Source organism: Variovorax sp. J22G73 (assembly GCF_030317035.1).
In the GTDB taxonomy this organism is placed as follows: domain Bacteria; phylum Pseudomonadota; class Gammaproteobacteria; order Burkholderiales; family Burkholderiaceae_C; genus Variovorax.
Genome location: NZ_JASZYK010000011.1, coordinates 164,907 through 220,459, shown reverse-complemented (window position 1 = coordinate 220,459; position 55,553 = coordinate 164,907). Strand labels below are relative to the sequence as shown.

At 65.7% G+C, this 55,553-nt stretch carries 55 protein-coding genes (2 of these 55 cut by a window edge); 31 read left to right on the top strand and 24 right to left on the bottom strand.

What is annotated here, in order from left to right; all coding sequences use genetic code 11:
- Positions 1 to 1,037, bottom strand: partial view of a DNA topoisomerase III gene (locus QTI51_RS30560; protein WP_116910446.1) — the beginning only. Its footprint begins 1,924 nt before the window's first position; the window shows 1,037 of its 2,961 coding nt (coding positions 1-1,037); it begins with the start codon at positions 1,035 to 1,037; its stop codon lies beyond the left edge, outside the window.
- A gap of 85 nt (positions 1,038 to 1,122) precedes the next feature.
- Between QTI51_RS30560 and QTI51_RS30555 the strand changes: the two genes are divergently transcribed.
- Genes QTI51_RS30555 through QTI51_RS30545 form a run of 3 tightly spaced genes read left to right on the top strand, consistent with a single transcriptional unit; the run spans position 1,123 to position 2,796 of the window.
- Positions 1,123 to 1,776 carry an SET domain-containing protein gene (locus QTI51_RS30555; protein WP_116910445.1) on the top strand — a complete coding sequence of 218 codons (654 nt, stop codon included), beginning with the start codon at positions 1,123 to 1,125 and terminating at the stop codon, positions 1,774 to 1,776.
- 4 nt (positions 1,777 to 1,780) lie between these two features.
- Positions 1,781 to 2,593 (top strand): biotin--[acetyl-CoA-carboxylase] ligase, encoded by an 813-nt coding sequence (locus QTI51_RS30550; RefSeq protein WP_116910444.1) that lies wholly within the window; start codon positions 1,781 to 1,783, stop codon positions 2,591 to 2,593.
- 5 nt (positions 2,594 to 2,598) lie between these two features.
- A complete protein-coding gene (locus tag QTI51_RS30545; protein ID WP_286517115.1) occupies positions 2,599 to 2,796 on the top strand; it encodes a sporulation protein in 198 nt (65 codons plus the stop codon).
- A 10-nt stretch (positions 2,797 to 2,806) separates the two neighbouring features.
- On the opposite strand, the gene QTI51_RS30540 is transcribed toward QTI51_RS30545, so the two are convergent.
- The 3 genes from QTI51_RS30540 to QTI51_RS30530 form a co-directional block, all read right to left on the bottom strand.
- Positions 2,807 to 4,249 (bottom strand): sensor histidine kinase, encoded by a 1,443-nt coding sequence (locus tag QTI51_RS30540; protein WP_116910442.1) that lies wholly within the window; start codon positions 4,247 to 4,249, stop codon positions 2,807 to 2,809.
- A gap of 115 nt (positions 4,250 to 4,364) precedes the next feature.
- Positions 4,365 to 5,039 (bottom strand): response regulator, encoded by a 675-nt coding sequence (locus tag QTI51_RS30535; protein WP_116910441.1) that lies wholly within the window; start codon positions 5,037 to 5,039, stop codon positions 4,365 to 4,367.
- Positions 5,040 to 5,110: 71 nt separating this feature from the next.
- Positions 5,111 to 5,605: a MarR family winged helix-turn-helix transcriptional regulator gene (locus QTI51_RS30530; protein ID WP_116910440.1), complete on the bottom strand. Its 495-nt coding sequence runs from the start codon at positions 5,603 to 5,605 to the stop codon at positions 5,111 to 5,113.
- A gap of 147 nt (positions 5,606 to 5,752) precedes the next feature.
- Between QTI51_RS30530 and recA the strand changes: the two genes are divergently transcribed.
- The 3 genes from recA to QTI51_RS30515 all read left to right on the top strand — a co-directional run bounded on the left by recA (position 5,753) and on the right by QTI51_RS30515 (position 7,828).
- A complete protein-coding gene (recA, locus tag QTI51_RS30525) occupies positions 5,753 to 6,868 on the top strand; it encodes a recombinase RecA (protein ID WP_116910439.1) in 1,116 nt (371 codons plus the stop codon).
- 71 nt (positions 6,869 to 6,939) lie between these two features.
- A complete protein-coding gene (gene recX, locus QTI51_RS30520) occupies positions 6,940 to 7,401 on the top strand; it encodes a recombination regulator RecX (protein ID WP_116910438.1) in 462 nt (153 codons plus the stop codon).
- Entirely contained in the window at positions 7,382 to 7,828 is a 447-nt protein-coding gene (locus tag QTI51_RS30515) for an SRPBCC family protein (RefSeq protein WP_116910437.1), read from the top strand. Before recX ends, QTI51_RS30515 begins: the two co-directional genes overlap by 20 nt.
- Positions 7,829 to 7,853: 25 nt before the next feature.
- Here QTI51_RS30515 and QTI51_RS30510 read toward each other — a convergent pair whose 3' ends face one another.
- The 8 genes from QTI51_RS30510 to QTI51_RS30475 all read right to left on the bottom strand — a co-directional run bounded on the left by QTI51_RS30510 (position 7,854) and on the right by QTI51_RS30475 (position 14,367).
- Positions 7,854 to 8,963, bottom strand: a complete 1,110-nt coding sequence (locus QTI51_RS30510; RefSeq protein ID WP_116910436.1) for a mandelate racemase/muconate lactonizing enzyme family protein — start codon at positions 8,961 to 8,963, stop codon at positions 7,854 to 7,856.
- A gap of 125 nt (positions 8,964 to 9,088) precedes the next feature.
- Positions 9,089 to 9,907, bottom strand: coding sequence for a transporter substrate-binding domain-containing protein (locus QTI51_RS30505; RefSeq protein WP_116910435.1), 819 nt, complete (start codon positions 9,905 to 9,907; stop codon positions 9,089 to 9,091).
- 35 nt (positions 9,908 to 9,942) lie between these two features.
- Positions 9,943 to 10,671, bottom strand: a complete 729-nt coding sequence (locus QTI51_RS30500; RefSeq protein WP_116910434.1) for an amino acid ABC transporter ATP-binding protein — start codon at positions 10,669 to 10,671, stop codon at positions 9,943 to 9,945.
- Positions 10,655 to 11,311, bottom strand: a complete 657-nt coding sequence (locus QTI51_RS30495) for an amino acid ABC transporter permease (RefSeq protein WP_116910433.1) — start codon at positions 11,309 to 11,311, stop codon at positions 10,655 to 10,657. Before QTI51_RS30495 ends, QTI51_RS30500 begins: the two co-directional genes overlap by 17 nt.
- A 22-nt stretch (positions 11,312 to 11,333) precedes the next feature.
- Positions 11,334 to 12,017 carry an amino acid ABC transporter permease gene (locus tag QTI51_RS30490; protein ID WP_116910432.1) on the bottom strand — a complete coding sequence of 228 codons (684 nt, stop codon included), beginning with the start codon at positions 12,015 to 12,017 and terminating at the stop codon, positions 11,334 to 11,336.
- Positions 12,018 to 12,081: 64 nt separating this feature from the next.
- On the bottom strand, positions 12,082 to 13,353 hold the full coding sequence (locus QTI51_RS30485; RefSeq protein WP_116910431.1) for a UxaA family hydrolase: 1,272 nt from the start codon (positions 13,351 to 13,353) through the stop codon (positions 12,082 to 12,084).
- A 14-nt stretch (positions 13,354 to 13,367) separates the two neighbouring features.
- Entirely contained in the window at positions 13,368 to 13,703 is a 336-nt protein-coding gene (locus QTI51_RS30480; protein WP_116910430.1) for a UxaA family hydrolase, read from the bottom strand.
- 7 nt (positions 13,704 to 13,710) lie between these two features.
- Positions 13,711 to 14,367 (bottom strand): RraA family protein, encoded by a 657-nt coding sequence (locus QTI51_RS30475; protein WP_116910429.1) that lies wholly within the window; start codon positions 14,365 to 14,367, stop codon positions 13,711 to 13,713.
- Between the two features lie 237 nt (positions 14,368 to 14,604).
- Between QTI51_RS30475 and QTI51_RS30470 the strand changes: the two genes are divergently transcribed.
- Entirely contained in the window at positions 14,605 to 15,375 is a 771-nt protein-coding gene (locus QTI51_RS30470) for an SDR family oxidoreductase (protein ID WP_116910428.1), read from the top strand.
- Positions 15,376 to 15,385: 10 nt separating this feature from the next.
- Positions 15,386 to 16,234: an IclR family transcriptional regulator gene (locus QTI51_RS30465; protein WP_116910427.1), complete on the top strand. Its 849-nt coding sequence runs from the start codon at positions 15,386 to 15,388 to the stop codon at positions 16,232 to 16,234.
- 33 nt (positions 16,235 to 16,267) lie between these two features.
- Here the strand turns inward: QTI51_RS30465 and yiaA are convergent, their stop codons facing one another.
- A complete protein-coding gene (gene yiaA / locus QTI51_RS30460) occupies positions 16,268 to 16,705 on the bottom strand; it encodes an inner membrane protein YiaA (protein ID WP_286517113.1) in 438 nt (145 codons plus the stop codon).
- Between the two features lie 210 nt (positions 16,706 to 16,915).
- Between yiaA and QTI51_RS30455 the strand changes: the two genes are divergently transcribed.
- A complete protein-coding gene (locus tag QTI51_RS30455) occupies positions 16,916 to 17,659 on the top strand; it encodes a hypothetical protein (protein WP_116910425.1) in 744 nt (247 codons plus the stop codon).
- Between the two features lie 33 nt (positions 17,660 to 17,692).
- Here the strand turns inward: QTI51_RS30455 and argC are convergent, their stop codons facing one another.
- Positions 17,693 to 18,616, bottom strand: coding sequence for an N-acetyl-gamma-glutamyl-phosphate reductase (argC, locus tag QTI51_RS30450; RefSeq protein WP_286517112.1), 924 nt, complete (start codon positions 18,614 to 18,616; stop codon positions 17,693 to 17,695).
- A 238-nt stretch (positions 18,617 to 18,854) separates the two neighbouring features.
- On the opposite strand from argC, the gene sucC reads away from it, so the two are divergent.
- The 17 genes from sucC (at position 18,855) to QTI51_RS30360 (ending at position 41,525) form a co-directional block, all read left to right on the top strand.
- Positions 18,855 to 20,021, top strand: coding sequence for an ADP-forming succinate--CoA ligase subunit beta (gene sucC, locus QTI51_RS30445; RefSeq protein ID WP_286517111.1), 1,167 nt, complete (start codon positions 18,855 to 18,857; stop codon positions 20,019 to 20,021).
- 10 nt (positions 20,022 to 20,031) lie between these two features.
- The gene (gene sucD / locus QTI51_RS30440) at positions 20,032 to 20,925 is read left to right on the top strand and encodes a succinate--CoA ligase subunit alpha (RefSeq protein ID WP_116910422.1); all 894 of its coding nucleotides are present in this window, start codon (positions 20,032 to 20,034) and stop codon (positions 20,923 to 20,925) included.
- A gap of 119 nt (positions 20,926 to 21,044) precedes the next feature.
- Positions 21,045 to 21,728, top strand: coding sequence for a TerC family protein (locus QTI51_RS30435; RefSeq protein WP_116910421.1), 684 nt, complete (start codon positions 21,045 to 21,047; stop codon positions 21,726 to 21,728).
- Positions 21,729 to 21,756: 28 nt separating this feature from the next.
- Entirely contained in the window at positions 21,757 to 22,566 is an 810-nt protein-coding gene (locus tag QTI51_RS30430) for a Stp1/IreP family PP2C-type Ser/Thr phosphatase (RefSeq protein WP_116910420.1), read from the top strand.
- A gap of 66 nt (positions 22,567 to 22,632) precedes the next feature.
- Positions 22,633 to 23,301: an FHA domain-containing protein gene (locus QTI51_RS30425; RefSeq protein ID WP_116910419.1), complete on the top strand. Its 669-nt coding sequence runs from the start codon at positions 22,633 to 22,635 to the stop codon at positions 23,299 to 23,301.
- Positions 23,302 to 23,349: 48 nt separating this feature from the next.
- The gene (locus tag QTI51_RS30420) at positions 23,350 to 25,611 is read left to right on the top strand and encodes a CHASE2 domain-containing protein (RefSeq protein WP_116910418.1); all 2,262 of its coding nucleotides are present in this window, start codon (positions 23,350 to 23,352) and stop codon (positions 25,609 to 25,611) included.
- Positions 25,612 to 25,640: 29 nt separating this feature from the next.
- Positions 25,641 to 26,444, top strand: a complete 804-nt coding sequence (locus QTI51_RS30415) for an MBL fold metallo-hydrolase (protein WP_116910417.1) — start codon at positions 25,641 to 25,643, stop codon at positions 26,442 to 26,444.
- A gap of 208 nt (positions 26,445 to 26,652) precedes the next feature.
- Positions 26,653 to 27,138 (top strand): pilin, encoded by a 486-nt coding sequence (locus QTI51_RS30405; protein ID WP_116910416.1) that lies wholly within the window; start codon positions 26,653 to 26,655, stop codon positions 27,136 to 27,138.
- Between the two features lie 226 nt (positions 27,139 to 27,364).
- The gene (locus QTI51_RS30400) at positions 27,365 to 28,066 is read left to right on the top strand and encodes a class I SAM-dependent methyltransferase (protein WP_116910415.1); all 702 of its coding nucleotides are present in this window, start codon (positions 27,365 to 27,367) and stop codon (positions 28,064 to 28,066) included.
- A gap of 37 nt (positions 28,067 to 28,103) precedes the next feature.
- Positions 28,104 to 29,966: a sulfatase-like hydrolase/transferase gene (locus QTI51_RS30395; RefSeq protein WP_286547670.1), complete on the top strand. Its 1,863-nt coding sequence runs from the start codon at positions 28,104 to 28,106 to the stop codon at positions 29,964 to 29,966.
- 631 nt (positions 29,967 to 30,597) lie between these two features.
- Complete coding sequence (locus QTI51_RS30390; RefSeq protein ID WP_116910413.1) at positions 30,598 to 31,053, top strand: type IV pilin protein; 456 nt, start codon at positions 30,598 to 30,600, stop codon at positions 31,051 to 31,053.
- Positions 31,047 to 31,640 carry a GspH/FimT family pseudopilin gene (locus QTI51_RS30385; protein ID WP_116910412.1) on the top strand — a complete coding sequence of 198 codons (594 nt, stop codon included), beginning with the start codon at positions 31,047 to 31,049 and terminating at the stop codon, positions 31,638 to 31,640. Before QTI51_RS30390 ends, QTI51_RS30385 begins: the two co-directional genes overlap by 7 nt.
- Entirely contained in the window at positions 31,634 to 32,185 is a 552-nt protein-coding gene (locus QTI51_RS30380) for a PilV family protein (protein ID WP_132748843.1), read from the top strand. The genes QTI51_RS30385 and QTI51_RS30380 overlap by 7 nt, the downstream gene beginning before the upstream one ends.
- Before the next feature lie 10 nt (positions 32,186 to 32,195).
- Complete coding sequence (locus QTI51_RS30375) at positions 32,196 to 33,401, top strand: PilW family protein (RefSeq protein ID WP_165840362.1); 1,206 nt, start codon at positions 32,196 to 32,198, stop codon at positions 33,399 to 33,401.
- On the top strand, positions 33,398 to 33,973 hold the full coding sequence (locus tag QTI51_RS30370) for a pilus assembly PilX family protein (protein ID WP_132748845.1): 576 nt from the start codon (positions 33,398 to 33,400) through the stop codon (positions 33,971 to 33,973). The genes QTI51_RS30375 and QTI51_RS30370 overlap by 4 nt, the downstream gene beginning before the upstream one ends.
- Before the next feature lie 11 nt (positions 33,974 to 33,984).
- On the top strand, positions 33,985 to 40,737 hold the full coding sequence (locus QTI51_RS30365; protein ID WP_116910408.1) for a PilC/PilY family type IV pilus protein: 6,753 nt from the start codon (positions 33,985 to 33,987) through the stop codon (positions 40,735 to 40,737).
- 404 nt (positions 40,738 to 41,141) lie between these two features.
- Positions 41,142 to 41,525, top strand: a complete 384-nt coding sequence (locus QTI51_RS30360) for an energy transducer TonB (RefSeq protein WP_165840361.1) — start codon at positions 41,142 to 41,144, stop codon at positions 41,523 to 41,525.
- A gap of 3 nt (positions 41,526 to 41,528) precedes the next feature.
- Here QTI51_RS30360 and QTI51_RS30355 read toward each other — a convergent pair whose 3' ends face one another.
- Positions 41,529 to 41,864, bottom strand: coding sequence for a hypothetical protein (locus QTI51_RS30355; RefSeq protein ID WP_116910406.1), 336 nt, complete (start codon positions 41,862 to 41,864; stop codon positions 41,529 to 41,531).
- Positions 41,865 to 41,998: 134 nt separating this feature from the next.
- Between QTI51_RS30355 and QTI51_RS30350 the strand changes: the two genes are divergently transcribed.
- Positions 41,999 to 43,678 carry a PglL family O-oligosaccharyltransferase gene (locus QTI51_RS30350; protein WP_286517109.1) on the top strand — a complete coding sequence of 560 codons (1,680 nt, stop codon included), beginning with the start codon at positions 41,999 to 42,001 and terminating at the stop codon, positions 43,676 to 43,678.
- Positions 43,679 to 43,688: 10 nt separating this feature from the next.
- Here the strand turns inward: QTI51_RS30350 and moaC are convergent, their stop codons facing one another.
- A complete protein-coding gene (gene moaC / locus QTI51_RS30345; protein ID WP_116910504.1) occupies positions 43,689 to 44,180 on the bottom strand; it encodes a cyclic pyranopterin monophosphate synthase MoaC in 492 nt (163 codons plus the stop codon).
- 123 nt (positions 44,181 to 44,303) lie between these two features.
- Here moaC and QTI51_RS30340 point away from each other — a divergent pair, with 123 nt between their 5' ends.
- Complete coding sequence (locus QTI51_RS30340; protein ID WP_116910404.1) at positions 44,304 to 45,878, top strand: M48 family metalloprotease; 1,575 nt, start codon at positions 44,304 to 44,306, stop codon at positions 45,876 to 45,878.
- A 40-nt stretch (positions 45,879 to 45,918) separates the two neighbouring features.
- Here QTI51_RS30340 and QTI51_RS30335 read toward each other — a convergent pair whose 3' ends face one another.
- The 3 genes from QTI51_RS30335 to QTI51_RS30325 form a co-directional block, all read right to left on the bottom strand.
- A complete protein-coding gene (locus QTI51_RS30335; RefSeq protein ID WP_116910403.1) occupies positions 45,919 to 46,272 on the bottom strand; it encodes a phage holin family protein in 354 nt (117 codons plus the stop codon).
- Positions 46,273 to 46,357: 85 nt separating this feature from the next.
- Positions 46,358 to 46,822: a hypothetical protein gene (locus QTI51_RS30330; RefSeq protein WP_116910402.1), complete on the bottom strand. Its 465-nt coding sequence runs from the start codon at positions 46,820 to 46,822 to the stop codon at positions 46,358 to 46,360.
- Between the two features lie 72 nt (positions 46,823 to 46,894).
- Complete coding sequence (locus QTI51_RS30325) at positions 46,895 to 47,641, bottom strand: TerC family protein (RefSeq protein WP_116910401.1); 747 nt, start codon at positions 47,639 to 47,641, stop codon at positions 46,895 to 46,897.
- Between the two features lie 485 nt (positions 47,642 to 48,126).
- Between QTI51_RS30325 and QTI51_RS30320 the strand changes: the two genes are divergently transcribed.
- Entirely contained in the window at positions 48,127 to 48,606 is a 480-nt protein-coding gene (locus QTI51_RS30320) for a DUF3717 domain-containing protein (RefSeq protein WP_116910400.1), read from the top strand.
- 2 nt (positions 48,607 to 48,608) lie between these two features.
- The gene (locus QTI51_RS30315; protein ID WP_116910399.1) at positions 48,609 to 48,914 is read left to right on the top strand and encodes a putative signal transducing protein; all 306 of its coding nucleotides are present in this window, start codon (positions 48,609 to 48,611) and stop codon (positions 48,912 to 48,914) included.
- 16 nt (positions 48,915 to 48,930) lie between these two features.
- Here QTI51_RS30315 and QTI51_RS30310 read toward each other — a convergent pair whose 3' ends face one another.
- From QTI51_RS30310 to purB, 4 genes are all read right to left on the bottom strand, one after another.
- Positions 48,931 to 49,491, bottom strand: coding sequence for a YaeQ family protein (locus tag QTI51_RS30310; protein WP_116910398.1), 561 nt, complete (start codon positions 49,489 to 49,491; stop codon positions 48,931 to 48,933).
- A gap of 34 nt (positions 49,492 to 49,525) precedes the next feature.
- Positions 49,526 to 51,664 carry a TonB-dependent siderophore receptor gene (locus QTI51_RS30305; protein ID WP_207786721.1) on the bottom strand — a complete coding sequence of 713 codons (2,139 nt, stop codon included), beginning with the start codon at positions 51,662 to 51,664 and terminating at the stop codon, positions 49,526 to 49,528.
- A gap of 97 nt (positions 51,665 to 51,761) precedes the next feature.
- On the bottom strand, positions 51,762 to 52,889 hold the full coding sequence (locus QTI51_RS30300) for a PepSY-associated TM helix domain-containing protein (RefSeq protein ID WP_116910397.1): 1,128 nt from the start codon (positions 52,887 to 52,889) through the stop codon (positions 51,762 to 51,764).
- A 145-nt stretch (positions 52,890 to 53,034) separates the two neighbouring features.
- Positions 53,035 to 54,414 (bottom strand): adenylosuccinate lyase, encoded by a 1,380-nt coding sequence (gene purB / locus QTI51_RS30295; protein WP_116910396.1) that lies wholly within the window; start codon positions 54,412 to 54,414, stop codon positions 53,035 to 53,037.
- A 130-nt stretch (positions 54,415 to 54,544) separates the two neighbouring features.
- Here purB and QTI51_RS30290 point away from each other — a divergent pair, with 130 nt between their 5' ends.
- Complete coding sequence (locus tag QTI51_RS30290; RefSeq protein ID WP_116910395.1) at positions 54,545 to 55,156, top strand: glutathione S-transferase N-terminal domain-containing protein; 612 nt, start codon at positions 54,545 to 54,547, stop codon at positions 55,154 to 55,156.
- Positions 55,157 to 55,224: 68 nt separating this feature from the next.
- On the opposite strand, the gene QTI51_RS30285 is transcribed toward QTI51_RS30290, so the two are convergent.
- On the bottom strand, positions 55,225 to 55,553 hold the 3' portion of the coding sequence (locus tag QTI51_RS30285) for an SDR family NAD(P)-dependent oxidoreductase (RefSeq protein WP_116910394.1). The gene runs 457 nt beyond the window's last position; only the last 329 of its 786 coding nucleotides appear in the window; its start codon lies off the right edge, out of view; the stop codon is at positions 55,225 to 55,227.

Here is a 55,553-nt window from a genome sequence, read left to right as displayed (position 1 = left end):
GTACGCGGGTAGGTCAGCGCCTTGTGGCGTTCGTACAGGCTCTGCGCCAGCGCCAGCGTGGTCTTGGCGCTGAAGCCGAAGCGGCCGTTGGCCTCGCGCTGCAGCGAGGTCAGGTCGAACAGCGCGGGCGAGGCCTGCGTGGTGGGCTTGCTTTCTTCGGTGACCGTGGCGGGCTTGCCGCGCGCGGCGTTGGCGATGGCCAGCGCGTCCTGTTCGTTCCACACGCGGTCGGCGCGCTGCTCGGGGTCGGGCTCGCCGTTGGCCTGCAGCGGGGCGTTGGCCTTCTTCCAGTCGGGGTTGAACCACTTGCCCGGGTACTCGCCGGCCTCGGCCGCAAAGCTGCCGTGCACTTCCCAGTAGTTGCGCGAGACGAACTTGCGGATCTGCTCCTCGCGCTCCACCACCACCGACAGCGTGGGCGTCTGCACGCGGCCCACGGTCGTGAGGAAGAAGCCGCCGTCGCGCGAATTGAAAGCCGTCATGGCGCGCGTGCCGTTGATGCCCACCAGCCAGTCAGCCTCGGAGCGCGAGCGCGCGGCGTCGGCCAGGCCCTGCATCTGCTTCTCGGTGCGCAGCGCGTCGAAGCCGTCGCGAATGGCCTGCGGCGTCATCGACTGCAGCCACAGCCGCTTGACCGGCTTGTTCAGCCCGGTCTTGCCGCCGGCGTACTGCTCGATCAGGCGAAAGATCAGCTCGCCCTCGCGGCCCGCGTCGCAGGCGTTGATGAGCTGGGTCACGTCCTTGCGCTTGGCCTGCTTGACCACCGCGTTCAGGCGCGTCTTGGTCTTGTCGACCGGCTTCAGGTCGAAGTGCGGCGGGATCACGGGGAGGTTGGCAAAGCTCCACTTGCCCCGCTTGACGTCGAACTCCTCGGGCGCCTGGATTTCGACCAGGTGACCGACGGCGCTGGTCACGACATAGCTGTCGTTCTCGAAATGCTCGTCATGTTTGTCGAATTTGCCGGCCACCGGCGTGAGGGCACGGACGATGTCCTGTGCCACCGACGGCTTTTCTGCGATTACCAACGTCTTTGTCATCTAAGGGCTCTCTATACTGTGCGGCTTCCCGCGTGCGCACGCGTACACGCGCATGTGTGCACATTCAAACTAACAGACTTCGGCGATGCCTTCCAAAACCCCCATTTCCGGCGGCCGCCGCATTCAAATGCGACGCTCCGATGTCCACGGCAACGGTGTCTTCGCCGTGCAGGACCTCGCCGAAGGCGAAACGCTGATCGAATACAAGGGCGAGGTCATCAACTGGAAGGAGGCGCTGCGCCGCCATCCGCACGACCCGGCCCAGCCTAACCACACCTTCTACTTTCACATCGATGACGGTCGTGTGATCGACGGCAACGTCAAGGGCAACGACGCACGCTGGATCAACCACTCGTGCGAACCGAACTGCGAAGCCGACGAAGTCGATGGGCGCGTTTATATCAAGGCGCTGCGCAATATCGCTGCAGGAGAAGAGCTCAACTACGACTACGGCCTGATCATCGACGAGCCGTACACGCCCAAGCTGCTGTCCGAATTTCCTTGCTGGTGCGGCTCCGAAGAGTGCCGCGGCACGCTGCTGACGCCCAAGGACGACGAGGACGAAGAGAAGAAGAAAAAGAAGAAGGAAAAGAAGGCCGAAAAGAAAAAGGCTGAAAAGAAGGAAGCCAGGAAGGCGAAGGAAAAGGCTGAGAAAAAAGCCGAAAAGAAGTCTGAAAAAAAGACCGATAAGAAAGCGGAAAAGAAGTCCGCCAGGAAGGACAAGTCCGCCGAGGACTGACACCATGAGCAGCACCTCGGCCGCCTGGTTCGAAGACCGGATCGCCGCATCCGTCGCCCCGCTGCTGCCCGGCTTCACGGTCGAGGCCGTGGCCGAAATCGATTCCACCAACACCGAGCTCATGCGCCGCGCGCGCGCCGGCCGCGCCGAGCCGGTGCTGCTGGTGGCCGAGCGCCAGACCGCGGGCCGCGGCCGCCTCGGACGCCCCTGGCAAAGCGCGCCGCGGCAGGAAGCCTCCGCCTCGCTCGTGTTCTCGCTCGGCCTGCCGCTGGCGCCTGCCGACTGGTCGGGCCTGTCGCTGGCCGTGGGCGTGGCGGTGGCCGAGAGCCTCGACCCCACTGGCGCGCACAAGGTCGGCCTCAAGTGGCCCAACGACGTGTGGGTTAACGACAGCAAGCTGGCCGGCATCCTCATCGAGACCGCGATGCCCTCCGCCGGGCGTGCCGACGCGGCGCGCTACCTGGTGATCGGCATCGGCCTGAACATCGGCGCGCGCGACGCCGACGGCATGCGCACGCCGCCGGCATGGCTGCGCCAATGGCGCCCGGACGCCCATGCGCCCGACGTGCTGGCCGAGCTGGCCGAGCCGCTGGTGCGCGCCGTGCGCGAGTTCGAAGCCCGCGGCTTCGGCCCGTTCGCCGAACGCTTTGCCGCGCGCGACGTGCTGCGCGGGCGCGAGGTGGTGCTCAGCGACGGCACCGCCGGCCTGTGCGAAGGCGTGGCCTGGGGCGGCGAGCTGCAGGTGCGCACCGACGCCGGCCTGCAGCTCATCTCCAGCGACGAAGTGAGCGTGCGCCCTCGCGGCATGGCTTTCTAGTCGCCATGAAGCTGCGCGTGTCGCTCGTCGTGCTGCTGCTGGCCAACGCGGCCTACTTCCTGTGGGCGCGCGGCGACCTGGCCGGCTTCGGCCTGGCGCCCGCGGGCCTCAACGAGCGCGAGCCGCAGCGCATGGCGCGGCAGATCCACCCCGAGTGGCTGCAGCTGCGCAAGGACGCCAAGCCCGCCTCGACGGCGCCCTGACCCCGCGCGATCAGGTTGGCGCCTCGCCCTCGAAGCGCACCGTGAACAACGCCCCCGGCGGGTGCTTGCCCGGATGCGCATCCTCCAGCTTCACCTGCGCGCGATGCTGGTTCGCAATTTCCCGCACGATCGGCAACCCCAGCCCCGAGCCGTCGGCCTCGTTGCCGAGCACGCGGTAGAACGGTTCGAACACGAGCTCGCGGTCGGTCTCGGCAATGCCGGGGCCGTTGTCTTCCACCTGCAGCAGCTGCACGTGGCCGAAGGGGTCGGCCAGCACGCGCACCGTGATCAGGCCCGGCCGCTCGGGCGTCGAGGGCGTGTAGTTGATCGCGTTGTCGACCAGGTTGCGCACCAGCTCCTTCAGCAGCGTGGCGTTGCCGTCGAACACCACGCCCGGCGCGCCGGCTTCGGCACCGTCGTAGCCCAGGTCGATGCGCTTTTCGATGGCGCGCGGCACGGCCTCGCGCACCACCTCGATGGTGAGCCGCGCCAGGTCGCAGGGCTGGTGGTGCGCGTTGGCGCTGTTGCCTTCGGCGCGCGCCAGTGACAGCAGCTGGTTGACGGTGTGCGTGGCGCGCTTGCTGGCCCGGCCGATCTGCTTGAGCGACTGTTTCAGCTCGTCGGCATTGGCGCCCTCGCGCTGCGCCAGGTCGGCCTGCATGCGCAGGCCTGCCAGCGGCGTCTTCAGCTGGTGCGCCGCGTCGGCCAGGAAGCGCTTCTGCGTGCCGATGGAGTCGTTGAGCTTGTCGAGCAACTCGTTCACCGACGACACCAGCGGCACCACTTCCAGCGGCACCGACGATTCGTCGAGCGGGCTCAGGTCGCCCGGGCGCCGCTCGCGAATGCGCGCCTCCACCACCGACAGCGGCTTGATGCCGCGCACCAGCGCCAGCCAGATCAGCAGCACCGCCAGCGGCAGGATCGCGAACTGCGGCAGCAGCACGCCCTTGATGATCTCGGCCGCCAGCACCGACTGCTTCTCGCGCGTCTCGGCCAGCTGCAGCAGCGTGGGCGGCACGTCGTCGGTGCCGCTGGCGATCCACATCGAGGCCACGCGCACCGGCTGGCCGTGCACGTCGCTGTTGTGCAGGAACACCTGGTTGGGCGGCAGCGGCTCGTCGAGGTTGGGTTGCGGAATGTCGTGCTCGCCGCTCAGCAGCGTGCCGTGGCCGTCGAGCAGCTGGTAGTACACGCGGCCCGCGTCGTCGGCCCGCAGGATCTCGCGCGCCGACTGCGACAGCACGAACTGCGTGTGCCCCTCCTTCACCGTGACCAGTTCGGCCAGCGCCTTTACGTTGTGCTCCAGCGCGCGGTCGAAGGGCGCGTTGGCAATGCCCTGCGCCACCAGCCAGGTCACGCCGATGCTCACCGGCACCAGCAGCAAGAGCGGCGTGAGCATCCAGTCGAGGATTTCGCCGAACAGGGAGCGCTGGGCGCGCTGGAACAGTTTCACTTGGCTCGCCCCCGGGCTGCACGCACGTCGTGTCGTTTCGCCAACCCCCTGCCGGGGGCGATGCCTGCGGCCCGGCGAAGCCGGTTCCGCGGCATTTCCCGCAGGTCAGGGTGCATCAGGGTTGGATCTTTTCGAGGCAGTACCCCAGCCCGCGCACCGTCGCGATGCGCACCGGGCCCTTCTCGATCTTCTTGCGCAGGCGGTGGATGTACACCTCGATGGCGTTCAGGCTCACCTCCTCGCCCCACTCGCACAGGCGGTCCACCAGCTGGTCCTTGCTCACCAGCCGGCCGGCGCGCTGCAGCAGCACCTCGAGCAGGCCCAGTTCGCGCGCCGACAGCTCGACCATCTTGCCGTCGATGGTGGCCACGCGCCCGCCCTGGTCGTACACCAGCGGGCCGTGGCGGATGGTGTTGCTGGTGGTGCCCATGCCGCGCCGCGTGAGGGCGCGCACGCGCGCTTCCAGCTCCTGCAGGCTGAAGGGCTTGGCCATGTAGTCGTCGGCGCCGTGGTCCAGGCCCTTCACACGCTCTTCCACGCTGTCGGCCGCCGTGAGCACCAGCACCGGCAGCTGCGAGCCGCGCGCGCGCAGGCGCTTCAGGATCTCGATGCCGTGCAGGCTGGGCAGCCCGAGGTCGAGGATCAGCAGGTCGAACTCGTCGTGCGTCATGAGCGCGGTGTCGGCCTGCGAGCCATTGGCCACATGGTCGACCGCCGCGCCCGAGGTGCGCAGGCTGCGCAGCAGGGCATCGGCCAGCACCTGGTCGTCTTCGGCAATCAGAATCCGCATGCGCCACCTCCGGCCTGTGTGGGTGCGCGGCGCCACGCCGGCACCGTTCACATTTGTCTCTTCGCCGGAGTCTAGCCCGCTGTATAGGCTTCCAGACCGATGGTTACCACGGTGGCGATGTCGTTGCCCACGCTGCTCCTGAACTCGCTTTCCGCCTGCGTCACCGCGCTGCGGAAGGCGTCCAGCCAGGCCAGCCCGTCGGCGGTGAAGAGCACGCGCCGCGCCCGCGCGTCCAGCGGGTCGGGCCCGCGCGTGACCAGGCCCCAGGCCTCGCACTGGTCCACCAGCGCGCCCATCGCCTGCTTGGTCATGCCGGCGCGCTCGGCCAGCTCGGTCAGGCGCGAGCCCTCGCGCGCCAGGTGCCGCGTGATGTGGATGTGCGCCGCGCTCACCTGCGCGCGCGCCGCCAGGTTCGACAGCGCCAGCGGCACGTCGACGTCGTGCGCCATCAGCTCCAGCACGCGCTCGTCGAAGCGGCGCATGGCGTGGCCCAGCAGGCGGCCCAGGTGGGTCTGGCGCCAGGCGTCGGGGTCGGCAGGAAAGGCGGAAATGGAGGCTTCGGACATGGCGCCAGATGGTAAAGCAAACTGACCAAAAAATGGGTTTACTCCAATCAACGAGCCCCTACACTACTGTTCAAGCATCCAGCCTGTGGTTAAAAGCAGATCGGATGAAACCTCACACAAACCGTTGATATTCAAGGAGTTTTCCACATGGACGCAGTTGTCAAGGGCGCAAGCATCTCGGTCGCCAACAGTGAAAAAGCCAAGGCCCTGCAGGCCGCGCTGGCCCAGATCGAAAAGCAGTTCGGCAAAGGCACGATCATGCGGCTCGGCGAAGGCGAAGCGCTCGAGGACATCCAGGTGGTCTCCACCGGCTCGCTGGGCCTGGACATCGCGCTGGGCGTCGGCGGCCTGCCGCGCGGCCGCGTGATCGAAATCTACGGCCCTGAATCGTCGGGCAAGACCACGCTCACGCTGCAGGTCATCGCCGCCATGCAGAAGCAGGCCGGCACCTGCGCCTTCGTCGACGCCGAGCACGCGCTCGACGTGCAATACGCCCAGAAGCTCGGCGTGAACCTGTCCGACCTGCTGATCAGCCAGCCCGACACCGGCGAGCAGGCGCTCGAAATCGTCGACTCGCTGGTGCGCTCGGGCGCCGTCGACCTGATCGTCATCGACTCGGTCGCCGCGCTCACGCCCAAGGCCGAAATCGAAGGCGAAATGGGCGACTCGCTGCCCGGCCTGCAGGCCCGCCTCATGAGCCAGGCCCTGCGCAAGCTCACCGCCACCATCAAGAAGACCAACTGCATGGTCATCTTCATCAACCAGATCCGCATGAAGATCGGCGTGATGTTCGGCTCGCCCGAAACCACCACCGGCGGCAACGCGCTGAAGTTCTACGCCTCGGTGCGCCTGGACATCCGCCGCATCGGCACCATCAAGAAGGGCGACGAGGCCATCGGCAACGAAACCAAGGTGAAGGTGGTGAAGAACAAGGTCAGCCCCCCGTTCAAGACGGCGGAGTTCGACATCCTGTTCGGCGAGGGCATCAGCCGCGAAGGCGAGGTGATCGACATGGGCGTGACCGCCAAGATCGTCGACAAGTCGGGTGCCTGGTACGCCTACAACGGCGAGAAGATCGGCCAGGGCCGCGACAACGCCCGCGAGTTCCTGCGCGAGAACCCCGAGCTGTCGCGCGAGATCGAGAACAAGGTGCGCGAGTCGCTGGGCATTCCGCTGCTGGCCGCAGACGCCGGCGCCACGCCCGAGAAGCCGCAGAAGGCGGCCAAGGCGGACAAGGCCGAGAAGGCAGACAAGGGTGAATAAGGGCGAATAAGGCCGAACAAGCCCCTGGCGCGGCGCCGCGATTGCACGCGGGCCGCGCGAGCAACCCCCGCATGGCATTCAACGCCCCGTCCCTCAAAGGCCGCGCCCTGCGCCTGCTGAGCCAGCGCGAGCATTCGCGCCTGGAGCTCGAACGCAAGCTCGCCCGGCATGAAGAAGAGCCCGGCACGCTGGCCAAGGCGCTCGACGAGCTGGCGGCCAAGGACTTCATCAGCGAGCCGCGCGTGGTGGCCTCGGTGCTCAACCAGCGCGCGGCCCGTTCGGGCGCGCTGCGGGTGAAGCAGGAGCTTCAGGCCAAGGGTATCGCGCCCGAAGCCATCGCCGAGGCGGTGGCCGGCCTGCAGGAGACGGAGGTCGAGCGCGCCACCGCCCTGTGGCGCCGCCGTTTCGAGGCGCCCCCCGCCGACGCCAAGGAGCGGGCGAAGCAGATGCGATTCCTGATGGCGCGCGGGTTCTCCGGCGCTGTCGTGTCCAAGGTCCTCAGGAGCAACTTCGATGAAACAGCAGACGAATGAAGACCTCAATCCGCGGTCGGTGCAGTCGGTGCAGTCGCGTGTCGTCACGCTGCGCGTGGCCTGCGAATGGCGCCGCGCCTACGCGTTCGCGGCCGACCCCAGGCGCCTGCCCGACTGGGCCAGCGGCCTCGCGAAGAGCTCACTGGTGCCGCACGGCGACCACTGGACCGTGCGCACGCCCGAGAGCGGCGACGCCCGCATGCGCTTCGCGCCGCGCAACGACTTCGGCGTGCTCGACCACTGGGTCGCCCCCGAAGGCGTGCCCGAGGTGTACCTGCCGTTTCGCGTGATCGGCGTCGGGCCCGATGCCTGCGAGCTGCAGTTCACGCTGCTGCGCCAGCCGCACATGGACGACGCGGCCTTCGAGCGCGACGCGCAGTGGATCGCGCGCGACCTGCTGGCGCTGCGCGCGCTGCTGGAGGCCTGAGCCCCGGGCAGCCCGCGCGCGGTTTTCAGCCGCGCACCACGATCGGCGCGAACTTGCGCCGCGCCTTCAGCTGGTCGGCGTCCCACTCGATGCCCAGCCCCGGCGTTTCGGGCGCCACCGCGTGGCCGCCCTCGATGCGCAAGCGGCTGGTCGTGAGGTCGTCGAGCTGCGGGATGTATTCGACCCAGCGCGCATTCGGCACCGCCGCGCACAGGCTCACGTGCAGCTCCATCAGGAAGTGCGGGCACATCGCGATGTTGTGCGCCTCGGCCAGGTGCGCAATCTTCAGCCACGGCGTGATGCCGCCCACGCGCGCCACGTCGGCCTGCACGATGGAACAGGCGCCCTGCTGGATGTATTCCGCGAACTGCGAGGGGTGGTACATCGACTCGCCCACCGCGATCGGCACGCTGGTGCTGGCCAGCAGCTGCGCATGGCCGCGCACGTGCTCGGCCGGCATCGGCTCCTCGAACCATGCGAGATCCAGCGGCGCGTACTGGCGCGCGCGGCGAATGGCCTCGGCCACGGTGAAGCTCTGGTTGGCGTCCACCATCAGCTCGAAGTCCGCGCCCACGGCCTCGCGCACGGCCGACAGGCGCGCGATGTCCTGCGCCACGTGCGGCTTGCCGACCTTGATCTTCGCGCCCAGGAATCCCTCGGCCTTCGCGGCCAGCGTCTGCTCCACCAGCTGCGCCGGCTCGATGTGCAGCCAGCCGCCCTCGGTCGTGTAGACCGGCACGCGCGGCTGCGCGCCGCCGGCCAGGCGCCACAGCGGCAGGCCCGCCGCGCGCGCGTTGCGGTCCCACAGCGCGGTGTCGACGGCCGCCAGCGCCAGGCTGGTGATGGCGCCCACCGCGGTGGCGTGCGTGTGGAAGAACAGGTCGCGCCAGATGGCCTCGTACTGCTGCGGGTCGCGCCCGATCAGGCGCGGCACCAGGTGGTCGTGCAGCAGCGCCACGATGGACGAGCCGCCCGTGCCGATGGTGTACGTGTAGCCCGTGCCCGACGAGCCGTCGTCGCAGCGCACGGTGACCATCACGGTCTCCTGCGTCACGAAGGACTGGATGGCGTCGGTGCGCCTGACCTTGGGCGCGATGTCGATCTGCGTGATCTCGACCTGGTCGATCTTTGCCATGAATGCCTTTTGCTGAGAGTGCCGACGGGCCGCCGACGGGCTGCCCAAGGCGGGCCGCGCCTCCTCCTCGGGAGGTGGCGAATTACACGAAGCGAAGCGGAGTGAAAAGCCGGGAGGCCGGCATTTCAGGCCCCGTTGCGGGTCACGTCGGCGGGCAGGTCGGCGCCGTGGAACTTCTTGTAGATGGTGTTCAGCTCGCCGCTTTTCAGCTGCGCCTTCACGAACTCGTCGAGCCTGGCCTTCAGCCGCGGCTCGTTCTTGCGCATGCCGATGGCCAGGAAGTTGACCTTCATGGTGAACTTGGGCTCCATCTGCTTGGCCGGGTTCTTCTCGTTGATGGTCTTCAGCAGCGGCGGCGCGGTCGCGAAGATGTCGGCCTGCCCGCTCACCACGGCGGTGATGGAGGTGGCGTCGTCGTCGAAGCGAATCACCTGCGCGCCGGCCGGCACTATCTTGGTCAGCTCCTGGTCGTTGGTGGTGCCGCGCGTGGCAATCACCTTCTTGCCGGCCAGGTCGGCCGGGCCGCTGATGGCCATGCCCTTCGGCGCGCCCACCACGGCCAGGATGGCGGCGTAGGGCACCGAGAAGTCGACCACCTTCTCGCGCTCCGGCGTCACCGACATGCTGGAGATGACGATGTCGGCCTTGTCGGTCTGCAGGAAGGGAATGCGGTTGGCGCCGGTGGTGGGAACGATCTCGAGCTCCAGGCCCAGGCTCTTGGCCAGCAGGCGCGCGGTTTCCACGTCGGAGCCGGTGGCGTTGAGCTTCTCGTCCTTCAGGCCGTAGGGCGGCACGGCGAGGTCGATGGCCACGCGGATCTTCTTGGCCGCGGTGATGGTGTCGAGCTGGTCGGCGTGCGCCGCGCCGGCAAAGCCCAGCGGCAGGGCCAGCGCAAGGGCCGAGAGCAGCGCGCCGCGGCGCTTGAACGAAAAGAGGGAAGTCATCGAAGGTCTCCTGGAGTTGTCTGTAGAAGAAAAAATCAAAGCCCGGTGCCGATGAACTGGCGCAGCTCGGGCGTCTGCGGGTGGCTCAGGATGCTGGCGTCGCCCTGCTCCCACACCAGGCCCTGGTGCATGTAGATGACCTTGTCGGCCACGCCGCGCGCGAAGGCCATCTCGTGCGTCACCAGAATCATGGTCATGCCTTCGGCCGCGAGCTTCTCCATCACCTTGAGCACCTCGCCGGTGAGCTGCGGGTCGAGCGCGGAGGTGACTTCGTCGAACAGCATCAGCTGCGGCTTCATGGCGAGCGAGCGCGCGATGGCCACGCGCTGCTGCTGGCCGCCGGAGAGCTGCTCGGGGTAGGCGCCGGCCTTCTCCGCCAGGCCCACGCGCTCGAGCACTTCCATGGCGATGGCGCCGGCCTCGGACGCGCTCATCTTCTTCACCGACTGCGGCGCGAGCGTGATGTTCTGCTTCACCGTGAGGTGCGGGAACAGGTTGTAGCTCTGGAACACGATGCCCACGTCCTTGCGCAGGTCGCGCAGGTTCAGCGCGGCGTCGTGCACCGCGTGGCCGCAGCACTGGATGGTGCCGCTGTCGATGGTTTCCAGCCGGTCGATGCAGCGCAGCGCCGTGCTCTTGCCCGAGCCGCTCTGGCCGATGATGGCCACCACCTGCCCGCGCGTGACCGAGAACGACACGCCCTTCAGCACATGCAGCTTGCCGAAGTGTTTGTGGACTTCGTTGAGTTCAACCACGGGCTGCATTGAGCTTCCTTTCAAGGGCGCGACTCCATCGCGAGAGCGGATAACAAAGAATGAAATACAGCAGCACCGCGCACCCGAAATACAGGAAGGGCTGGAACGTGGAGTTGTTCAGCACCTTGGCGTTGTAGGAAAGCTCGGCGTAGCCGACCACCAGCGAGGCGATCGACGTGTTCTTGATGATCTGCACCAGGAAGCCCACGGTGGGCGGCGTGGCGATGCGCAGCGCCTGCGGCAGGACCACGCGGCGCATGCGCTCCCAGCGCGTGAGCGCCAGGCACTCGGCCGCCTCCCACTGGCTGCGCGGCACCGACTGGATGCAGCCGCGCCAGATCTCGCCGAGGAAGGCGCTCGCGTAGATGGTGATGGCCAGCGCCGCCGCGACGATGGCGGGCACCGAGCCGATGCCCGCGATGTTGGGCCCGAAGAAGCACACGCCCATCAGCACCAGCAGCGGCGTGCCCTGGATGACCTGGATGTACCCCGCCGCCGCCACGCGCACCGCCTTGACCGGCGACACGCGCGCCAGCGCCACGGCCAGCCCGATGAGCCCGCCGCCGACGAACGCCAATGCCGAGAGCTGCACCGTGCCCCAGGCGCCCATCAGCAGGAAGCCGAGGTGATCGATGGGCATGAACGTCATGGCGCGGCCTTCTGTGCTGGGTTCATAGCGGCGTGCCCAGCTTGCGCCGGCGCGGGAAGATCACCATGCCCAGCAGCCAGAACCCCAGGCGCATGGCGTACGACAGCACCAGGTACACCACCCACAGCACGATGAAGATCTCGAAGTTGCGGAAGGTGTCCGACTGGATGCGGTTGGCCACGCCGAAGAGTTCTTCCGCGCCGATCGACGACATGATGCTGGAGGCCAGCATCAGCAGTACGAACTGGCTCGCCAGCGCCGGGTACACGCGCTCCACGGCGGGCCGCAAGATCACGTGCCAGAACACCTGCAGCTTCGACAGGCCCAGGCACTGCGCGGCCTCGAGCTGGCCCTTGTGGATCGACTCGATGCCCGCGCGGATGATCTCGCAGCTGTAGGCGCCGATGTTCACCACCAGCGCCAGCACGGCGCCCACCATGATCGGCATGGTCACGCCCGCGCTCGAGAGGCCGAAGATGAGAAAGTAGCTCTGGATCAGCAGCGGCGTGTTGCGAATGGCCTCCACGTAGCCGCCGGTGAGGTTGCGCAGCCAGCCGTGGCGGCTGTTGCGCCCCAGCGCGCAGAGCGTGCCGAGCGCGAAGCCCAGCAGCGTGGCAATGAAGGACAGCTGCACGGTGGTCCATGCGCCGTCGAGCAGCAGGGGCCACTGCGCGAGCACGGGCGCGAAGTCGAACTGGTAGTTCAAGAAGAGGGCTCCGGGAGTCCAGGAAAAGGAAGGCGGCAAGGGGGCGAAGGCGAGAGCACGCCGCTCACGCAGGGTGAGGAGAAGTGCGAGGCACCTGTGCGATGGGCAGGCACGAAGGCCCGATCGGTTCGAAGGCCTTGTAGGTCAGGATGAACTCGCGGTGCCCCAGCGCTTCCGATTTGCTCGCCGCGCCGTTGGCCACGGCGCGCACCGCGCCGAAGATTTCCTCGCCCACCTCCTGCAAGGTGCCGCGCCCTTCGAGGATGCGGCCGGCGTCGACGTCCATGTCCTCGCCCAGCTGCCGGTAGGTGTCGGGGTTGGCGCACACCTTGATCACCGGCGACACGGCGGAGCCCACCACCGAGCCGCGCCCCGTGGTGAACAGGATCACGTGCGCGCCGCAGGCAATGAGCTCCACGATTTCCGCGTTGTCGCTGATGTTCGGAAAGCCGAAGCGCGGCTCGCCGTCGGGTACCACGTCCAGCAGGTAGAGGCCCGGCTGGGAAGGCACGTCGCCGGGCTTCACGATGCCGTTGATGGGCGAGGCGCCGCTCTTGGCGTACGCGCCCAGCGACTTTTCCTCGATGGTCGAGAGACCGCCGTCGGCATTGCCCGGCGCGAAGCTGCCGTGGCCCATGGTGCTGTAGTAGCGCGCGGCCTTGTTCACGCATTCGACGATGGCCTCGCCCAGCTCGGGCGTGGCGGCGCGGCGCTGCATGTGGAACTCGCAGCCGATCAGCTCGCCGGTTTCCTCGAAGATGCAGCGCGCGTCCTGCTCGATCAGCAGGTCGAAGGCGCGGCCCACGGCCGGGTTGGCGGTGATGCCGCTGGTGCCGTCGGAGCCGCCGCAGATGGTGCCGACCACCAGCTCGTTCAGGTCCATGGGCACGCGCTGCTGCTGCGCGAGTTCGGCCAGCGCCCACTGCACCCATTCCGTGCCCTCGCGGATGGTGCTGCGCGTGCCGCCCTTCTGCTGGATGGTCAGCGTGTGCACCGGCCGGCCCGAGGCGGCCACGGCCTGCTCGAGCTTGCGCTTGTTCATGCTCTCGCAGCCCAGCGAGATGAGCAGCGCCGCGCCCACGTTGGGGTGCGTGGCAATCGCCTGCATCATGCGTTCGGCGTACTCGTTGGGATAGCAGCCGGGAAAGCCGACGAGGTGCACGTCCGATTCACCCTCCTTACCCTCCTCGCCCTCCTGCCGGCGAAAGTTGAGCGTGATCTCGCGCGCCACGTGGTGCGCGCACTCGACAAGGTAGGCCACGACCACCACGTTGCGGATGCCCTTGCGGCCGTCGGCGCGCGGGAAGCCGTGGATCTGGAGCGGGTTGGAGTTCATTCGAAGAGGGCGCCTCAGGCGTGGCCGACGAAGGTCTTGCCTTCGTCCAGCGTGTAGGTGGGCGTGTAGTCGCTGTCGAGGTTGTGCGTGTGGATGTGCGCGCCGGCCTCCACCGGCGTGCGCAGGCTGCCGATGACGGCGTCGTACTTCCGCACCTTCTGCCCGGCCGCGATGGCGTGCCGCGCGAGCTTGTGGCCCAGGCCGATGTCGGTGGCCAAGGTCACCGCGCCGCCTTCGAGGCGCACTTCGGTGCCGGCGGCCAGGTGGGTGCAGGCGACGAGGCAGTTGTCGGCCGGCGAGAGCAGCACCAGCCGGGTGTCGATGAGGGGCAGTGGCGACGTGTCGGACATCCGGCGCTCAGAACTTGCGGTACTTCAGGTAGGCCTCTTGCGGGTCGGTGCCCGCGAGGATGGCGCTGCGCACGAGGTTCTCGCGGCCCATCATGTGCTCGGCCTCGGTGATGACCGCGTCGGCCTGCGCCAGCGGAATGCAGATCACGCCGTCGGTGTCGGCCAGCAGCAGGTCGCCGGGGTTCACCGTGACATCGCCGATGCGCACCGGCACGTCCATGGCGTCGGGCAGCCAGTAGCCCACGATGTCGCGCGGCGTGAAGTAGCGGTGCCACACCTGGAAGCCCTGCTGCAGGATGAACTCGGCGTCGCGCACGCCGCCGTCGGCGATCACGCCCAGCACGCCCTTGCGCCCCAGCGTCTCGGCCGACAGCTCGCCCATGTGCGACACGGTGGAGTCGTTGGGCTGGATCACCGCGATGTGGCCGGGCTTGGCGCGCGAGAGAAAACCAGTCCACGCCATCAGCGTCTCGTGCGGATCGGCCGTCGGGTCGACGCGGCCGTTCACCGTGAAGGCCGGCCCGCACAGCTTCTGGCCGGCGATCAGCGGGCGCAGCGTGGGCGGCAGCGTGAAGTCGCGCAGGCCCGCCGCGCGCATCACGTCGTGAAGGATGCCGGCGTAGCAGGCTTGCAGTCGGGTGAGCAGGGCGGAATCGGAGGACATGGCGAACCTTGTTTTCTTAGATGAAACTAGTTTTCATGAAGAAGGTTAGCAGTCGAGTTCGAACCCGGACCTCGGGTTTGCGCGAATTCGAGGGTATCCACCAATGTGCACGCCTTTGATCGCGGGTTTTTGAGGGGGTGAGGGCGTTGGGCTGTGGCGTATATTTGATTTCATCAGTGAAATTTATATTTCACTCATGCGTCAAAACCATTCAATTTCACTCAAAGGGCACCCCCCATGACTTCTCGCGTTCAGGGAAAGAACATCCTCGTCACCGCCGCCGGCAAGGGCATCGGCCGCGCCAGTGCGCTGGCGCTGGCGCGCGAAGGCGGCACCGTGTGGGCCACCGACGTGGACGAGGCCGCCCTGGCCGAGCTTGCCGTGCTGGCCCGCGACGAGGGGCTGCCCGGCCTGAAGACCGCCACGCTCAACGTGCGCGACAGCGCCGCGCTGCAAGCTTTCGCGCAGACCGCGGGGCGGCTCGACGTGCTGTTCAACTGCGCGGGCTTCGTGCACAGCGGCAACATCCTGGCCTGCGAGGAGGCCGACTGGGACTTCAGCATGGACCTGAACGCCAAGTCGATGTACCGCACCATCCGCGCCTTCCTGCCGGCCATGCTGGAGCGCGGCGGCTCGATCATCAACATGGCCTCGGCCGCTTCCAGCGTGAAGGGCGTGCCGAACCGCTTCGTGTACGGCGCCTCGAAGGCGGCGGTGATCGGGCTGACCAAGGCGGTGGCGGCCGACTTCATCCAGCAGGGCGTGCGCTGCAACGCCATCTGCCCGGGCACGGTGGAGTCGCCTTCGTTGCGCGACCGTATCGCCGCGCAGGCCGAGCAGGCGGGTGCCGACGAGGCCACCGTGCGCGCCGCCTTCGTGGCGCGCCAGCCGCTGGGCCGCGTGGGCAAGCCGGAGGAAATCGCGGCGCTGGTCGTGTACCTGGCGTCCGACGAGTCGGCCTTCACCACCGGCGCGGTCCATATGATCGACGGTGGATGGTCGAACTGAGCAGGGAACAATGAAGCAAGCACCAGCGCCGGAACAACAGCAGGAACACGCGGAGGCCGAGGCCGCGCCGGAAGGCGAGGGCGCGCTGCGCTACGCCGCGCCCGCGCTGGAGAAGGGGCTGGACATCTTGGAGGCGCTGGCCGACAGCCCCGGCGGCTACACGCTCAACGAGCTGGCGCAGAAGGTGGGGCGCAAGGTCAGCGAGATCTTCCGCATGGCCGTGACCTTGCAGCGGCGCGGCTACGTGCAGGTCGACGACAACGACCGCTACACGCTCACGCTGCGCATGTTCGAGCTGGCGCACCGCCAGCAGCCGCTGAAAAGCCTGGTGAGCGCGGCGCTGCCGCTTTTGCGCGAACTGGCCAACCGGGCGCGCCAGTCGTGCCACCTGACCATGTACCAGGGCGGGCGCGTGGTGGTCATCGCGCAGGTCGAGAGCCCGGAGCGCTGGTCGTTCGGGCTCAAGGTGGGCGTGGTGATGGGGCTGACGGATACCTCATCGGGCCACGTGCTGCTGGCGTTTCGCGACGAGATCGACCGCGCCCGCATGTTGCGCGCCCACATCGGCGTGGAGGGCGAGCTCGACATGGATCCGGGCGAGCTGTTCGCCATTCTTCAGGAGGTGCGCGCCCGCGGCTACTCGGCCATGCCGAGCCAGCAGACGCGCGGCATCACCAACATCGCCTTCCCGGTGATGGGCGCGGCCGATCATGTGATCGCGTCGATCAACGTGCCGTACATCGAGCGCATCGACCAGAAGTCGGCGCCCGACGCGGTGCAGGTGCGCGGCATCGTGGGCAACATCGCCGCGCGGCTGTCGGCGCTGATGGGGGCCAGCGGGTACAACGACAACGAGTGAGGCGGTGGGTGCCTGGATGCCTGAGGGTGGGCGTCAGCCGGCTTCGGGCAACTCGGCGGCCGGTGAAGTCTCGGGATGGCGCGCCGTGAGGTCGCGAACGTTCTTCTGTACCGCCACCGCACCGAAGAGGCTCAGCAGGAAGGCCATGGCGTAGAAGCCCTTTTCGCTGTTGGCCAGCGTCGAATTGAACAGGCCGATGGTCAGGAGCCCGATGGCGAGCAGCAGCGATATCCAGCACAGCCCGTAGTAGATGCCCGTGACGGGCGTGCCCTCGAGCCGGTCGCGCACGCTCTTTTGTAATGACACGGCGGCAAAGAGCCCGTACATCAGGATGGTGAAGTAGTAGCCCTTTTCATTGAGTTGCATCGTGGCGTTCCAGAGCCCGATCAGGTAGACGACAGCGCCTGCCAGCAGTGCAGTCCAGGACGCCGCAATGAATGCGCCGGTGGGTTTTTGAAATGTGCGGTCCATTGAAATTCCTCCCTTTGTGTTTGTGAGGCGCGATTCTGGTGGGCCGGGCCGGTGGCATGATCCAACGCGTGCGTGCCATGCTGCATTTGTTCGCATTTGCCGAATATTTCAGCGTCAATGCGCGCCGATCCGCACCGATTCGCATGAAACGCGCGTCAAACCAAAGTGTTGTGCGGAATCAGATTAATAAATTAGTTGGAGGAATTTCGCATGCCCACAGGTCCCGACGGTCCCGCCGCCCAGCCATCCCTCGTTCGCACCGGCGCCAAGGCCGGCCTTGCGTTCGCCGGTTCGGTCATCAAGGGCGGCTTGCTCGGCGTGGTGCTGGGCGGCGGCGTTTTCTTCTTCTATCTGAGCCAGCTGAACGGGCCGGGCAATGTGGCGGCACGGGCCGGCGGAGCGGGCGCGATCATTGCGCTGATCACCACGCCGTCGGTGCTGGTGGCGCTGTTGCTGCTGCTGTTCGTGGTCGTCTACACGATGCTGGGCGTGGCCCAGGGCCGTGCCCGCGCCATGCAGCACCTGGTGGCGGCGCGCGGCGAAGCGGTGTCGCAGCGGCTGGCCGGCGCGATTGCCGGGCGCATCGAGGCGATGCCGCGCGCCCACGGCACGCTGCACCGGGCGGCCGACTGGCTGTCGGCCGATGCCTTGAGCAAGCAGCTCGCGCCCGTGCTGGGCGAGGGCAGGGCGGTGCGTTCGGTGGTGGGCTTTGTGCTCAACCGGCTGCCGCTGAGCGAAATGATGGCCGAGTGGCAGGAGAGCCGCGCCGCGCACGGAGAACCGCTCGTGTCACCGGGGGAAGGTCCGGTGCAAGACCCGGCGCTGCGCGCGCTGCTCACGCGCCGCATCAACGAGACCTTGCAGGAAATGGCGGAGCCGTCGCGCACGCCGCTGTACATCGCGCTGGGCGCGCACGCGGCGTTGCTGGGCGTGGGGCTCTGGCTCGTCAACTGAGCCAGGGGAGGGAAGCGAGGCGGGGCCGGGCGCTCAGAGCGCCAGCATCAGCTTCAGGTTCTGCACCGCGGCGCCGCTGGCGCCCTTGCCCAGGTTGTCGAGGCGGGCGATGACCACGGCGTGCTGGTGGTCCTCGTTCGGGAACACGCGGATCTCGAGGTTGTTGGTGTCGTTGAGTGCCTGCGGCTCGAGCTTGCCGTCTTCGGTGGGCGGCAGCACCTTCACGAACTGCTCGGGCGTGTTGCTCTTCGCGTAGTGCGCGGCCAGCGCTTGGTGCAGGTCGGCGGCCTTCGGCTTGCCGGGCAGCAGGTCGAGGTGCAGCGGCAGCTGGACCAGCATGCCCTGCTTGAAATTGCCCACGGCCGGAATGAAGACCGGGCGGCGCGTGAGGCCCGTGTAGGCCATGATTTCAGGGATGTGCTTGTGCTTCAGGCCCAGCGCGTAGGTTTCGTACAGGGGCGCCTCGCCCTTTTCGTAGGCCTCGATCATGGTCCGGCCGCCGCCCGAGTAGCCGCTCACGGAGGGCAGCGAAATCGCGAAATCGGCCGGCAGGATGCCCGCGTCGACCAGTGGGCGCACCATGGCGATGGCGCCGGTGGCGTAGCAGCCGGGGTTGCCTACGCGGTCTGCCTTGGCGACCGCCTGCCAGTGGCCTTCGGCCAGTTCGGGGAAGCCGAACACCCAGCCCGGGGCGATGCGGTGCGCCGTGGAGGCGTCGATGATCTTCGGCTTGGCGCCCGGCAGCTGGTCGATCAGCGCCACCGATTCGCGGGCCGCGTCGTCGTGCAGGCACAGCACCACCAGGTCGACGCCGGCCATCAGGTCGCGCTTGGCGTTCACGTCTTTTCGCAGCTCGGGCGCGATGCTCACGAGTTCGATCTGCGGCATCGTCTGGAGCCGTTCGCGAATCTGCAGGCCGGTGGTACCGGCTTCGCCGTCGATGAAAACCTTGGCCATGGTGGAGTGCTCGGTGTGGTCTGGAGGGGCTGGAAAGGGGCTTCCAGATGCAATCTAGAAGAAAGTACGTATTGACCGCAACCCCACGTACAGTATTGGTGCGGCGCACCATGATACAGTCCGCGGTTGTTCGCCGCCCCCAGCCGTCAGGCTGCCGTCGCCCGCGAGCAACAGAGCACAAACACTCTCACCCGCAGATCTCCCGTTCTCAACCTCCTCCTTCCGAGAGACATCCCTCATGAAGATTCACGAGTACCAAGGCAAGGAAATTCTTGCCAAGTTCGGCGTGCCGGTGCCGCGCGGCATTCCGGCCTACACGGTCCAGGAGGCGGTGGAAGCCGCCCAGAAACTTGGAGGCCCGGTCTGGGTCGTCAAGGCCCAGATTCACGCGGGTGGCCGCGGCAAGGGCGGTGGCGTCAAGGTCGCCAAGACCATCGAAGACGTCAAGAAGCTCGCCGGCGAAATCCTCGGCATGCAGCTCAAGACGCACCAGACCGGCCCCGAAGGCCAGAAGGTTCGCCGCCTGTACATCGAAGACGGCGCCGACATCAACAAGGAATACTACGTTTCCGCCGTGACCGACCGCGCCACCCAGAAGGTGGCCTTCATCGCTTCGAGCGAAGGCGGCATGGACATCGAGGAAGTGGCCCACTCCTCGCCGGAAAAGATCATCACCGTGTTCGCGGACCCCGAAAAGGGCCTGACCGACGAACAGGCCAAGCAGATCGCCGACGGCATCGGCATGCCGGCCGACTCGACCGCGCAAACGGTCGACATCCTGAAGAAGCTTTACACCTGCTACATGGAGACGGACGCCTCGCTGGTCGAGATCAACCCGCTCAACCGTGACAGCAAGGGCAACGTCATGGCGCTGGACGCCAAGTTCAACTTCGACAGCAACGCGCTGTTCCGCCACCCCGAAATCGTGGCCCTGCGCGACCTCGACGAAGAAGACGCGGCCGAAGTCGAAGCCTCCAAGTTCGACCTGGCCTACATCTCGCTGGACGGCAACATCGGCTGCCTGGTGAACGGTGCCGGCCTGGCCATGGCCACCATGGACACCATCAAGCTGTTCGGCGGCGAGCCGGCCAACTTCCTGGACGTGGGCGGCGGCGCTACCCCCGAGAAGGTCACCGAAGCTTTCAAGATCATGCTGAAGAACAAGAACGTGGAAGCCATCCTCGTGAACATCTTCGGAGGCATCATGAAGTGCGACACCATCGCCACCGGCGTGATCGCGGCCTGCAAGGCCGTGAACCTGCAAGTGCCGCTGGTCGTGCGCATGAAGGGCACCAACGAAGTCGAAGGCAAGAAGCTGCTGGCCGATTCGGGCCTGCCGATCATCAGTGCCGACACCATGGCGGACGGGGCCCAGAAGGTCGTCGCAGCAGTCAAGAAGGCCTAAGGAACAAGTCATGTCGATCTATATCAACAAAGACACCAAAGTCATCACCCAAGGCATCACCGGCAAGACCGGCCAGTTCCACACGGAAAAGTGCCAGGAATACGCGAACGGCAAGAACGCCTTCGTGGCGGGCGTGAACCCGAAGAAGGCCGGCGAGTCGATCTTCAACATCCCGATCTTCGGTTCGGTGAAGGAAGCCGCTTCGCAAACCGGCGCCACCGTGTCGGTGATCTACGTGCCGCCGGCAGGCGCAGCCGCCGCCATCTGGGAAGCCGTCGAGGCCGACCTGGACCTGGCGATCTGCATCACCGAAGGCATTCCGGTTCGCGACATGCTCGAAGTGCGCAACAAGATGAAGGCCAAGGAAGCGGCCGGCGGCAAGAAGACTCTGCTGCTGGGCCCGAACTGCCCCGGCCTGATCACGCCCGACGAAATCAAGATCGGCATCATGCCCGGCCATATCCACCGCAAGGGCCGCATCGGCGTGGTCTCGCGCTCGGGCACGCTGACGTACGAAGCCGTGGCTCAACTGACCGAAATCGGCCTGGGCCAATCGTCGGCAGTGGGCATCGGCGGCGACCCGATCAACGGCCTGAAGCACATCGACGTGATGAAGGCCTTCAACGACGATCCGGACACCGACGCCGTCATCATGATCGGCGAAATCGGCGGCCCCGACGAGGCTGACGCAGCCCGCTGGTGCAAGGAACACATGAAGAAGCCGGTCGTCGGCTTCATCGCCGGTGTCACCGCCCCTCCCGGCAAGCGCATGGGCCACGCCGGCGCGCTGATCTCGGGCGGCGCCGACACGGCCGATGCCAAGCTCTCCATCATGGAAGAGTGCGGCTTCACCGTGACGCGCAACTTCTCGGAACTGGCCAAGCTGCTCAAGGCCAAGCTGTAAAAAGCGGCTTCAGGACACCGGCCGCAGAGCCGGGTCATTCGAGGACCACGCAGATATAAAAAAGCGCCCGCATCGACTGCGGGCGCTTTTTTCAAATAAAACACAGTGGGATCAGAGACATGGAACTCCTTCAAAGCACAGATTTCTGGATAGGTCTGCTCAAGATCGTCTGGATCAACATCATCCTGTCGGGCGACAACGCCGTCGTGATCGCCATGGCGGCGCGATCGCTGCCGCCCGCGCAACAGAAAAAAGCCGTCATGTTCGGCTCGGGCGCGGCCGTGGTGCTGCGCATCGTGCTCACGGTGGTGGCGGCCAAGCTGCTGGCGCTCCCGTTCCTGCAGATCGTCGGCGGCCTGCTGCTGCTGTGGATCGGCACGCAGCTGCTCAGCGGCGACGACGAGGGCGAAGGCGAATCCAAGGAATACGGCAGCATGATGGTCGCCGTGCGCACCATCCTCCTGGCCGACCTGGTGATGAGCCTGGACAACGTGATCGCCGTGGCGGCCGCCGCCCAGGGCAGCATGGTGCTGCTGGTGCTCGGCCTGGCCATCAGTATTCCCTTGGTCATTTTCGGCAGCACCCTCATGATCAAGCTCATGGAACGCTTTCCGATCATCGTCATGCTGGGCGCCGCCCTGATCGGCTGGGTCGGTGGAGAGACCATCGTGAGCGACGTGGCGCTGCGCGACACGCTCGCGGCCAACCCCTGGCTGCACTACGCGGCGGCTGCCGCCGGTGCATTGTTCGTCGTGGCCGTCGGCCGCCTGCTGCAACGGCGCGCGCACGCCGCTGCACACTGAGTCGCAGAGAAGTCGGCGCTGGCAAACCATGGCGAGTGTCGGCGTCTCTCTTTTTTCCACGCGCCCCGCGCTGAGCTGGGAGTTCGCCTCGCTGACCGACGTCGGCAAGTTGCGCGCACACAACGAAGACGCGGTGCACGTCGATTCGGCGCTCGGCCTGGCCCTGCTGGCCGACGGCATGGGCGGCTACAAGGGTGGCGAGGTGGCCAGCGCCATGGCCGTGTCGCTGATGCACGGCAGCTTCGGCCGCTGGTTCGCCCATGCCGGCATGCAGGCGCCGGCCCGCGTGGTGCGGCGCGCGCTGCAGGCGGCCACCGACGAGGCCAACGGCTCCATCCTGCAGGCCGGCACCACCAACCCCGAGCTCCAGGGCATGGGAACCACGCTGGTGCTGGCGGCGTTCCGGCCCCAGCGCGTGCTGGTGGGCCACATCGGCGATTCGCGCTGCTATCGGCTGCGCAACAACAAGCTCGAACTGCTCACGCGCGACCATTCGCTGCGCCAGCAGCAACTCGACGCCGGCGCCATCACGCCGGAAGAAGCGGCGAACTCGCCCACCCGCAACCTCGTGACCCGCGCCGTGGGCGTGGAAGCCCAGGTGCTGCTGGAAATGCACGAGCACAGCGCCCGGGCGGGCGACCTGTATATGCTGTGTTCCGACGGTTTGAGCGAGATGGTTTCCGATGAGCAGCTTTTCACGCTTCTTCAGCACGATACCGGGCTTCAGAAAAAAGCTGCACTTTTGGTTGCAATTGCAAACGACAATGGCGGCAGGGACAATATTTCAGTTGTCCTGGCAAGGGCTGGCGTCGCGGAAACGCCTCGCGCAGCCAAGTAGCAGGCCGGGGCGGTACCCCACCGTTCAGCTTGCCATCATTCAAGCTTTGCAATCGGGGAGTCGGCAATGCCGAAGATGATCATTTCGGTCGATGGCGTTGTCATCGGGCAAGTGGCACTCGCCAAGGAACGCACGACGCTGGGACGCCGTGCCTATAACGACATCGTGATCGACAACCTGGCGGTCAGCGGCGAGCATGCCGTGTTGCACATGAGCGACGGCGAAGTCGAAATTGAAGACCTCAACAGCACCAACGGCACCTATGTCAACGCGCTCGCCATCCAGAGGCAGGCGCTCAAGGACAACGATGTCATCGAGGTCGGCGGCTGCCGCATCCACTTCCGTGCCCGCAGCAACTTGGCCATCGGCCCCGGTTCCGTGCGGACCACGCTGGACGAACACCCGGGCCATTCGGGCAACTCAGGGTCGATGCCGCTGTCGTCGGCGCCCACTGAATCGGGCGCGCTGGTCGAGCTGGGCATTCCGGTGCTGCGGGTGCTTTCGGGCGTTAACGAAGGGCAGGACGTGGCCCTGCAGAAGGTCGTCACCACCATCGGCAAGCCCGGCGTGGCCGTGGCTGTCGTCACGCGCCGGCGCCAGGGCTACGTGGCCGCGGGCGTCGAAGGCAACGTCACGCTCAACGGCCTGCAGCTGGGCACCGAGGCGGTCGCGTTGCAGGAGCGCGACGTGCTCGAGCTGGGCGGCGCCATCCGGATGCAGTTCGTTCGCATCTGAGGTTTTTCTCTTGCCTTGCCGCGGCAACGCCCGCTTGGACGGGGTGTCGTGAGCGAGCTGCGGCGGCACTGGCCGCGCATTGCCATCACCCTCTTGCCGCTGCTGCTGGCCCTGGCCCACGCCACCGGCGCCTGGCCGCTGAGCGCCCTTGAACGCCTCGACCGGCTGATCTACGACATTCGCCTGCGCGCCACCATGCCGCGCACGCTCGAGACGCGCGTGGTGATCGTCGACGTCGACGACGCCAGCCTGGCGCGACAGGGCCAATGGCCGTGGGCGCGCGACAAGATGGCCGCGCTCACCACCGAGCTGCTGTCCCGCCAGCAGGCGGCGGTGGTCGGCTTCGACGTGATGTTCCTCGAGTCCGACCGCAGTTCCGGCCTCGACCGCCTGCGCGAGCTGGCCGGCGGGCCGCTCAAGGGCATGCCCGGGCTGGCGTCTGAGGTCGAACGGCTGGCCCCATCGCTGGACCATGACGCCACCTTCGCCGAAGCGCTGAAGGGCCGGCCGGTGGCGCTGGGCTACTACTTCACCCGCACGCAGCCGCCCCGGGCCAAGGGGCAGTTGCCGGCCACGCCCGTGGTTTCGGGCGACAGCTTTCCCACGAACGGGACTTCCGCTATCTATGGCACCAGCTGGAACGGCTTCGGCGCCAGCCTGCCGGCGTTGGCGCAGGCCGCGCCGGTGGCGGGCTTTCTCAATACCCTGGTGGGCGCCAACGGCGACGGCGTGATCCGCAGCGTGCCGCTCGTGGCCCGCTACGAGGGCGACCAGGCGCAGCCCGGCTATTACGAATCGCTCGCCCTGGCGGTCTACCGGCTCGCCAACGGCGCGCCGGCCGTGCACCCGGCCTTCGTCTCGGGCGCTGGCGCGCCGCGGCTCGAATCGTTGCGGCTGGGCCCGCTGCGTGTGCCGGTCGACCGCACCGCCAGCATGCGCGTGCCGTTTCGCGGGCCGGGCGGGCCGGACGGTGGCTCGTTTCGCTACGTGTCGGCCGCCGACGTGCTCGAGGGCAAGCTCGCGCCCGGCGAGCTGAAAGACCGCATCGTGTTGCTCGGCGCGACCGCGCCCGGCCTGCAGGACCTGCGCGCCACCCCGGTGGACGCCGCCTTTCCGGGGGTCGAGGTGCACGCCAACGTGGTCTCCGGCCTGCTCGACCGCCGCCTGCTCAGCGTGCCCGACTACGCGCCCGGCTACGAGGTGCTGGGCGTGCTCACGGCGGGGCTGGTGCTGGCCTTCGGCCTGTCGCTGCTGTCGGCGCCGCGCGCCGTGCTGCTGGCGGCGGGCACCGTCGCCGCACTCGCCGGGGTGAACGCCTGGCTCTACATGGCCCACGGACTCGTGCTCCCGCTGGCGTCGGCGCTGGCCATGACCGCGCTGGCCTTCGCGCTGAACATGAGCTGGGGCTATTTCGTCGAGTCGCACGCGCGGCGCGGCCTGGTGCGGCTCTTCGGCACCTACGTGCCGCCCCAGCTGGTCGACGAGATGCTGGTGCACCCCGACCGCTACAGCATGCGCGCCGAGAGCAAGCCCATGACCGTGCTGTTCTGCGACATGCGCGACTTCACCCGCCTGTCGGAGCAGATGCCGCCGGCCGAGCTGCAGGCCTTTCTCAACACCGTGTTCAGCCGGCTCACCGACGTCATCAGCGCGCACCGCGGCACCGTCGACAAGTACATGGGCGACTGCGTCATGGCCTTCTGGGGCGCGCCCATCGACACGCCCGAGCACGCCACCCTCGCCGTGCGGGCGGCGCTGGACATGGCCGACGCCGTGCACGACATCAACCGCCTGCACCGCGCCAGCGGCCGGCCCGAGATCAGCGTGGGCATCGGCATCAACAGCGGCGTGATGAGCGTCGGCGACATGGGCTCGGCCGCGCGCCGCAGCTACACCGTGGTGGGCGACGCCGTCAACCTGGCCTCGCGCCTGGAGGGCCTGAGCGGGCACTACGGCGTGGAGATCGTGGCCAGCGGCGCCACCCGCGAACTCGCGCCCGACCACGTCTGGCAAGAGCTGGACAGCGTGCGCGTCAAGGGCAAGGCCCAGGTCGTGGCCGTGTTCACCCCCCTGGCAGCGCGCACCCCCGAGACCGTCGCGCAGACCCGGCAGCTGCTCGAACGCTGGAGCGAGGTGCTTGCCGCCTACCGCCGCCAGGATTGGGCCGTCGGCCGCAACCTGCTTGCGCCTCTGCTCGCGGCGGATGCCAAAAAAGTCCTTTACCAGCTCTACGCCCAGCGTTTAGCCTCGATGGCGTTGCGCCCGCAAGACCCGAACTGGGACGGCGCAACCCGGTTCGAAACCAAATGACGGCAGACACACACAAGGGGTCTCTCACAATGCAGGTTCGTGTGCTGGGTTGCTCGGGCGCCATCGCCAAAGGCTGCCGCACCACCTCGTTTCTGGTGGACTCCGACCTGCTCGTGGACGCCGGCACCGGCGTCGGGGACCTCACCCTCGACGAGATGGCCGCCATCGACGACGTGGTGCTCACCCACAGCCACCTCGACCACATCGCCGCGCTGCCCCTGATGCTCGACGCCGTCGGCAGCCGCCGCACCCGGCCGCTGCGCGTGCATGCGCTGCGCGCGACCATCGAGGCCCTGCGCGCCCATGTGTTCAACAACGTGATCTGGCCCGATTTCGAGAGCATTCCGAGCCTGGAGGCGCCGTTCGTCACCTTCCACGACATCGCCGTGGGGCAGGTGCTGGCGCTCGGTAGCCGCGAGCCCAAGCGCATCGAGGTGCTCCCGGCCGTGCACACCGTGCCCGCCTGCGGTTTCGCCATTCGACGCGCCGATGGCGGCCCGCACTGGGTGTTCAGCGGCGACACCGAACGCAACGCGCCGTTCTGGGAACGGGTGAACGCGCTGGACGTGGCCATGCTGGTGATAGAGACGGCGTTCAGCAGCCGGGAGCAGGTGCTGGCGGAACGCAGCCTGCACCTGTCGCCCGCGGTGTTGGCGGATGAACTGGCGCAGATCGAGCCTGGCAAGCGATACCCCATCTACATCACGCACACCAAGCCGGCCGAGACCGAGGAAATCATGAGCCAGATCGAGGTGCTGGCAGCGCGGCAGGTGGCGGGATTGGCCGAGCGGGACATCCGGTGGTTGAAGGCGGACGGGGTGCTGACGTTTTGAGTTTGGCGGCGCTGCACGAGTGACAAACTTGTCACGGGTTGTTGCGAATGACGGCAAAAAGTGTCACTCTCTGTAACCGAAGTGTGAACAAATGCACTAATTCAACTTTGTAAACTACTGAAAACAGGTTGGCACAGTTGCTGCGGAAGGTACTCCGCTCCGGGCAGGTTCCCGGGCGTAACAACCAACCAACCTGGAGTTAGTTCACATGAACCGTCGTACCCTCGCCCGCCGCGCACAGGCCGGCTTTACCCTTATCGAATTGATGATCGTCGTGGCGATCATTGGTATCTTGGCTGCTGTGGCTCTGCCGGCCTACCAGGATTACATCGCCAAATCGCAGGTGGCTTCCGCTCTCGCGGAAATCACGCCCGCCAAGGTAAATATTGAAACGAAGCTAGCAGACGGCATTACGGCGGAAATCACCGATGTCACGACACTCGGTGTGCCGCTTGCCACCACCAATCGTTGCGCTATTACTGTCTCGGTAGCTACCAGCGGCCTGACCACGTTGACCTGCACGATCATCGGCAATGCGCAAGTCAAGGATCAGAAGATTCAATGGGTTCGCACTGCAGACACAACTGGTGGTACCAGCGGTGCGTGGGCTTGCCAAACCAACGTCGCTAGCAAGCTTCGCCCGAAGGATTGCGCTACGGACATCGGCGCTGCTGCAACCGGCACTGGCACCTAATTCCGCGTTTTTTAAAAAAGCCGCCTTTGGGCGGCTTTTTTATTAAGCTCTAAAACCGCAGGCCAATTTTTATGATTTGAGAAATTCGACGTGTCGTCGAATTGACTTTTCGCATGCGTCAAGTCTCAATCGGCGAGTGGATGCGCTGAAACACTTGACAGCGAAAAATGTAGGCGAGCCTGGTTCACGCCGGCTGAGCCTTGGCACTTAAAATAATCATAGTGGTATGGGACAGAACTCAAATAAAGCTGATAAAAGCGCCCCTTTTAGGAGCGGAAAAACTCCAGCACAAAATGGGGTTGTCGATAGCGACTCTTTGTCCAAAGAGCAAGTCGAGCGAAGTTATCGTCGTTATGCGCCAATATATGACATTTTATTTGGCGCTTCGCTAGGGCCTGGTCGTGAGTCCATGACGCGCCTGGTCTCCACGCTCGAGCCTCGCCGCATATTAGAAGTTGGCGTCGGTACAGGTCTAACCCTATCTCGATACCCAAAGAACTCCCACATTACTGGCGTAGATGTTTCAGAAGAAATGTTGGCCGTGGCACACCGAAGAATTCAGCCGCAGGACTCAAATCGAATTGTTTTGCATGCCATGGATGCTGAACTCATGGATTTTCCGAATGCTTCATTTGACTGTGTGACCCTGCCATATGTTCTTTCGGTCACTCCGAATCCTGATCGTTTGGTAAATGAAGTACGTAGAGTATGCCGACCCGATGGAGATATCGTAATCGTCAACCACTTTAGCGGTCAATCTTCGTGGCGATGGCTTGAATCGCTAGCGCGTCCGCTTTCTAGTTGGTTGGGCTTTCGATCGGAATTCAGCTATGAGCGAAACATCCTCAGTCACAGTTGGAAATTACAATCGGTGGCGCCTGCTAATTTATTCGCCCTTTCTCGATTAATCCACATTAAAAATGTGTGATCAGAGTACGACCTGGTGGTCCACGGCTCGCCTATTGGTGTTGTCGTGGATCATTTTTTTGTCTATCCCGGTAGTCTTTTTAATAATCTACTTGTATAGCTTTGGGGCGCCAGCTTCAGCGATCGAGCCGCATATTTGCTTGGTATTGAATGTTCTTGCCGCGCTTGCTGCAGTTAGGCTTTTATCTTCGTTGGTATTGAAGGGGAAGATTTATCGAGCTGTTTCGGCTATAGCGGTGTTGCTTGTCGGGCTTTGCTTATTTTTAAGCTATGTATTGGCGTTGGTTGGACTGAAGTATTGGGGGCGAGTTACTACTGTTGATTTGGCGAGCACTTATGCCAAGCAAATCCCGGAATTTCTCGGTGCGCTAGGTTATCACCCTTTGGTTCCAATGGTTGCATCGGCCGCGGTCATCAGTATTGCTTGGCTGTCAGTCTATTTGTTTTTAAGCCGCTACGATTGGATACCGCAGCTTCGCGAAAAAACTTCAAATGTTGTTTTTATCGCTTTACCGTGCCTGCTTATTGCCATTGCATCAATTTCGGTAGTTACGTTATCTGATCGCGGCTGGGGGCGGCTGGGCGAGCCATTCAGCTTAGGAATTTTTCCTGAGCAAGGAACCACTGCAATGCAGAGCCATCCATTGGAGTTGTTGCACTCGTCGCGCATTGATCGCGACGAAGAATTGGTTAGATCAAATTATGTAGCATCGAAGGCGGCAAAAAATAGCAATGTAATTTTGATTGTTGTCGATGCACTTCGGGCAGATCATCTTTCGTTGTTGGGTTACAAAAGAAAAACCACGCCTAACCTCGAAGTGCTGCGCTATGAAGGACACATGTCGCTCGCGACATCGGTAATTTCTGTGTGTAATGAATCGTCGTGTGGTCTGCGCGGCCTTGCAAGTTCTCGATATCTGGATCGTCAAGCAACAAAACCAGTTACTTTGGAAGAAGTGCTAAAGAAGAACGGATATCGAACAAACTTAATATTTTCGGGAGACCACACGAATTTTTACGGGCTTAAAGATGTGTATGGCCCGGTAGACAGCTATTTCGATGGCGCCTCGCAGACAACACGATACATTAACGATGACCGCTTGTTAATTAATCGCGTGGACGAGCTTGCTAGATGGGATGGCGTTCCCACAATGTTTCATTTTCATTTGATGTCTTCTCACGTATTGGGAAGTCGTTTCGAGGATACGCCGAGTTTTGGGCCAGAGCAAAGTTATGTCGGCCTCGTGTCGGGGAGCAGCAATTCAAATATGCCGGAGCTCGCTGCAAATTTTTACGATCGAGGGGTCCTGCAAGTTGACCGTGTAGTAGGCGACCTATTGAAAAAATTGAGGGAACAAGGTTATTTGCAAAATGCCTTGGTCATTGTCACTGGGGATCACGGCGAGTCTTTAGGTGAGCGAGGACGCTATGTTCATACTCATAGTGTTTGGGAAGAAGCGGTGCGCGTCCCGTTTTTGCTGATGAACTTCGGCAATGCCGACCCGGGGAAATTCGAGACCCATTCAATCTCTTCTCAAATCGATGTCGCGCCAACTATTTTGCGGGCTTTGGGCATGCCGATACCAAGTACATGGGAAGGGATGCCTCTTCAAGATCCAGCAGTTCCTCGCGTTGTTTATTTCCAGCAAGCGCAGCAAATTGGATTGATTGATGCTCGCTTGCCAAATTCCTTGCTTAAGTATTGGATTGATTTGCGCGAAGGCAAAGAATTTGCTTTTGATTTGCAGAGTGATCCTGAAGAGCAAAAAAACATAGAGTCGAAAGTAAATGACTTGCAGCGGCAGGAGTGGCGGAGATTACTTGCCAACCGATCCGCTGCACTTGCTTCGGAATATAGAGAAAATCTATTGAGTCGAGCGAACAAGCCAGCTTCGCATTGAGAAGAAATTTTTAATAGGGCGGGCCGGAGTACTTGCAGTAACTAGATCTTGGGCGCTAGTCGTTTTTTCGAAGAATTTCAAATGCAACGGTCAAAATATGTCGACTTAGTCAATCGAGAAGCAGTGCTCGAGGTGATGGTTGGCGTGAAAAATAAAATGTTGGACCCTGAAAAATCAAATTTATTTCTTTAATAAGTTCTTTTTTCGCAAATCGCGACTACTGAAGCGTTACTTCCGAGTACAGAATCAAGATATTTATGGTCTGGTTTTCGAAAGCCAATGATGAGCAATTCAATTCAGTGATCGATGTCTTGAACAAGGGGCGGCTGCTTAATTGAAAAGGTTCTCACGTGGACATGTTGACGCTCAGCCTTATTGGTGCCGACCGCCTTCACGAAAAGACTTAGGGCGGGCCGAGCGTATCCAAGACGCTCGCGCGTGAATCCACGTTAACTCTAGACTTGTTCATCGATGCAAGTGAGCCCCTCACCCGCTTGTCAAGAAGCCTCGACGCGACGGACGGCGCATTTTTCCGGATGAGTGGCGTCGTTCTGTAACGTAAGGAATAGTAAGCTAGGAGACAAAGATACACATTTGTTTCCGCGCGCTCTGCGCGACTTGGGGCCTCGGCATGACCACTCATAAAACCCGCCGTCGCAACGCCGGCTTCACGCTGATCGAACTCATGATCGTTGTCGTGATCATCGGCATCTTGGCTGCGATCGCGGTTCCCCAGTATTCCGACTATGTGCGTCGTGCGCGGGTATCGGAGGCGCTGGGCCTCTTGGCTGGGATGCGTCCCCGAATGGAACAGTTCTTTCAAGACAATCGCACATTTGTGGATGCATGTCTCAGCGGCAGCGTAGCGGCAAAACCGGCTACCACGAAAGGCTTCCGTTTCGATTGCGGAACTCCCACTGCAACGACGTACACGATCACCGCTACTGGATTGGATAACACCTCCACGGCTGGTTTCGTATACACCTTGAAAGCCGACGGCACACGCAGCACCAGCACATTGGGTGCTGGCTGGACAGGTGCTCCAACGGACAGCTGCTGGATCACCAGCAAGGGTGGCACATGCTGACCACCGAGCGAGAAGACGGCTTCTCGCTCGTCGAATTGATGGTGACGCTCGTCATATTCGCGGTGATGGCGGCCATGGCGGCGCCATCGATACGCCAGTACGCCGAGAACATGAAGACCCTCGCCACTGCGGAAGCCTTCGTTGCCTCCTTGCAGCAAGCGCGCGGCGAAGCCCTTCGCAGGAACATCCCGGTGGAGTTGATCCTCACGACCGCCTCCCCGTTGGCGTCAAATGTGGAGACCACAGCGCTGACCACGAGTGGACCTAATTGGATGGTGCGCCAGACGCCGGAAACGACCGAAGACCCGCATGTGTTCATCGAAGGCAAGGCGGGCGCCGAAGGGGGAGGGCGTGCAGGCCAGGGGACTTCTGTCGTTATCGATGCGCACACCTCCAGCAGCATTCGCTTCAACGCTGCAGGCGCGTTGGTGGGGACGCTGGCGACTGTAGATTTCAAACAGCAAGGGGCAACCTGCGTGGAAGATGGCGGCTCGGCTCGCTGCCTGCGGGTGTTGGCCAGCGGAGGCGGACAGGTGCGCCTATGCGATCCCGGGGCTTCGGGTGCGGGGGACACGCGCAAATGCTGAAGCGTCATTTCAATCGGATGTCGTTGCATTCGAAAACCATGCGGGGCGCGGTGCGCCAACGCGGCATGTTCCTCATCGAGGCCGTGGTCGCCATCCTGCTGTTCATGCTCGGCATCCTCGGCATGGTGGGGCTGAGTGCGCAGGCCGTCACCACGCAGTCCGATGCAGAGTACCGCACCCTGGCCGCGCAATGGGCCAGCCAGATCGGCCAGGAGGCCTGGATCAGCGCAAGCCGCTCAGGTGTGGACCCCGTCACGCGCGCCGCCAAGTTGGCCGAGTCGCTGGGCGCCTTCGAGTATCAACAAGATGGCGACGACTGCGAGTTCTCGGGAAAAACCGCAGCCAACGAAACGGTGACCGCCTGGGTCGCTGCGGTGCGTGATGCGACGCATGGCGGCTTGCCTGGCTCGACGCAATTCATGCAGCAGATTCGCATCAATTCGACCCCCGGTGGGTACAACAAGATGACCGTCACGGTGTGCTGGACGGTCCCGTCGCAACCGGACGTGAAGCGTCGTCATGTTTTTGCCACCCTCATCAATTGAGACAAGCGCCGTGCGCAAAGACGACATGCATCCTCGCTCGCATTCCTGGCGCGACCGCGCCCGTCGGCAACACGGCGTGTCCCTGATCGAACTGATGGTCGGCCTGGTCGTCGGGCTGGTCTGCGTGCTCATCATCGTGCAGCTGCAGACCTTGTGGGACGCGCGCAAGCGTTCCGTCGGGTCGGGCAACGACGCGCAGATCAGCGGCACCCTGGGCGCCTTCGCGCTCGACCGAGACCTGCGGCTTGCGGGCTTCGGCTTCGGTACGGCCGGGGGTGACCCGGCAGACCCCACGACCAGCGCGATGGGCTGCACAGTGAAGGCGTTCAGCCAGGACCTTGCGGCACCGACCTTCACCTTCAAGCTCGCTCCTGTCCAGATCATCAAGGCGGATGGCAAGCCAGACGAGATCCGAGTGCTCTACGGCAACTCGTCCTACTTCGTTTCCAGCCAGCCAATCATGTCGTCGACCGCGGAGTCGAATTCGCTGAAGTCGCGCGAGGGCTTCCTGCTCGGCGACAAAGCCATTGCTGCCAATCCCGCCACCGGCAGTTGCAACCTGGTGGAGATCACGGGGCTTTCCAGCTCCGATCCGAATGCCGTCGAGCACAAAGAGGCATTTATCTATACGACCAACCAAGGTCTGAACAAGACGGCAACGATGAACAAGGCCGGCGGCACCGGCACTGACATCACCTCCGGTGTCCTATTCAACCTGGGGATGGCGCCCGCCTTGACGGTGTGGAAAGTCAACCCGAGCCGCCAGTCGCTCACGCGCTACAACAGCCTGTTCGAAGATGAGGTGAATGCGTCCGATGTGGTCACGGACGTTGTCACGCTCAAGGCACAGTACGGCTACGACGCCTCGGGCGATGGTGTCATCGGTACCGGCGAGTGGTACGACACACTGCCCGGTCCGACCCCCAACTACGCCCGGCTGCTCGCCGTGCGTTTCGGCCTGCTCATTCGCAGCCGGCAATTCGAGCGTCCGAACGTGGAGTCGGGCACGGCGGTGCCGGTGACCGCGTCGGCGCCCAAGTGGGCCAACGGCTCGATCGCCTTCCCGATGAGGAACGTCGACAACACCGACGATTCGGGCGACGGCGCCTCCGCCATCAACGGCGACGCCGCGGCCAACAACTGGCGCAACTACCGGTACCGGGTGTACGACACCGTCGTGCCCTTGCGCAACATGATCTGGGGAGTGACCCAATGAGAGCAAATCGCGCACGCGGTTCGTTGCGCACAAGTGCGCAACGCGGCATCGTCCTGATCATCGCGCTGGTCGTTCTGGTGGTGATGACGATCTCGGGCTTGCTGATGTTCCGCACCAGCGGCACCGGCGTGGAAATTGCCGGCAACGTCGGCTTCAAGCAGAACGCAACCTCGCTGGCCGACCTGGGCACCGAGGCGGCCTTCAACTGGGTCTACAACCAGCGCACGGCCCCCAATGTGCTCAACGCCGACGTTCCCGCCGAAGCGTACTTCGCCACGTGGGACGAGACGTTCAACCCGATGACCTACGACTGGTCGAACGCCAAGGAAGCGACCGCGAACGACGGCACGGGCAACCGTGTGCGTTACGTGATCCACCGTCTGTGCGCCATGCCCGGCCCGGCCACCGAAGTCACGCAGAAGTGCGTCATTCCGCAATCGGCCAGCGGACTGGGAACCGGAGGCGGAGTCGAAGGGGGCTTCGTGGCGCCCAAGTCGCCGTACTACCGCATCACCGCCCGCGTGGACGGGGTGCGCGGCGCTGTCAGCTACACACAAGTAATCATGCTATGAGGGCAGGGGAAATGAATCGCTCCAAGGTTTTTGCGGTGGCCGTGTCGGCCATCGCCGGCGCGCTCCTGTGGGGGAACGGAGCGTCGACGACCGACGTGCAGGCGGCGCAGACGCAACTGTCCACCGTGCCCGTCGCGGGCACGGGGCAGGCCGTGCCCAAGCCGAACGTGATGCTGCTGATGGACACCTCGCGGTCCATGGCTTTCACGCACATGCCCGACGAGCTGGAGTTTCCCGGCGGCGATCCGAGCTACGAGATGCCCATCGGCTATCGCAGCGCGCAGTGCAACGCGCTGTATTACGACCCGGCCAAGGTGTACGAGGTGCCGCGCGGCGCCGACGGCTACTACCTGGTGAACCCACCGACCAATGTCGACTTCGGGGCTGCACGCTACGACTTCTATTCGTCCGGCACGGCCACCACCAACCTGGCCACCAGCTTCAGGGCCTACGACCGCAACACGCGCCAGCTGCAGGTTGCCAATGACGCCGAAGACCCGGCGCAGGCCGCGTACTACTACACGTACGAAGGCACGCAAACCCTGAGGTACGACGCCGCGCCCTGCACCGACATGGAGAGCGTGCGCTTCTCGGGCGTCAACCTGACCCAATCGAATGTCACGGCCAACACCACGGGTGGCCTGTGGCGCCGCAAGCTGGTCACCTCCGGCTCGGGCACCGGCGCGGCCGGGGCCGACGAACGCCGAAATTTCGCGATCTGGTACACCTTCTATCGCACCCGCATGGCGATGGTGAAGAGCAGCATCAGCCTTGCGTTCAACCCGATCAACGACGGCTTCCGCGTCGGCCTGGTCAGCATGAGCCCGCTGCGCGATTCGAGCAATGCCGACAGCGGCGTGAACCCCACCAAGTACCTGGCGATCGACGACTTCAACGACACGCAAAAGGCCGCGTGGTACGCCAAGCTGTACGGACAGACGCCCGATGGCTCGTCGCCGGCGCGCGAAGGCCTAGCCCGGGTGGGCCGCCACTATGCCGGCCGCACCGACGGCATCAACGCCGAGATGACGCCCGACCCGGTGCGCTACACCTGCCAGCAGAACTTCACCATCATGACCACGGACGGTTACTGGAACACCGCGCAGGAAACGCGCGGTCCAGTGGGCGTCGACGGGGTTACGCGCGTGGGCAACCAGGACGGCAACCTCACCTCCAAGACGATCCTGGACCGCTTCGATCCGCTGTTGTATACGCATCGACCCATCTGGGACGGCACCACGACCGGCAGCCGCACGGACACGACGACGTCGTCGATGAACCGCTACATGCCTTGCGACAGCGGCGAGTTCTTCCGCACGATCTCGGTGGTGTCGCGTGCTACCTCGCAACCGACGCAGCGCACCCAGTCGCTGACGAAGGCCACCGAGCAGATCTACGCTTCGACCGTGCAGACCAGCCGCTCCACGACGCAGGACCGGAAGACGACGAGCACGCAAACGCGCGAGAGCCTGCAGAACCTGGCCAGCACACAGCAGCAGACCCGCTCGACGCGCCAGGAACTGCTCACCCGCACGTGGTGGGGCCAGGGCACGCGCAAGGTCTACAAGAGCACTCTGCAGAATCTGCAGACGTCTTCCTACACGCTGAAGTCGCAGACCCAGACCCAGACGCGCACGCGCACGCAGACCCTCACGCAAACGCGCCAGTGGTACACGCAGCAGACGACGACCAAGTCGACGTCGCAGGCCCTGCAGACGAAGAGCCAGATGCAGCAGACCGTCACCACGACGCAGACGTACACGATTCAGCCGTTGCAGAAAACGGTACAACCGTTCCAGCAAACCACGCAGTACCTTCAGTCGACCACGCAGACGCTGGCGTACAACGGCGCGACCGAAACGACGACCCCCGTGCAGTCTTGCACCAGCGCCGGCAATATTTCTTGCCTGACCCTCAGGACGGGCCCGACGCCTGTCGCATCGTGCACTGCGCAGCCGGCTTCCGCCAGCAACAACTGGGTGGCGACGACCTGCACGACGCAGCAGTCCGCTGTGACCGCCGTTCAAAGCTGCACGCCGCAATCGGCCAACTCCGGCAACAACTACGTCAGCGTCGATTGCTCGCGCTCACGAGACACCGGCTTTGTTCCAGCTGCGAGTTGCACCCCAGTGACCGCGAGCGCCAGCAACAGCTGGACGACGGTGAGCTGCTCGCAAAACCGGTCGCAGACGACGAATGTTGCTTCGTGCACCCCCGGTACCGACTCGACCTTTACCCAGACCTTCTGCGATTCCACCTCGATTCCGCCCGTCAAGACCTTCGTGACCGCGTGCACGCCCGGCACCAATCCGTCGACGAAGGCTGTCACCACGTGCGACCCCATCGTCAGTGGCCCTACGCCCGTGGCGAGTTGCACGGCGTCAGGACCGACCTCCGCCAACAACAACACCACGACCACCTGCCCGGCACCGAATACGACCACCACCAAGGTCGCCTCAAAGGCATCGTGCGTGTTCGCGTCGGCAAGCTCGAGCAACAACTTCACGTCCACTTCCTGCAATACCGTCCAGACGACCGCCAGGACCGCTGCAGCCAGTTGCAGCAACAGTGGTGGAAGCTCGCCCAACTTCACCGAAACCGTGTGCGAGACCCCGGTGGAGACCGTGACCCCGACCAAGAACGTTGACACTTGCAACGCGGTGACCCCGACGAGCGCGAACGGCTTCCTGCGGACTTCCTGCGGCGGCACCGCCTACACGGCCTGGACCACCGCGACGAGCTGCGTCGCGCAATCTCCGACTGCCCTCAACAACTTCCTCGAGCGCCAGTGCCAGCAGAGCTCGCCCCCCACCACGACGCGTGTCCAGGCGACCGCGTGCGTGGCAGGCACTGACAGTGCCGGCGTCGTCACCACCTGCACGCCCACGGTCGAGTCCAACGTGCCGGTGTCGTCCTGCGTCCCCAACGCGACCGGTGCGACGGTCGTCACGTGCACCACGGCCGTTACAGGCCCGACGCTGGTCGCCTCGTGCACGCCAGGCGGCGATGCCAGCACCAACTGGGTCATCACGAGCTGCAGCAACGTGGACACGCCCGAAGTCAACGTGGGCACATGCACGCCGGTGAATGCCGGCCCCGGCAACGGCAACACCGCCACCTTCTGCAACCAGCACACCGAAACGGTGCCGACCCCGCCGGGCTCCTGCGCGGCCCAGACTGGCAACGCCGGCAACAACTGGGTGACGATCTCCTGCCCGGCCGCGGTCACGACCGGGCCTACCGGGGTACTGCTGAACAGTTGTACGCCCGTGCCCGCCAGCCTGGCGAACGCCTGGACGGCGACGACCTGCGCGATGAATGGCCCGACGACGCCCGCGCCGGTGGCCAGCTGCACGCCCGGCACGTCGGCCAACTTCACCATCACGACGTGCTCGACCAACAACACGCCGGTGACCAACGTGGTTCCCGGAACCTGCTCGGCGCAACAGCCGACGCAAGCCAACGGCTACATGACGATCAACTGCGTGTCCGCGAGCCCGGTTGTCGGCGTGGCTGCCGGCACTTGCGTGGCCCAGGCGCCGACCTCGGACAATGGCTTCAAGCAGATCAGCTGCAACACGGTCACGACGGGGCCGACCTTCGTCGCGCAAGGCACCTGCACGCCTGGCACGAGCGGCAACTTCACCACGACCAGCTGCAACACCGTGAACACAGGCCCGGCCCTGGTCGCCGCGTGCACGGACGGCGTGGACGCCAACTTCAAGGTCACCAGCTGCTCGGTCAACACCTCGCAGCCGCAGCAACTGGCACCAGGCACGGCCTGCACCAGCGAAGCACCAACGAGCGCCAACAACTTCACGCGCACCACCTGCACCGCCACCGATACGACGGTGGGCGTGGCCTCGGGAGCATGCGTGCCCTCGCCGCGCGGCGTGTTGCCCGTTGTGAGCTGCGCCACGGTAACGACCAGCCCGACGCCTGTGGCGGCGTGCACGCCCGGCACGGATTCCAGCTTCCTCACCACCACCTGCAGCGCGAACACGCAGGGGCCGGACCGCGTGACGAGTTGCTCGCCGGTCGAACCGACCGCCAGCAACGGATATACCTCCACCACCTGCGTGTCCATTCCCGGCACCAAGGTGCAGAGCCGCACGCAGACCATCACCGCCACCTATGACGTGAGCGGTGGCACGGCCATCGATTCCAGCGTGCGCAACAAGACGACGGAGGAAACGGACTGGGCGGACGTGGGCAATGTCTGCTACGCCAGCCCCGCCTCGCCGCCGGTGGTCGATGTGTCCGGCGCCTGGGGCGGGACGACGACGACCAAGGGCACCGTGACCGGCAGCGGCATCCAGGGCAGCGTCGACTCCCTCGCCGACGTGGCGCAGTACTACTACATCACCGACCTGCGCCCCGGCATGTCGAACGACATTCCGCGCCTGGGCGAAGGCATCGAGGACGACCGCGCACCGTGGCAGCACATGACGACCTTCGTCGTGGGCCTGGGCGTCTCGGGCAATCTGAGCTACCAGGAGAACTACAAGAGCGCGACCACGGGCGACTTCTCGAAAATTCGCAGCTACGAAAACACGCCACCGGTCAACTGGCCGATCTGGCCGAACGGCACGAACCTGTCGCAGCTGCAATACAACGACCCGCGCTCCATCGACGATTTCTGGCACACGGCGGTGAATGGCCGCGGCAAGTACTTCAGCGCGCGCGATCCCCAGTCGGTGGTCGACGGGCTGAAGGAAGCGCTCTCGGGCATCAAGGCGCAAGCCGGTGCCGGCGCGGGTGCATCGGTTTCCAGCCTCACGCCGACCGCGGGTGACAACATCGCCTACACCGGCAGCTTCACCACGCTGGACTGGACCGGCGAATTGCTGGCGCAAGAGGTGGACCTCACGACCGGCAACCTGTCGACGACGGTGAAATGGTCCGGGCGCGGGCTGCTGGACGCCAAGGTGAGCGATGAGTGCGACAACCGGAAAATCTACGCACGCGATCCGGCGACCAACAACCTGGTCGACTTCACCTGGAATACCAGCGCCTGCGACACCACGAGCGGCCTGCCCACCGGCAGCGCCTCGACCGGGTTGACCACCGCCATGAAGGCGGCGTTCACCAGCACCGCCATCACCACCGGCCTGAGCCAGTATCCGTTCATGAGCGACGGCAGCTCCGGCACCATCGACCAGCGCAGCGTTACCACTGGCGCGAACCTGGTGAACTACTTGCGTGGCCAGCGCAAGCGGGAAGGCTACGTCTCCAACACCGCCAAGCTCTACCGGACCCGGGCGCACGTGCTGGGCGACATCGTCAACTCGCAGCCTGCCTACGTGAAGGCCCCCAGCCAGTTCTTCCAGGACGCCGACTACGACGCGTTCAAGACCGCGAACAAGGCGCGTACCCCCATGGTGTACGTGGGCGCCAACGACGGCATGCTGCATGCCTTCTACGCGCCGGCCAGCTCCACCGACTCGAACTACGCCAACGCCGGGCAGGAAGCGTGGGCCTTCGTTCCGCAAGTGGTAATGCCCAACATGTGGACGCTGGCCGATATGAACTATGCCGACAAGCACCAGTTCTTCGTCGACGGTTCGCCGATCGCAGGCGACGTGCGCACCGGCGGCCAATGGCGCACGATGGTCGTCGCCGGCCTGGGCCATGGCGGCAACGGCTATTACGCGCTGGACGTCACCAATCCGACGGCGCCCCGTGCGATGTGGGAGTTCAACATGAGCACCGCCTGCGCGACCAATCCGGTCGGCGCGACCTCGGATTGCAACGTGGGGCTGACCTACGGACGCCCGATCATCACCAAGCTGCGCAACGGCACCTGGGTGGTGCTGGTCACTTCGGGCTACAACAACTCGGTCAGCGGCGATGGCCGCGGCTACCTCTACGTGCTCGACGCCGGCACCGGCGCGATCATCCAGCGCATCGCCACCTCGTCGGGGAGCAAGGACACGCCGAGCGGCCTGCGAGAGATCAACATCTTCGTGAACAACTACGCGTTGAACAACACGGCCGAGCGCGCCTACGGTGCCGACTTGCTGGGCAACATCTGGCGCTTCGACATCAACAACGTGCTCGATCCGGCTGGTTTCGAAGCGGCGCTGCTCGCGACGGCGAAGGACAAGAGCGGCAATCCGCAGCCGATCACCACGCGACCGCAACTGGCCGAGGTCAGTGGCACCACCATGGTGTTGACTGCCACCGGGCGGATGCTGTCGACGGACGACCTGACCGATACCAGCGCGCAGACCGTCTACGCGATGCAGGATCCGCTGACGAATGTGGATCCGTCGGTTTACTCCAACCTGAGAACCGAGCTGAGGGGCCTGCAACTGGTACAGACCGGCTCGGGCAGCACGGCGACGCGCACGGTCCAGTGCGCGGCCACCGGCGACGGTGCCTGCACGCAGACCAAGGGTTGGTACATCGACCTGCCCGACACCGGCGAGCGCGTGAACGTGGACATGCAAAGCGTGCTCGGCACCCTGGTGTTCGCGTCCAACGTGCCGAGCAATACGATGTGCTCGGGCGGTGGCTACAGCTGGCTGAACTATGTCGACCTCATCACAGGCCTGCCGGTCAGCTCCAGCGAGAACCGGGTGACCTCGGTGCCGTTCTTCGGCAATTCCGTGGTGGTGGGCCTTGGCATCCTCGGACTGCCGAACGGCACGTTCCGGGCCCTGGGACGCGATGCGTCGGGTGTTCCCCTGTCGATGGGCATCCCGGTCGGCAGCCCGCCGCCGCAAGGCAAGCGGGTCAGCTGGCGCGAGCTGGTGCGTTGAGTTTGCTCCCGGCGCCGCGCCGGTCCCTGTCCGCCGCGGTGCTGGGGTCGGTCGTGTTGCACGCGGCGCTGCTGTATGCGGCATGGCCGCGGCCGCCGGTGGCGTCGCAGTCGAAGGTGCAGGTGATAGAAGCGCGCTTGCTGCCGATGCCTGCCGAGCCGGCCACGATGCCGGTCAGCGCGCCGCCCCCGCCGCCGGACCTGCCTGCGCCCGAGCCGGAGGCAGAGCCACAGCCTGTGAAAGAGCACAGCGAACCGAGCCCTCGGTTGCCCGCTCGCGAGGCGGCTGCTGCGCCGGTGCCCGAAGCACCGACACCGACACCGACACCGACACAACCGGCAAGGAGCACACCTGCCGAGTCACCTGCCGCTGCTGCCGTCGAATCGACGCCCCAGTCCGCACCCATGCAACCCGAGGTCGGCGTGGTCGCGTCTGCGAGCGCTGCCGCAGCCTACCTGCCCGCCTCCGAACTCGATCCGCCGCCGCGCCCGCTCACCGAGATCCGCCTGGCGTATCCGCCGAGCGCCGGCATGCGCACGGGCGAAGTGGTGTTGGAGCTGTTGATCGGCAGCAGCGGTGCCGTGGAGAACGTCAAGGTCATCGAGGCGACGCCGCCCGGGATGTTCGAGGCCTCGGCCATCGGTGCCTTCGTCAGCACGCGTTTTTCGCCGGGCATGCGTGCCGGTGTGCCTACGGCGGCGCGCATGCGGGTGGCGGTGCAGTTCAGCGCCACAGGCATGGCGGTTTCCGGAGCGGAAACGCCGCTGCAGGCCCCGCCCTCACGTTGAAACTCAGAACTTCTTGAAGCAACCGGGCGCGCCCAGTTCCTTGAGCTGCGCGCAGGGCATCACACGCGTGGTGTTGGCCTGGTCGTCGTAGAAGACGATGCCGAAGTCGGCGTTCTTGCCGCTGCACCGCACGTTCCATACCGCCGCCTTGTCCAGCAGCCCCTGGAAGAACACGCGCTGCACGGCGGGGCACTGTGCACCACTTTGCTGAACCAGCGTGGAGATGAAGTTGCGACGTCCGTTCTCGGACATCGCATCGACCTTGTCGCTGAGCGTGTTGGCGAAAGCGGCATGGGAGAGGAGAGCAAAGAGGCTTGCCGCGAATAGAGACTTCTGCATTTCAGGCCCTGGCAGGAAAAACTTCCGGATCATACAAACGAACGCCGGTTTCTCGGCTCGCCGATCGAGCCGCTCGCGTTGTTGCTGGTGAAGCCTTGGACGCCTGTTCGGCGCGGCGCTGCACAATTCCGCCAATGCCCTTCTCCAGCGCGGCGCTGATCGCCCTTCCTTTCCTGGCGCCGTGGGTGGCCGGCCCGTCCGTCAATGTCTGGCAGCTGCTTTGCACCTGGGCTTGCATCGCGTTCCTGCTCTGCGCGGGCGACGCCAGAGGCAAGGTGCCCAGCCGCCGCGTGCTGTGCTGGCTCTTGCTCTGCGCAATTTGCATCGCGGCATTCCGCGGCGAGGCGGGCTACTGGCTCCCCGCCTGCGTCGTGATGGTGACCGTCGCATTGGCAGCCATGGTGGGCGCGCGCATGCCGAGCGCCGCTCAAGGGCAAGGGCGAGGGGGCGCCGCCCTGGCCTGGGGCATCCTCGCCGCGGGCCTCCTCAGCGCCGTCCTCGGCCTCCTCCAGTACTACGGCCTCGCCGACCCCCTCGTCCCCTGGACCACCTCTCCCGCCCTGGGCCAGGCCTACGGCAACCTGCGCCAGCGCAACCAGTTCGCCACGCTGATCAGCATGGCCTGGGTCGCGGCGCTGTGGCTCTACGCCACCAATCCATCGCTACGCACGCGACGCGCCCTGGTCGCCGCGGCGCTGCTGCTCTTGGTCGCCGCGGCCGCCTCGACCTCGCGCACGGGCCTGCTGCAGTTGCTGTCGATCGTCGGCGTGGCCAGCTTCATCGCCAGGCGGGAGCGCCAGGGCTGGCGCACGCAGGCAGGCGCCGCCTCACACCTGCGCCTGCCCTCGCCGCTGCTCCTGCTGTCGATCATTCCGCTCTATTTCCTGGTCGCCTGGACGCTGCCCCAACTGGTCCAATTGATGGCCGGCGGCAGCGGCGCCGGCGTCGAAAGCATGCTCCAGCGCCTGCAGACCGGCGCGCCCGACGACCACGGCCGGCTGATCCTCTGGCACAACGTGCTCACGCTGATCGGCGAGCGCCCCTGGACCGGCTGGGGCTGGGGCGAGCTCAGCTTTGCGCACTACAGCACCCAGTACCCCGGCGCGCGCTTCGTCGAGATCCTGGACAACGCGCACAACCTGCCGCTGCACCTGGCCGTGGAGCTGGGCGTTCCCGCCGCGGTGCTGATCTGCGGCGGCTTCCTGTGGCTGGTGCTGGCCGCGCGGCCCTGGCGCGAGCGCGACCCGACCCGGCTCATGGCCTGGGGCATGCTGGGCGCGATCGTGCTGCACAGCCTGCTCGAATATCCGCTCTGGTACGGGCCGTTCCAGCTGGTCTTGGGGCTGTGCCTGGGTGTGCTGTGGCCGGGCAAGGCCGGCGTGGCGGTGCGGCCGGCGCTGTCCTCGCTGGCCGCGGGCGTGCTGTTGCTGGTGGTCGCGTGCGCCAGCTGGGACTACGTTCGCGTGAGCCAGATCTACCTGCCGCGCGACGAACGGCTTCCGGCCTACGAGGACGACACGCTCGCCAAGGTGCGCGGAACCTGGTTGTTTGCCCGCCAGGCCGAATTCGCGGAGCTGACGCTGACCACCGTCACGCGCGCCAACGCGGCCGAGATGCATGCGATGGCGCTGCGGGTGATCCACTTCTCGCCGGAGCCGCGGGTCATCGTCAAGCTGATCGAAAGTGCCGAGATGCTCGGCCTCGAGGACGAGGCCAGGGCGCAGGCGGCGCGCTTCAGCGATGCGTTTCCGAAGGAGTTCGCACACTGGCTGAAAGGCGCACCGGCAAGGCCCGCGGAAGCGTCCGCGCCGTAGCCGCAGGGCGCTACGCGGCGGGGCCCACCGTCCAGCTGCCCGATTTGCCCCCGTGCTTTTCCAGCACATGCACGTCGGTGATCCGCATCCCCCGGTCGACCGCCTTGCACATGTCGTAGATGGTCAGGAGCGCCACCTGCACGGCGGTGAGCGCCTCCATTTCCACGCCGGTCGGCCCCACGGTCTCGACGGTGGCCGTGCACGCCACCTGCGGCGTGTTGCCCGCGTCGGCCAGCGCGAACGCCACCGCCACGCGGGTGAGCGCCAGCGGGTGGCACAGGGGAATCAGGTCGCTGGTCTTCTTGGCGGCCTGGATGCCGGCAATGCGCGCAATGCCGAGCACGTCGCCCTTCTTGGCGGTGCCCGACTCGATCAGCGCCAGCGTGGCGGCCTGCATCTCGATGCGCCCGGTGGCCACGGCCACGCGGTGGGTGGCGGGCTTGCCGGCGACGTCGACCATGTGGGCCTGCCCCTGTGCGTCGAAATGGGTGAGAGTGCTCATGGCGGACAAGTGGCGGACAAGTGACGGACAAGTGGCCGAAAAAGTGCCGTACGGCTTGCGTACGGGGGTGGTTGAACGATCGGTTCGAAGGTGCATCATACGAGCCCGAGCCACTGACGAGGAATGCCGCGCTTGACTCCCGAACGCCCCCGAAAACGCCAGCCGGCGACCGCGCTGCGGCCGCTGTGCACGGCCTTCCTGATCGCTTCGCAGGCGCTGCTGCCCGCCCCTGCGCTGGCGCAGATGCAACAGATCCAGCAGGTGCTGCCCGGCATGGGCGACGGCGGCGAAATGACGGCCAGCGCCGAACGCCACCTGGGCGACCAGATTGCCCGCGAGCTGTACCGCGACACCGACTACATCGACGACCCGGTCATCGCGGCCTACGTGCAGGAGATCTGGCAGCGCCTGCTGGCCGCCGCGCGCACCCGCGGCGAGCTCACGCCCGAGCTCGACGAGCGCTTTGCCTGGACCATCCTGCTGGGGCGCGACCGCAACATCAACGCCTTCGCGCTGCCCGGCGGCTACCTGGGGCTGAACCTGGGGCTGGTCGCCACGGTGGGCAGCCGCGACGAGCTGGCCACGGTGCTGGGCCACGAGCTCTCGCACGTCACGCAGCGCCACATCTCCCGCATGATGGACAAGCAGGGCAAGCAGATGCCGCTGATGATCGCGGGGCTCATCCTCGGGATGATCGCCGCCGGCCGAAGCCGCAGCGGCGACGCCGGGCAGGCCGTGATGATGGGCAGCCAGGCGATGTTCGCGCAGAACCAGCTGAACTTCTCGCGCGACATGGAGCGCGAGGCCGACCGCATCGGCTTCGGCGTGATGACGCAGGCGGGCTTTGCGCCGCAGGGCGCCGCCGCCATGTTCGAGAAGCTGCAGTACGCCTCGCGCCTGAACGACAACGGCTCGTTTCCCTACCTGCGCAGCCACCCCCTGACCACCGAGCGCATCTCCGACATGCAGGGCCGCTTCCAGTTCCGCATGGACACCGTGCCGCCGCTGCCGCTGGCCATGGACCACGCCATGATCGCCTCGCGCGCCCGCGTGCTGACGCGCCCCGGCGTCGATGTGCTTCGCCAGTGGATCGACGCGGCCAACAGCGGCGAGTTCGCGAAAAGCTCCCCCGCCCAGCAGGCCGGCACGCTGTACGCGGCCGCGCTGTCGGCCAAGGAAATGCGCGAGTACAAGACCGCCCGCGCGATGGCCGAACGCCTGACGGCGCGCACGGCCGAGAACCCCGCCGCGGCGAAGCAGGCGCGCTGGCTCGGCGCGGAGATCGAGCTGGCCGCGGGCGCGGCGCCCAAGGCGGCCGCGCTGCTGGACCCCAAGTCGAAGGAGCGCCCGGAGATGCTGTTGGCCGCCGAAGCCGCGACCGCCATGCACCAGCCCGCTCCGATGATTCCGGTGCTGCGCGACTGGGTGGCCGCCACGCCGCGCGATGCCACCGTGTGGCGCGCGCTGGGCAACCTTTATGGCGCCGAAGGCGACACGCTGCGCGCGGTGCGTGCCGATGCGGAAGCCAACGTCGCCATCCTCGACTACCCGGCCGCGCGCGACCGCTTCAAGGCCGCGCAGGAACTGGTGCGGCAGTCGAAGGTGGTCGACCACTACGAGGCGTCGATCATCGACACGCGCGCGCGGGCGGTGGAGGCGTTGGTGAAGGAGCAGGCGGCGGAGCCGCCTCTCAAATGAGCGCTGCGGCGGAGCCGCCGCTTCAAGTAGACAGAGCGGCTCAGCGCTTGGACAGCAGCCCGCCCACCGCGGATTCGATCACCAGCCCCAGCAGCGAATACAGCAGCGAGCCGATCAGCGCGGCCACGAAGCCGTTGACGTGGAAGCCGCCCAGCAGCCCCGACGCGGCCCAGAACAGCAGCGCGTTGATCACGAACAGGAACAGCCCGAGCGTGACGATGGTGACGGGCAGTGTCAGCACCACCAGCACCGGCCGCACGATCATGTTGAGCAGGCCGATGACCGCGGCCGCGATCAGCGCGGAGCCGAAGCTGTTGACCTGGACACCGCTGTAGAGATAAGCCACCGCCAGCAGCGCGACGGCGCTGAGCAGCCATTTGATGATGATGCGCATGCGGCGCAGGATACCGCAGGGCCTGAAAAACAACGAGCCCCGGTGCGTTGCCGCACCGGGGCTCGTCGAGGGTTAACTTGCCGTGTTACTCGGCCAGCTCGTTCGCCAGCACCAGCAATGCACCCATGCCCATCACGGCGCCGGGAAAGGCCCAGCCCGTCTGGTGGGCCGGCTTCTGCTCGGGCGTGACCGGCTCCAGGTCGACACCGATCTTCGGGCGGCGCGCATCGACCACGTGCACCGCGGCGTGCTCGCGCTTGAGCTGCGCCGTGAGCTCGGTCAGCGGGCCCTTGGCCAGCACCGGGGTCACCTGGCCGCCGTTGCGCTCCAGCAGCGGCAGCATCTGCGCCTGCACCTTGCTGAACCACTTGGCGCGCCAGTTCTCGCGCGCGCTGTGGCTCACCCACTTGCTGATGCGATGCGTCATGCGCGGCGCGCAGGCCACGAGCACCCAATGGCGCGCCACGACGTTGTTCGCGTCCGGCGCAAGTTCGGCGAACTGCTCACTGGCGTAAGTGACGTCGTCGACATAAAGAATGATCTTTTCCATGGTGTGCTCCTTCAGGTAGTTAGAGTGACAGAGGCTCTGCGGGGCAGGAAGTTTCTCGAAAGGCCCTGCGGCTCAGTCGGCGGCCACGGCCGTGGCCGGCTTGTTGCGCGCATTGCGTGCGGCCGCCCACTTGCCCAGGGCCAGCACCAGCAGCGCACCGGCAATGCCGGCACCGTACTTGACGACGTCGGTCTGCGGCACCTTGGGCACCCAGGTCCAGGCGGCGGTGTTCGCCAGCGCGGGGTCGGACATGGCCATCGTGCCGGCGATCCAGCCCAGCAGCATGCCGCCCAGCGTGATGATCATCGGGAACTTGTCCATCAGCTTGATCACCAGCTGGCTGCCCCACACGATGATCGGGATGCTCACGAGCAGGCCGAAGATCACGAGCGGCATCTGGTGGCCTTCGCCCGCACCCTGTGCGGCGCCGGCGATGGCGATGACGTTGTCCACGCTCATCACCAGGTCGGCAATGATCACGGTCTTCACGGCACCCCACAGCTTGTCGCTGCCGGAGATGTTGCCGTGCGCGTCGTCGTGCTCGGGTGCCAGCAGCTTCATGCCGATCCACACCAGCAGGATGGCGCCGACCAGCTTCAGGAACGGAATGGCCAGCAGCGTGAGCGCGAAGAAGATCAGGATGACGCGCAGGATGATGGCGCCGGCGGTGCCCCAAAGAATGCCCTTGGTGCGTTGGTGCGCGGGCAGCTTGCGGCACGCCAGCGCAATGACGACGGCGTTGTCGCCGCCGAGCAGGATGTCGATCATGATGATCTGACCGACTGCGACCCAGAATTCCGGGGCCATGAACATTTCCATAAGTTCCTCTTTGTCTTCGCGCCCCTGTCTCTCCCTTCAGGGGTGACGACGGAAGGCGCATGCCGATGCGTTTCGATTCATCCTGCGCGGGGAGGATCGAAAGCGGGGGTGAAGACCGGGGGACCGGGAGCTTGCGAACGCTTCGACCAAACCTGCACAGGTTCAAATCGAAGGTCTTGCTCGACAGCGCGCGCGCGAGTGCACGTTCGTTGTCCGACAGGCCGGAAGTGTTTTGCTTCGTATTGACGACCTGGCGATTCGCGCTGCCGTAAACAGCGGTCGGGAGCTACTCCCCTTCGTGGGGCGGATTAAAGCATCGAAGCCCGCGCCGGCGCAATCGAAAGTTTTCAGGGGCTTGAAGAGAACTCTTTGGAAACGCCGATGAACAGTGGCTGTGTCGCTATTTTTTTCATAGCGATCTTGCCCCTTCGGCGCTTCGGGACTTTGCCGGACTATGATCGCCGTCCGCTGTTTTTTCACGTTCCATGGCCGCCATACACATCACCGACATCGAGGCCGCCATCAACCACTGGCGCGAGAAGACGCCCTCGCCCGACGGGGTCACGCTCGGCCCCGAATTGCGCGCGCTGGCGGAGGTGTACGCGCTCATGGTCTTCCATCACGAGGACGAGGTCGCCGAGGTCGGCTTTCCGCCCAGGGCCTGGGCCGCCTGGATGGCCTGGTACGAGAGCACGCCCGACACGCCCTGCATCGCGATCTGCTCCACCAGCCAGGGCGATGACGAGTGCAAGGGCTGCGGACGCAGCTTCGACGAGGTGCAGCTCTGGCCCGCCATGACCCCGGTCGAAAAGCGCGCCACGTGGCGCCGCATCACGATGGAAGACTCGGCCTGGCGCTTCAACCGCTACGCCGAACGGGCGCGCGAGACACGCGAAGAGGGCGCGTCGCCCGCTGCCGCCGAGCCCGAGTTCGACCCCGACGACGAAAAGAACTGGGCGCCCTGACGATGCGCCGCCTCGCGCAAGCGCCCAACCTCGCCATCGCGACCGTGTGGGCGCACGCCCTGCGCGAAGAGGGCGTGGCCGCCACGGTGCAGCGCGAGTTCCTCGGCGCGGTCATGGGCCAGTTGCCGCCCGACCAGTGCCTGCCCGAGATCTGGATCGACGACGAAACCCAGTTCGATCTGGCGCAGCGCCTGCTGCACGAGCTGCAACACCGCCCGCAGCGCAGCTGGCTGTGCGTGTGCGGCGAGCATGTCGAAGGCGGCTTCGAGCAGTGCTGGCAGTGCGGCGAGATGATGCCGGCGGCCTAGCGCCGGCAGCGCGGAGCTACTTCCAGCGCAGCAGCTCGACGTCGATGCTGTTCTTGCCGTCGCCCAGCGTCAGCGTGTTTTCCTGGATGGTCGCCTGCAGCTGCATGCTGCGTTGCGCGAGCGCGGCCAGTGCCTGCGAGGCCTCGGTCGGCACGCGGTAGACCTTCAGGTTCTGCGGCCGCGTGAGCTTGTTCTCGATGCCACGCCACCAGATCTCGGCCGCGTGGTTGAAGCAGTACACGATCACCTCGTCGGCCTTGCCGCAGGCCTTGATGATGGGCTTGTCTTCCGGCTGGCCGACCTCGATCCAGATCTTCACCTCGCCGGTGAAGTCGCGCAGCCACACGTCGGGCTCCTCGACGTTCGACAGGCCGGCGCCGAAGGCCAGCGTGCCGTCGCCGTGGCAGATGTCCTGCAGCTGGTGGGCATTGAGCGCGAGCGCGACGAGCCGGATCATCATCCGTTCGTCGGTCTCGCTGGGGTGGCGCGCCAGGGTCAGCGCGTGGTCGGCGTAGTAGCCGTGGTCGATGTCGGCCACCGCGAGGGTGGCCTTGAAGATGGTTGATTTGAGGGCCATGGGTGCGCGAGTGTATGCCTGCGCACCCCCGGCCTCAGAACGCCACCGACGCCTGCAGGTACACCGTGCGGGGCTGTCCCACGTACTTGCCGCCGTTGTTGTCCACCGAGCGGTTGAAGTAGCGGCGGTCGAACAGGTTCTTGACGCCCACGGCCAGCTTCAGGTTGCTCATGTTCTTGCCGAAGTCGTAGGCCGCGCGCAGGTTCATGGTGGCGTAGCCGGGGATGTTGCCCAGGCGGCCGGTGGCGTCCTCGATGGTCACGTAGCGCGCGCCGTCGTCCGGCGAGCCGGGCGAGCGCTGCTTCGACTGCGCGTAGATGTCGGCATTGAAGGTCCACGGCCCGCGCTCGTAGCGCGCGCCCAGCGACGCCACCTGGCGCGAGTAGAACGGCAGGTCGCGCCCCGCGAACACGCCGGCCTTGGAGGTGGCCTGCGTGTACGTGTAGGTGCCCGACACCGAGAAGCCCTTGAGCGAGTCGCTCAGCGTGCCCAGGTCGTAGCGCAGCGCCGACTCCAGCCCGCGGTGGCGCGTGGCGCCCAGGTCGGTCCACTGGCCGACGTCGCCGGTGATGGAGCGCGCCAGCTGCAGCTCCTTGTCGAAGTTGATGTTGAACAGCGTGAGCTCGCCGCTCCAGGCCTCGCCCTTGTAGTGCGTGCCGATCTCGTAGGTCTTGGCCTTCTCGGGGTGCAGGTTGGTGGTCGACTGCGCCAGCTGCGCGTACTGCTGCGGCCCGAAGGACACGCCCGCGTTCGCGAACAGCGACCAGCGCTCGTTCATGCGGTACATCACCGACAGCGTGGGCAGCCACTCGTCGGAGTCGATGGTCGGGGCGATCGCATTGGTGATGCGGTTGTTGACCAGCGTGTACACGTTGTTGAACGAGCTGATCGATTCATGGCGCACGCCGGGCGTGATCGTCCAGTTGCCGAAGTCGATGCGGTCGTCGATGTAGAACGCGTGCGCGGTCGTGCCGCCTTTGCTCTTCTGGTACGCGGGGTTGGCCAGGCCGTAGGCGTCGAAGCCCGCGCGCGGGCGGTAGTAGGCGCTGCGCGTGGCGGTTTCGGCGGCCTCTTCCTTCAGGTAGCGGTAGCCCACGCTCACCTCCTGCACCACGCTGCCCGAATCGATCAGGCGCGAGTAGCGCGGCTCGATGGCGAAGGTGTTGTAGTCGCGCGGGGCCGAGGTCAGGCGGCGCTGGCCGGCGCTGGTGCCGGTGCCTTCCTGCTCCAGGTGGCTGCCGCGAAACGAGTCGGTGTAGTAGGTGAGCATCTCGAACTTGTTCACGCCGTCGTTGTGCGTGTACTTGATCGAGCCGTCGGTGCGGCGCCCGGTGAATTCGTCGAAGGGCCGGTCCGACTGGAACGGGTTGGCCGCGAACTGCGCCGTGGTCAACCCGCCCGGCATGCGCCCGCTGCCCTCGAAGTGATGCAGCGACACCGCGATGTCGTCCGTCCTGGAGATGCGGTACGCGCCCTTGAGCATCAGGTCGTCGATGCTCACGTGGTCGTTGCTCTGGCGCCAGCCGTCGCCGTGCGTGCCGGAGTACAGCAGCGCCAGGCCCAGGCCGTTCTCGTTGGTGCCGCCGATGAACACGCTGGGCGTGGTCTTGGTGCCGCCGCCGTGGCTGGCGCTCTCGACGCCCACGCTGGCCTGCGCCGTGAATTGCGTGGGGATCGCGCGCGACACGAAGTTGATGATGCCGCCCACGTTCTGGGGTCCGAAGCGCACCGAGCCCGCGCCGCGCACCACGTCCACCGCTTCCAGGTTGCCCAGCGACAGCGGTGCCAGCGACAGCTGCGGCTGGCCGTAGGGCGCGTAGGCCATCGGCACGCCGTCCAGCAGGATGGTCGAGCGCGGCGACAGCCGCGAGGTGAGGCCGCGCACGCCCACGTTCAGCGAGATGTCGCTGCCGCCGGTGCCGTTGCTCTCCTGCACCTGCACGCCGGGCACCTGGCGCAGCACGTCGCGCACGCTGGCCGAGCCGCTTTCCTGGATCTGCTTGCGCTCGATGATGGTCCGCGCGCCGGCGTGCTCGAGCACCTTCGTCTCGCTGGGGCTGCCGAGCCAGTCGCCGGTGACGGTGATGGCGCCGAGCGATGCCGACGGCTCGGCCGCGGGCTCTGCCTCTGCGGCGTAGCCCTGCAGGCTCAGGGGCAGCAGCGCGAGGGCCAGGGCGGTGCGCTTGTGCCGGAGCCTGCGCTGGTTCGGCTGGTGGTTCGGGTGATGGTTCGGGTGATGGTGTTGGTGCGAGATCAAAGGAAACCCTCTTTTATGTTGTCGAATGCAGTTGTCGCGCGGCCAGCCGCCGCCGCTCGGCGCGCCGGCGCCACCAGAGCCACACGCCGCTCACGCCCAGCCCGCCGAGCGCCAGGCCCAGCAGCGCGGTGACGATTTCGTGCAGCACCCCGCCGAGCTCGCCGGTGTGCAGCGGAAACACCACCGCCACCATGCCGTTGCCGGTGTCCAGTTGCTGCCACTTGCGCACCGCCAGCACCTCGCCGGTCACGGGGTGGAGCCATGCCGAACTGATGCCGTTCGGGTGCGGGTCGTCCGGCAGGCGAAAGCGCACGCGCACCGGCCGGTCGGCCTTGCCCGGCACCAGCACGTAGCCGATCGGCTGGCCCGGAAACACCTGCTGCGCGCGCGCCACGAGCTCGTCCAGCGGCATGCGCGGGCCGTCGGCGGAGCCCTTGGGAATCGTGGGCGCCTTGACCGGCTGCTGCCCCAGCGCCGCGGAGATGTAGCCGCCCAGCGGCCGCCAGGCCATGTAGGCGCCCGTGGCCACCGACACCGCAATCAGCAGCCCGAGCACCGCGCCGCCGGTGCGGTGCAGGTCGAACAGCCCGCGCAGCAGGCCGCGGTTCAGCACGATGCGCAGCGACGGCGGCCAGCGCGCGGGCCACCACAGCACCAGGCCCGTCACCAGCAGCGACAGGTAGGACAGCGCCACGAACGCGAGGATGGCCTTGCCCGTGCTGTCGAGCAGCAGGCTGCTGTGGACCTTGTAGACGAAGGCGTAGACGCCCTGCTGGGTGCCGCGCCGGCCTTGCTCGGCGCCGGTGGCGGGGTCGAGGTAGAGCGTGCCGCTCCACTTGCCGCGCACCAGCACCCAGAGCGTTTCGTCAGGCGCGCGCGGCGGGCGCAGCGTGATGTTGGTGTCGGGGCCGAACTCGGCCACGATGCGCTGGCGCAGCGGCTCCAGCGGCAGCGCCGCCGCGGCCGCCACGGCATCACCGCTGCTGCGCGCGACGAAGAGTTCGGAATTCACCCTGCGGTCGATCGGCGAGCCCACCACCAACACCGCGCCCAGTAGCGCCACGAAGGCGAGCACCGGCCCGAGCGTGAGCCCGACCCAGCGGTGAATCTTGAGCCAGAGGCGTCTCAAAGGCGCGCGCATGACCAACGGGGACGGCGAGTCCCGAAAAGCAGGTTGTTGGCTGGCGCCCTGGACGGGCGTTGGCTGGGAACTGGAAGCTGAAAAAAGCCCGTGACCGACGTGAAACAGCCGCCCTCAGGCGGCTGGTGTATCGGTACACGAAGCCTTAGATTCTACTGGCGAGCTCCGCCGCCTTGCCCACGTAGCTGGCCGGCGTCATGGCCAGGAGGCGGGCTTTTTCCTCATCCGGGATCTCCAGCGAGCGAATGAGCCCGTGCAGCGCCTCGGCCGTCACGGTCTTGCCGCGCGTGACTTCCTTGAGCTGCTCGTACGCGCCCTGCACGCCGAAGCGACGCATCACGGTCTGGATGGGTTCGGCCAGCACTTCCCACGAGGCGTCGAGGTCTTCGGCCAGCGCTTCCTCGTTGAGCTCGAGCTTGCCCAGGCCGGTGGCCAGGCTGGCGTAGGCCAGCGTGGCGTAGCCGAAGGCCACGCCGATGTTGCGCAGCACCGTGCTGTCGGTCAGGTCGCGCTGCCAGCGGCTGATGGGGAGCTTTTCGCTCAGGTGGCGCAGCACCGCGTTGGCCAGGCCCAGGTTGCCTTCGGCGTTCTCGAAGTCGATCGGGTTGACCTTGTGCGGCATGGTCGACGAGCCGATCTCGCCCTTCTTCAGGCGCTGCTTGAAGTAACCGAGGCTCACGTAGCCCCAGATGTCGCGCGAGAAGTCGACCAGGATGGTGTTCGCGCGGGCCACCGCGTCGAACAGCTCGGCCATGTAGTCGTGCGGCTCGATCTGGATGCTGTACGGCTGGAAGCTCAGGCCCAGGCCCAGCGGCGCGGGCGTCTCGATGACCTTGCGGCTGAAGGCTTCCCAGTCGAAGTCGGGCCAGGCGGCCAGGTGGGCGTTGTAGTTGCCGACCGCGCCGTTCATCTTGCCCAGCAGCTGCACCGAGGCGATCTGCGCGCGGGCCTTCGACAGGCGCACCGCCACGTTGGCGATTTCCTTGCCCACGGTGGTGGGGCTGGCGGTCTGGCCGTGGGTGCGCGAGAGCATCGACACGTTGGCGAACTGGTGCGCCATTTCGCGCAGCTTGGCGATCAGGCCGTCGATGGCCGGCAGCACCACCTTCTCGCGCGCGGCCTGGATCTGCAGGGCGTGGCTGGTGTTGTTGATGTCTTCGCTGGTGCAGGCGAAGTGCACGAACTCGGCGGCGGCCAGCAGCTCCGGGCGGGCTTCGAACTTGGACTTGATCCAGTATTCGACGGCCTTCACGTCGTGGTTGGTGGTTTTTTCGATTTCCTTGATGGCCAGCGCGTCGGCCTCGGAAAAGTGGGCGACCAGGCCCAGCAGGTACTTGCGGGCGCCGCCCGTGAGGGGCTTGAATTCGGCGAAGCCGCAGTCGGACAGCGCAATGAACCACGCCACCTCGACTTGCACGCGCCGGTGCATATAGCCCTGCTCGCTCATCAGCGGACGCAACGCCGCGAGTTTGGCCGCATAGCGGCCGTCAAGGGGGGAGAGGGCGGAAACGGTGGAAAAGCTCATGCCCGAATTTTAGGCGGCTGCCGGTCCGTGGGGTGCTGCCTACACATGGGGTTCGATTTGAGGCTCTGGTTTTCCCGTTCACCTAAAATGACTATTAACAAACGTTTTCACGCTTAGGGAGAGAGCCTTCATGAAACTGATCGGATCCGCCGCCAGCCCTTATGTGCGCAAGGTGCGCGTGGTGCTGGCCGAAAAGCGGCTCGATTACCAGTTTGTCATCGAAGACGTCTGGGCTGCCGAGACCACCATTTCCAGCTCCAACCCGCTGGGCAAGGTGCCCTGCCTGATCATGGAAGGCGGCGAGGCGATGTTCGACTCCCGCGTGATCGTGGAATATCTCGACACGCTGTCTCCGGTAGGCAAGCTCATCCCGCAGCAGGGCCGCGAGCGCGCCGAGGTCAAGACCTGGGAGGCATTGGCCGACGGCGTGATGGACGCCGGCGTGCTCTGGCGGCTGGAAGCCACCTGGGCCGGGCGCAACGACGGCGAACGCAGCGCCGCCTGGATCGAGCGCCAGCGCACCAAGGTCGAGGACGGCGTGGCCGCCATGGCCAAGGGCCTGGCCGACAAGCCCTTCTGCAGCGGCATTCACCTGAGCCTGTCGGACATCGCCGTGGGCTGCACGCTGGGCTGGCTGAACCTGCGCTTCCCCGAGATCGACTGGCGCGCCGACTACAGCAACCTGGCGAAGCTGTACGACAAGCTGATGCTGCGGCCTAGCTTCATCGACACCAAGCCCTGAAGAACTCAGCAAGCTCCGGAAGCCCCGAAAAGTCGGAACCAAGGCGCCTCACGGCGCCTTCGTCGTTTCTAGAGCCCTGTGAACCGCGCCACCGCCGGAAAGTACAGCCGGTACGGCAACAGCCGCATCAACTTCATCCAGAAGGTGAACCGGCGCGGAAAGTGGATCTCGAAATGCCCCCGGCGCCAGCCCTCGAGCATGGCGTCGGCGGCCGCGGCGGGCGTGATCAGCGCGGGCATCCTGAAGTCGTTCTTCGCCGTGAGCGGGGTGTCGACGAAGCCCGGCTGCACCAGGCTCACGCCGATGCCGCGCGCGTGCAGGTCCACGTACAGCACCTCGGCCAGGTTGGCCAGTGCCGCCTTGGTGGGCCCGTAGGCCAGGCTCTTCGGCAGGCCGC

What these genes read in the sequence shown, in the direction of transcription:
- QTI51_RS30555 (WP_116910445.1), top strand. Translation starts at nt 1,123, where the DNA reads ATGCCTTCCAAAACCCCCATTTCCGGCGGCCGCCGCATTCAAATGCGA.
- QTI51_RS30550 (WP_116910444.1), top strand. Translation starts at nt 1,781, where the DNA reads ATGAGCAGCACCTCGGCCGCCTGGTTCGAAGACCGGATCGCCGCATCC.
- QTI51_RS30545 (WP_286517115.1), top strand. Translation starts at nt 2,599, where the DNA reads ATGAAGCTGCGCGTGTCGCTCGTCGTGCTGCTGCTGGCCAACGCGGCC.
- QTI51_RS30535 (WP_116910441.1), bottom strand. Translation starts at nt 5,039, where the DNA reads ATGCGGATTCTGATTGCCGAAGACGACCAGGTGCTGGCCGATGCCCTG.
- QTI51_RS30530 (WP_116910440.1), bottom strand. Translation starts at nt 5,605, where the DNA reads ATGTCCGAAGCCTCCATTTCCGCCTTTCCTGCCGACCCCGACGCCTGG.
- recA (WP_116910439.1), top strand. Translation starts at nt 5,753, where the DNA reads ATGGACGCAGTTGTCAAGGGCGCAAGCATCTCGGTCGCCAACAGTGAA.
- recX (WP_116910438.1), top strand. Translation starts at nt 6,940, where the DNA reads ATGGCATTCAACGCCCCGTCCCTCAAAGGCCGCGCCCTGCGCCTGCTG.
- QTI51_RS30515 (WP_116910437.1), top strand. Translation starts at nt 7,382, where the DNA reads ATGAAACAGCAGACGAATGAAGACCTCAATCCGCGGTCGGTGCAGTCG.
- QTI51_RS30510 (WP_116910436.1), bottom strand. Translation starts at nt 8,963, where the DNA reads ATGGCAAAGATCGACCAGGTCGAGATCACGCAGATCGACATCGCGCCC.
- QTI51_RS30505 (WP_116910435.1), bottom strand. Translation starts at nt 9,907, where the DNA reads ATGACTTCCCTCTTTTCGTTCAAGCGCCGCGGCGCGCTGCTCTCGGCC.
- QTI51_RS30500 (WP_116910434.1), bottom strand. Translation starts at nt 10,671, where the DNA reads ATGCAGCCCGTGGTTGAACTCAACGAAGTCCACAAACACTTCGGCAAG.
- QTI51_RS30495 (WP_116910433.1), bottom strand. Translation starts at nt 11,311, where the DNA reads ATGACGTTCATGCCCATCGATCACCTCGGCTTCCTGCTGATGGGCGCC.
- QTI51_RS30485 (WP_116910431.1), bottom strand. Translation starts at nt 13,353, where the DNA reads ATGAACTCCAACCCGCTCCAGATCCACGGCTTCCCGCGCGCCGACGGC.
- QTI51_RS30480 (WP_116910430.1), bottom strand. Translation starts at nt 13,703, where the DNA reads ATGTCCGACACGTCGCCACTGCCCCTCATCGACACCCGGCTGGTGCTG.
- QTI51_RS30475 (WP_116910429.1), bottom strand. Translation starts at nt 14,367, where the DNA reads ATGTCCTCCGATTCCGCCCTGCTCACCCGACTGCAAGCCTGCTACGCC.
- QTI51_RS30470 (WP_116910428.1), top strand. Translation starts at nt 14,605, where the DNA reads ATGACTTCTCGCGTTCAGGGAAAGAACATCCTCGTCACCGCCGCCGGC.
- QTI51_RS30465 (WP_116910427.1), top strand. Translation starts at nt 15,386, where the DNA reads ATGAAGCAAGCACCAGCGCCGGAACAACAGCAGGAACACGCGGAGGCC.
- yiaA (WP_286517113.1), bottom strand. Translation starts at nt 16,705, where the DNA reads ATGGACCGCACATTTCAAAAACCCACCGGCGCATTCATTGCGGCGTCC.
- QTI51_RS30455 (WP_116910425.1), top strand. Translation starts at nt 16,916, where the DNA reads ATGCCCACAGGTCCCGACGGTCCCGCCGCCCAGCCATCCCTCGTTCGC.
- argC (WP_286517112.1), bottom strand. Translation starts at nt 18,616, where the DNA reads ATGGCCAAGGTTTTCATCGACGGCGAAGCCGGTACCACCGGCCTGCAG.
- sucC (WP_286517111.1), top strand. Translation starts at nt 18,855, where the DNA reads ATGAAGATTCACGAGTACCAAGGCAAGGAAATTCTTGCCAAGTTCGGC.
- sucD (WP_116910422.1), top strand. Translation starts at nt 20,032, where the DNA reads ATGTCGATCTATATCAACAAAGACACCAAAGTCATCACCCAAGGCATC.
- QTI51_RS30435 (WP_116910421.1), top strand. Translation starts at nt 21,045, where the DNA reads ATGGAACTCCTTCAAAGCACAGATTTCTGGATAGGTCTGCTCAAGATC.
- QTI51_RS30430 (WP_116910420.1), top strand. Translation starts at nt 21,757, where the DNA reads ATGGCGAGTGTCGGCGTCTCTCTTTTTTCCACGCGCCCCGCGCTGAGC.
- QTI51_RS30425 (WP_116910419.1), top strand. Translation starts at nt 22,633, where the DNA reads ATGCCGAAGATGATCATTTCGGTCGATGGCGTTGTCATCGGGCAAGTG.
- QTI51_RS30415 (WP_116910417.1), top strand. Translation starts at nt 25,641, where the DNA reads ATGCAGGTTCGTGTGCTGGGTTGCTCGGGCGCCATCGCCAAAGGCTGC.
- QTI51_RS30405 (WP_116910416.1), top strand. Translation starts at nt 26,653, where the DNA reads ATGAACCGTCGTACCCTCGCCCGCCGCGCACAGGCCGGCTTTACCCTT.
- QTI51_RS30400 (WP_116910415.1), top strand. Translation starts at nt 27,365, where the DNA reads ATGGGACAGAACTCAAATAAAGCTGATAAAAGCGCCCCTTTTAGGAGC.
- QTI51_RS30390 (WP_116910413.1), top strand. Translation starts at nt 30,598, where the DNA reads ATGACCACTCATAAAACCCGCCGTCGCAACGCCGGCTTCACGCTGATC.
- QTI51_RS30385 (WP_116910412.1), top strand. Translation starts at nt 31,047, where the DNA reads ATGCTGACCACCGAGCGAGAAGACGGCTTCTCGCTCGTCGAATTGATG.
- QTI51_RS30380 (WP_132748843.1), top strand. Translation starts at nt 31,634, where the DNA reads ATGCTGAAGCGTCATTTCAATCGGATGTCGTTGCATTCGAAAACCATG.
- QTI51_RS30370 (WP_132748845.1), top strand. Translation starts at nt 33,398, where the DNA reads ATGAGAGCAAATCGCGCACGCGGTTCGTTGCGCACAAGTGCGCAACGC.
- QTI51_RS30365 (WP_116910408.1), top strand. Translation starts at nt 33,985, where the DNA reads ATGAATCGCTCCAAGGTTTTTGCGGTGGCCGTGTCGGCCATCGCCGGC.
- QTI51_RS30360 (WP_165840361.1), top strand. Translation starts at nt 41,142, where the DNA reads ATGCAACCCGAGGTCGGCGTGGTCGCGTCTGCGAGCGCTGCCGCAGCC.
- QTI51_RS30355 (WP_116910406.1), bottom strand. Translation starts at nt 41,864, where the DNA reads ATGCAGAAGTCTCTATTCGCGGCAAGCCTCTTTGCTCTCCTCTCCCAT.
- QTI51_RS30350 (WP_286517109.1), top strand. Translation starts at nt 41,999, where the DNA reads ATGCCCTTCTCCAGCGCGGCGCTGATCGCCCTTCCTTTCCTGGCGCCG.
- moaC (WP_116910504.1), bottom strand. Translation starts at nt 44,180, where the DNA reads ATGAGCACTCTCACCCATTTCGACGCACAGGGGCAGGCCCACATGGTC.
- QTI51_RS30340 (WP_116910404.1), top strand. Translation starts at nt 44,304, where the DNA reads ATGCCGCGCTTGACTCCCGAACGCCCCCGAAAACGCCAGCCGGCGACC.
- QTI51_RS30335 (WP_116910403.1), bottom strand. Translation starts at nt 46,272, where the DNA reads ATGCGCATCATCATCAAATGGCTGCTCAGCGCCGTCGCGCTGCTGGCG.
- QTI51_RS30330 (WP_116910402.1), bottom strand. Translation starts at nt 46,822, where the DNA reads ATGGAAAAGATCATTCTTTATGTCGACGACGTCACTTACGCCAGTGAG.
- QTI51_RS30325 (WP_116910401.1), bottom strand. Translation starts at nt 47,641, where the DNA reads ATGGAAATGTTCATGGCCCCGGAATTCTGGGTCGCAGTCGGTCAGATC.
- QTI51_RS30320 (WP_116910400.1), top strand. Translation starts at nt 48,127, where the DNA reads ATGGCCGCCATACACATCACCGACATCGAGGCCGCCATCAACCACTGG.
- QTI51_RS30315 (WP_116910399.1), top strand. Translation starts at nt 48,609, where the DNA reads ATGCGCCGCCTCGCGCAAGCGCCCAACCTCGCCATCGCGACCGTGTGG.
- QTI51_RS30310 (WP_116910398.1), bottom strand. Translation starts at nt 49,491, where the DNA reads ATGGCCCTCAAATCAACCATCTTCAAGGCCACCCTCGCGGTGGCCGAC.
- QTI51_RS30300 (WP_116910397.1), bottom strand. Translation starts at nt 52,889, where the DNA reads ATGCGCGCGCCTTTGAGACGCCTCTGGCTCAAGATTCACCGCTGGGTC.
- purB (WP_116910396.1), bottom strand. Translation starts at nt 54,414, where the DNA reads ATGAGCTTTTCCACCGTTTCCGCCCTCTCCCCCCTTGACGGCCGCTAT.
- QTI51_RS30290 (WP_116910395.1), top strand. Translation starts at nt 54,545, where the DNA reads ATGAAACTGATCGGATCCGCCGCCAGCCCTTATGTGCGCAAGGTGCGC.